The organism is Candidatus Aminicenantes bacterium (assembly GCA_026393855.1).
In the GTDB taxonomy this organism is placed as follows: Bacteria; Acidobacteriota; Aminicenantia; order Aminicenantales; family UBA4085; genus UBA4085.
The window spans coordinates 57,672-115,342 of the sequence record JAPKZJ010000009.1; the positions used below are offsets into that span (position 1 = coordinate 57,672).

Below are 57,671 nucleotides of genomic sequence, written 5' to 3' on the forward strand. Positions count from 1 at the left end.
ACCCTGCTGACCATGGACATCTACAAGCGGCACTTCAACAAGAACGCCAGCCAGAAGACGATCGTCCGGCTGGGCCGTTGGGCCACCCTGGTCTTCGTCGTCGCCGTCTGCTTCATCGCCCCGCAGCTCGGCAACCCCAAGTTCAAGGGCATCTTCAATTACATTCAAGAATTCCAGGGCTTCATCTCGCCCGGCATCCTGGCCGCCTTCGTCTTCGGGTTGTTCGTCAAGAAGGCGCCGCGCGCCGCCGGAGTGGTCTCGCTGCTTCTCAATGCCCCGATCTACGGCCTGCTGATGTGGAAGTTCGGGTCGATCGCGTTCCTCAACCGGATGGCCATCACCTTCGTGGTGTTGCTTGTCGTTCTGGCCGTCATGACCGCCCTCAAGCCGCTCAAAGTCCCGGTGACGATGCCGGTCCTGCAGGGCTTCGACATGACTCCCGCCCGGGCCGTCAAATGGCTCGGGCCCCTCGTGATCGCGGCCACCGTCGTTCTTTACATCATATTCTGGTAATCAATACCTTGCCCCATTCCGGGGAGGGCGGTTCGGGGTATCGTCCCGGCAATGCTTTGATAGTCCTCGCCAGGACAGTTGCTTCAACAGTCCTCGCGAGGGCGGCTTCGGGCTCTTCTCGCCTTTTCCCACAGCTCTTTTCGGCGCCTCGGAACTCCGCATTCGAGATCGCCCGGCCTTGGAGACCACCCACTCCGTTTCGATGCCCTTAGATGGTTGCGTGCTCAAACAGCCCTCGGCGGCCGATGGCTTCCCTCAGAGAGTTGTGGAAAAAGGCGACGCCCTCGCGATTTCGCCGTCGGCCGACACCCCGAACTGCCTGAAACTCCCCGGAATTGGACGAAGATCGTTTGGTAATCAGGATTTGTCGCCGCGAATGGATCAGGTCTCGATGGCCCGGTAGCGCCGCTCGGCGAAGGCGGCCAGCAGGACATAAGCCGCTCCGCCCAGGACGAGGAAAACGGCTAAGACTACCGCCAGCAGGGCGGTCGTCCCCATCCCCGTCTTGACCAAAGCCATGACCAGCCAGAAGCCCAGAAAGAGGACCCCCGCATCGGCGAAGAAGGCCAGCAGGACGTTCAGGTTCTGCTTGATGGCCTTCTGCGGGTTGGTCCAGGTGAGGAGCGGCCGGGCCAGGTCGATCATCATACTGACCGCCGTCAGGAGAAAGGTCGCGGGCAAGGCCACGGCCAGCGCCCCGGCCAGATAGAGGGGCTTGATCCCGAAGACGAAGGCGCCGGCCGCCGCGGCGGCAATCAGTCCGAGCCCGGCGATGGTCAGAGAGTGGAGGAGCTTGCCCTTGACCTGATCGCGGGGGGCGACCGGGATGATCTTGGACATCCAGAACTGCGCGCCCTCCCGCGAGAAGGAGGACGAGGCCGTTCCGTTGAGGCAGGCGCAGATGGTCATGAACAGGGCTGTTCCCAGCATGGCCGTGGCCGGCTTGGCCGAGGCCAGGAGGCCGACGAGCTGGGCCGAATCCGAGCCCCTCCCGCCCCCCGTCTTGCCCATGACCACGAAGACGATCGGGATGAGGACGGCCGAGAGCACGCCGTTCAGCAGGAAGATCGGCGTCCGGTTCATGATTCGAAGCTCCCGCAGGAAAAGGGCGCGCACCGGCCGCCGGCCGCCGGAGACCTTGCGATCAAGGAGGCCCCGGGTCAGCGTCTTGCGCCGTGAGGTCCGTTCGCTCAGGCCGATCAGCCCGCGGTAAAAGAAGAGCCGGGCCACGGCGATGATGCCTGCGAACAGGCCCAGGGAGAAGCCCAGGTAGAAGAAGGCTCCCACCGGGCCGGGCGCCTGGAAGCCGAAGGCCAGGGCCCGGGTGGCCCAAACGCTCGGCGGGAAGCGGGCCCCGATGGTCTGGACCAGTCCGTCGGGCGAGGTAAACAGACGGATGATGGCCTGCGGATCGACCGACGAACCCATGGAGCGGCTAAGCCAATACTGTCCGCCCAGCGCGGCCGACATCAGGACCAGGCTCCCGGCCACGATCAGAAAGTCCTTCTTGCGGCCGACATTGACGGTCCGCATCAGTCCGACGGCCAGAAGAGCGACGACCGAGAGCGGGATGACCGGAAGCAGCAGGTAGACGAACGCCGCCTCGATCCAGTAGCGCGGTCCGGCCTTGGCCAGCAGGCCGAACTGGATGAGCACCGGCAGGACGAGCGGGGCCGCGGTGATGTACTCGTTGACCAGAATGACCGTGAACTTGGACAGCAAAACCTGGGTCGGCGTCACCGGCAAAGGGACGAGAAGCGCCAGGTCGCGTGAGAAATAGAAGGAGGAGATGACATAGTAAAACCCGAAGACGAGGATGAGGAACTGACCGGCCAGCAGGCCGAAGGTCAGGACGGCCGCCTGCTGGCCCATCGGGACGAGCAGGTTGTAGACCCAGCGCAGGCCCTTAAGATAATAGATCAGGACGGGGGCCAAGCCGACCAGCCCGAGCCCGATCAATGGAACCATCCAAAGATCCTTCTTCTTCTTCAGGATCTCCCGCGGCCGCAGGACGGATAACCCGAAATTGACCCGCAGCGCCACCCGGACAAGGCAGAGGAGCTTTCTCATTTGTCCGTCAGCTCCAGGAAGATCGATTCCAGCGACTGCTCGGCCGCGTTGAGGGCCCGCAGCTCGGGCATGGTTCCGCAGGCGATCAGCCGGCCCTTGTGGATGATCCCGATCCGGTCGCACAGCCGCTCGGCCACCTCCATGATATGGGTGGAGAAGAAGAGCGTGCCGCCCTGATCGCAGTGGCGCCGCATCATCTCCTTCATGTGATGGGCGGCCCGGGCGTCCAAGCCGACCATGGGCTCGTCCAGGACCATGACCTGGGGGGCGGGGAGAAGCGCGGCGATGAGCACGATCTTCTGCTTCATGCCGTGGGAGTAGCTCTGGATGGGGGAGGACACGGCCGAAGACAGCTCGAAGACGTCCAGCCACTCGCGGATGCGCTCGATCCGCTCCGCCTTGGGCACGCCGTAGACGTCGCCGATGAAGTTGAGGTATTCGAGGCCGGTCAGGCGCTCGTAAATCTCGGGCGTGTCCGGCACGTAGGTCGTGACTTCCTTGGCCTTCAGCGGATCGCGCTGGTTGTCCCAGCCGGCTACGGCGATCGTCCCGCTGTCGGGCCGGAGCAGGCCGACGATCAGCTTGATGGTGGTCGTCTTGCCCGCGCCGTTGGGGCCGAGAAAGCCGAAGATCTCGCCCGGCCGGACGGTCAGCGTCAGGTCGTCGATGGCCTTGACCCGACCCTTGGCGTAGCTCTTCGAGACGTTGCGGATGTCGATCATCGGAATCTCCTTGTCGTCGGCGTATTATCCCACAGACGCGAGCCCGCCCCAAGGTCATCCCTAAGTTGAAACCCTCCTCCCCGTTCGCTTATACTTGGCGATGCGGATTGTCCCGGCGGAGAGGCGGATTGACGGACCCGAAACCCATTCTGACCATCAAATCGCTCAAGGAGCAGGTCTACGAGCATCTGCGGGAGCAGCTGCGGACGGGGGGCTTGCGCCCCGGAGCGGCCATCGACATGGAGGAGACCTCCAAGCGCCTGGGCGTGTCGAAAACGCCTCTGCGCGACGCGCTGCTCCAGCTCGAGATGGAGGGGTTCGTCACCATCCTGCCGCGCCGCAAGATCGTGGTCAACGTCCTGACCCTGCGCGAGATCCGCGAATTCTACGAGATCATCGGGGCCCTGGAGAGCGCCGCCCTGGGGACCGCCTTCCCCCGCCTAAGGGAGGAAGAGGTTCGGCGAATGGAGAAACTTAACGCCGAGATGAAGGCCGCCATCGCCCGCGACGATTTCGACCTGTATTACCGCAAGAACCTGGCTTTCCACGACGTCTTCCTCGGGCTCTCGGACAACGAGGGCTTGAAAAAGACGGTCAGGCTGCTGAAGAAGCGGCTGTACGACTTCCCCCGACTTCAGGGCTTCGTTAAGGAATGGGAGCAGGCCTCGATCGGCGAGCACGCCGAGCTTCTAGCCCTGATCCGCGACGGCCGGCGCGAAGAGGCGGCGGCCCATATCCGAAACACCCACTGGTCGTTCGCCGTGCAGGAGAAATTTATCAACCGGTACTACGCCAAGGCCAGCGCCCTCTAGCGCCGTAAGGAGACACCATGAGGTCGAGAACCCTGCTTTGGATCCTCCTTCTTCCGGCGCTCTTCTCCGCTTGTTCGGTATACCGGATGGAGAAGGAGCTGACTCCGCCCAACGCCGAGTTCCTGGCCAAGGTCCGCTACCTGATCACTTCGGAGGAGCGGCGGGACTTCCTGGCCGCGCCGGATGCGGACAAGCCGGCCTTCATCGAGGCCTTCTGGAAGCGGCGCGACCCGGACCCGACGACCGAGGAGAACGAGCTGCGGGTGGAATATGAAATCCGGGTGGAAGCGGCGGCCAAGCTCTTCCCCGGCGAGGGCCAGCCGGGCTACGCCACCGACCGCGGCCGCGTCTACATCCTCTACGGGCCTCCCTCCGAGCGCCAGACCCAGCCATCCGGGTTCGAGAACCAGAGCCGCTGCAGCGAGATCTGGTTCTACGCCAATTTCCCGGTCGTCTTTGTCGACCAGTCGTGCACCGGCCGCTACCGCCAGATGACCTTCGACCTGACCCCGATCCGCGAGCTCAATATCGCCGAGCTCTCGGCTTCCTCCAAGGGCGGCCGTCCGGCTCCCGGCATTCTCCAGCCCGGATCCAAGCGCTTCGATTACGAGATCGAGCTGGTGTTCGCCGAGCGGGGGCCCAAGCGGATCGCGGCCCGCTTGCGGCTGCGCCTGCCGTACGGCGGCATTTGGTTCACTTCCGAGGCCAAGACCCTGCGGACGACTTTCGAGGTGGCCGTCGAAGTCCGGACCGCGGGCCGGGAGCTTCTCTTCGAGAACAAGGCGTCCTTCCCGGTCAGCCTGGCCGAGGCCGAGCTGGCGGCCCGGGGCGGGGAGCTGTTCACCATGTATATTCCCGTCGACATCCTCGACGAGGCCCGGATCGCCAAACTGGGCCAAGGCAAGGACCAGCTCGTGATCACGGTCGTCAACGCGACCTCCAAGGAAGCGCAGAAGAAGTCGATCGACTTCAATTAAAAATTAATTTTCGCTCCGAGTCGGATCGAGCGGACCCCGTAATAGGAGAGAATGGACCCGTACGTCGACGAGACCGTGTAGGTCGGCGTCGACAGGTCCGACCGCAGGACGCCCGCCGGATCGGCGTCTTCGAGCAGGGCGCTCGAGCCGAACAGGTTGAAGACGTCGAGGTAGAGGTCCAGCTTGCCGGCCCGGCCGATCCGGAACCCGCGCTGGAGGCGGAGGTCCAGGCTGCTGAAGGCCGGCTCGCGGCCGACACCCGAGGCCTCGGCCGCCACGGTCACGTAGGGCGTGCGTGTTCCGTACCCCATGTAGCCTTCCGGGAAGTAGACCCGGGCCAGGCTCCGACCGTAGGGGGCGCCCGAAAGGTACCGGAAATACGCGCCCAGGAAGAACTCGTAGGGGAGCTGGACGCCGGCCATGATCTTGGCCTGGAACGGCCGGTCCAGCCAGAGCGGGCCGGAGGCGTTGGTCAGGCCGTTGGGATCGGTGAAGCGAGAGGTCGAGGCGTAGCTGGCCGCCGCGTCCGCGCCCAGATTGCCCTTGAAAGAGCTGAGGACGAGGGAGCCGGCCAATTGCCAGCCGTGCGAGAGGCGCTTGTCGAAGGTCAGGATGCCGGCCATGTATTTCTGCTCGGCCTCGGGGATGTTGGCATACCGGTAGTTGGGCGTCGGCCGGTCGGCTCGCAGTCCGTAGACCGTCAGCGACTTGTCGTCGGCCGTGCCGAGCGTGGCGTCCCGGCCGGGATCGGTCACGGTCATGGGCAGCCAGATGAGACCCTTCTCGTCCCGGGCCGTCGGGTCGTAGCCGTTCTCGGTGTCGATGAGCGAGATGAGGTTCGAGGTCTTACGAAAGGTGAACTGGGCGCCGATGGTGAGGTCGGCCATGACCTCGCGCTCCAGGGCCGCCGTGAACGTGTCCAGGCGGGGCGGCTTGACGGTGTGTTCGACGCCGGAGGCGTCGACGTAGCTGAACATGTTCAGGGCCGTGTCCTGGGTGACCGCGGAGGTCAGGACGTATTCGTCCGTGCCGGGCAGGTCCATGTGCTTGTCGCCGTTGAGGTCGTACCAGTTCCACTCGACGACCTGCGGATTGAAGAGGTGGCCGGTCCCGTAAAGCCCCGTCCAGAGGGACTCGTAATCCCGGGCAAACGAGAGTTTGAGGGCCGTGGACCCGTCGCCGAAGATGTCGAAGGACAGGCCGGCCCGGGGCGCCAAGGTCAGGTACTCCACGATTTTCTTATAGGGAATCGTCACCAGATCGAAGGGCGATTTGACGCCGGCGTCGGTGAAGCGCTGAATCAGCGCGCCCAGCAGGTCGTTGTCGCCCAGGTCGACGGCGATCAGCTCGGGTGCGTAATTAAAGCTCAGAGCGGGCCTGGATTGGGCGGGCATGAACTCCAGGCTGTAGTCCAACCGCAGCCCCAGGTTCAGGGCCAGGCGGCCGGTCTTGATGCCGTCCTCCACGAAGGCCGAGAAGCGCCGGAAGCTGTCCTGCGGATTCCAGTAGGCCTCGGCTCCCGGACCGGCGGTCATGCGGAGGAGGCCGATTTTGTTGAGCGGATCGACGTAGTAGGGATTATCGGCCGCCCAGTCATACCAGAGCGAATAATACGGGTTGGACCGCCACCAATCGCGGGTGGAATCGGATTGCTCGATCCCGCCGCCGGCTTTGAATACGTGGTCGGCGCCGAGAAATCTATCCAGGAAGGCGGTGATGGAGGCTTGGCCGGACAACCGCTTGAATGCGTTCTTGATGCTGTAGGGAGCGGCGCCCCAGGTGACCTGGCGCGAAAAATCGACGCTCGTGTACTCGAGGCTGTCGCGCGAGAGCTGCGGCACGTCGCGCTCGATATAGGTGCCGCGGACCTCGACCCGGACCTTGGGCGAGAGGTCGAACGTCACGAGATGGCTGGTGGCGTAGGAGTTTTCGTGGTCCAGGATCCAAGTGGCGTCGAAGGCCGTGCCGGGGGCAAAGGAGGCCTCGTCGACGGGTTGATAGAGGTTGGCCCAATGGAAAGAGCCCGTGTAGCGGATCTTTTCCGTGGCGTTGACGGTGGCCTTAAGGAAAAACATCCATTCGGACTGGTCGCGGTCGAAGCTCGAGGCGTCGCCGACGCCCAGCCCGGCCAGGCGCGAGCCGGGGTCATAGGGGTTCGGCTGGGTCGAGAACGCGCGGCGCACGTTCAGAAAGTACCAGGCCCGATCTTCCCAGAGCGGCCCGCCCAGGTTCAGGGAAAAATCCTTGAGGCTCAAGTATTTGTCCGAGGGGGCGAGCGTCAAGCTTTGGACGGCGGCGGCGTCGAATCCATCCGAGCTCAGGGCCGAGCCCGAGAGGTAGAAGCCCAAGCTGCCGGCGAAGGCGTTGCCGCCCGACTTGCTGAGGAGATGGATCGCGGCGCCCCGGCCCGGCTCTTCGGCGGCCGGTTTGCCGGTCGAGATGATCTCGACCTGGTCGATGATGTCGACGTTGAGATTGCCGATGGGGAAGCCCGAAGACGGATCGGTCAGGCTGGCGCCGTCGAGGACGTAGCTCTGCCCGCGCGCGCTGCCGCCCTGGATCGAGACGGCCCGGTCGAAGGGCCGGCCTTCGCCGACGGCTCCCGGCGCCATGGCCTGGATGTCGCGCAGGTCGCGGTGCAGGGGAAGCGCCTCCAGCAGAGTGGAGGAGAGGACGATGCCGCTTCGGGCGGAGAAGACGTCGATGCCGGGGAGGGGAGTTGCGACGATCGCGTCGTCCTCGACCTCGGAAGGTTCGAGGGCGATTTTGAGCTCGACCGTCCGTCCCGCCCGCAGCAGGATATTTCTGCGGACGATGGATCTATGGCCCGGCAGATCAGCCCGAAGCTCGTAGACACCCGGGGGCAGGGCCAGAAAATCAAACGCGCCGCTGCCCTCCGTCAGGGCGTCGGCTTGGCCCTGGAAGGACGGGCTGAGGATTAGGATCGAGACCCCGGCCAGGGGCTTCCCGGCGGGGTCCGTGATCCGTCCCCGAAGAGAGGCGGTCGGGTTCTGGGCCGAAAGGGTTCCCGCCAGGCTTAGGGCCAGGAACAGGAGGATGACGGCGCGCAGGGTGCTTCTATTCATGAGATCTCCTCGTTATTTTCATACACGCATCGGCTCTCAATCGTTGCCTCGACTTGAATCTATTCCAGCCGCCGGCTCGGCGGCCCAGGCGGCTGCGCCGATAATCCCGGCCTCGTTGGCCAGGGCGGCCCGCTCGATTCGGCAGGCCTTATATGCATTTTTAAAACTTCTTCTGGAGGCTTCCTCGGCTGCCGGCCGGATGATGTCGTCCCCGGCGCCCAGAACGCCTCCCCCGAGAAGGATTTTTTCCGGGTTAAGGAGGTTGATCAGGATGCCGAGTCCGAGGCCCAAGCAGCGAGCCGATTCTGCAATGGCCATACGGGCCTTATCGTCCCCGGCGGTCGCAAGAGCTTGGATTTCCTCGGCCGTGAGCGGTCCGTCGGCCCCCGCGGCTTCCCGATACCGGCGGATGATCGCCCGCGCCGATGCCTCGGTCTCCAGGCAGCCGCGCCCGCCGCAGGCGCAGGGCTCGCCGTCGGGGCGGATCGACATATGGCCGACTTCCCCGGCGTAGCCGCGTGCTCCCCGAAGGAGCTTTCCGTCCGCGATGATCCCGGCCCCGATCCCTGTCCCGATTGTCAATAGGATCAGGTTCGCGACCCCGCGTCCGGCGCCGTGCCGCCATTCGCCGAAAGCGGCCAGGTTGGCGTCGTTGTCGGCCCGGACGGGCACGCCCAGGAGCCGCTCCAGGACCGCCTCGATCTCGATGCCGTCGAGGCCGCCGGTGTGGGGGGATTCCAGGATGCGGCGGCTGGCCAGATCGAAGATTCCGGGCAGGCCGAAGCCGGCGGCCCGGATCGGCTCCCCGGCCCGCTGCCGCAACCCGGCCCACATCGATTCGACCAGGGCGAAGAACCCGTCGGCGGTGGCGGGCGTCGGCTCCTGCGTCTTGTACAGGAGCCCGCCTCGCTCATCGACCAGTCCGCACTTGAGCCTCGTGCCCCCGAGGTCGAATCCGGCGAAGACGGCCATAGTCAGCTCTTCCGCGCCACGGCGGCGTAGTTGGGAGCGCCGAACAACAGGCGGTTGAGCTTGTCGATGTCCTGGTTGAGCGCCAGGCCGGCGTCGCCGGTCCCCGGGACGGGGTCCAGGCGCTCGGGCTCGATCCGGCCGGAGTAGAGGATCTCCGTCTTCTCGAAGCCGGCGGCGTCCAGCAGGAAGCGCAGGGCTTCGGGATGGACGGGGAAGCGATGCGACAGGTCGGCGTAGAAGGCGTGGACAAGGGCGTAGACCGAGGTCGGGTTGATCGTCTCGAGGATGACGACACCGCCGGGAGCGAGCTTGGCTTGGGCCAGCTCGACCAGGCGCTCCAGCGCGGCCGCGGGAAGATGCTCGATAACCTGGGCGGAGAAGATTCCGTCCAGCGAGGCGTCGGCCCGGCCGGCCAGCGTGTCCAGCAGATCGCCCCGCTCGGCCTGCAGGCCTTGGCCGCGGCAGGATTCGACCATTTGGGCGTTGAGGTCGACACCCGTGCCCCGGAAGCCGCGGTCGCGGAGAAGCTCCAGAAACTCGCCGCGGCCGCATCCCAGATCGAGAATCTCGCCGCCGGCTTTAAAGTATTCGAGGTAACGCTCGAGCTGGCTGCGGATCTCCTCGCGCGAGCCCCGGTGGCGGTTCTCGAAGCGGGTGTAGCGCCAGTCCCGGATCGGCTCTAGCACGGCCCCGACCTCGGCCGGGGTGGGCAGGTGCTTTTCCTGGAGCGAGGCCAGCAGCCGCCCTAGCTGGTCCTGCAGAAGGACAAACGTCCGGCTCAGCGAAACGGCGTCCTCGGAGGCGGCGGCCAGGCGTTCGACCCGGCTTTCCAAGCCCTGCACGAGAGCGCTCAAGTGGTTATTGCCCAGGGCGTCCCACTCCTTGTCCCGGACATCGGAGAGGGCGTTGACGGTCTCCAGAAGAGCGGCCGTCGAATCGGCCAGCCCCGCCGCCAGCCGCGTCCCTTCGGCCAGGGCTGAGCCGAGGGCGGCGGAGTCGGCGGACGGTTTTGCGGCGAAGAGGCCGCTCTTGCGGCCGGACGCCTCGCCGGCGGCGGAAAAACGGCCTTCCAAGGCCGCCATGGCACGGGCCGCGGCCTTGAGGGAATCGACTTGCTGTTGGAAACGTTCCTCTAGCCGGCGCCGATCACCGGCCAGCTTCTCGATCGTCCGTTGCATCAGTCCTTGGAAGGGGGAGTGGTCTTGTCGTCGTCTTTGTTGTTGTCCTTGCCGCTGACCGAGCCCTTGAAGTTCTTGATGCCTTCGCCCAGGGACTTGCCGAGGTCGGGAAGCTTTTTGGCGCCGAAGATGATGACCACGATGAGCAGGATGAGAATCAGTTCCTGCGGACCAAGCGTTCCGAACAGAAACATATCGGCCTCCTTACGGGTTCTCCGGGCCGGCTGGACGTCTAAATCGCCCGAACAGGCTTAAAAAAAAGACCCGATTTGTCTTTGCGACGGGCCAAAGGCCCGGCGGCAACCTCGTTCTCCCCGGGAAGATGAGCCGGCCGCGCACCCCTGGGGCGCTCGCCATGACAAAGCATGGCTTTTAACCCCGATAAAGGTACTCGTAAGGGAGGCAAAAGTCAATGAAACCGCCGCCGGGAGGCTTCCCCGGCGATCGGTTTGACTTCGCCAGGGGCGGGTGATATAAGTTTTCAAATAGTGACCGGATTTTTTGCATTCTCTTCCCCCCGGGCCTTGATGGCCCGGAATCCCCGCTCATTCGCCTGGAGGCGCCCATGTTCAATCGTCGCGATTTCCTGAAGCTGGGCGGTCTCTCGCTGGCGCTGCCTTCGTTTCTGAAGACGGCCGACGGTCAGGCCATTGCCGGAGCGGGGCTCGAGAACATGACGGCCGGGATTAAACCGCTCGGTCCGGAGGATTACGAGGCTCGCCTGGAGCGGGCCCGGGTTCTCATGGCCGCGAACCGTCTTGAAGCCGTGTTCTTGGGGGGCGGGACGAATCTCAGCTACTTCACTACCGTGAGCTGGGGCACCAGCGAAAGAACTTTCGGCGCCGTCCTCAACCGCAAGGGGAGGCCGATCTGGGTCTGCCCGGCCTTCGAGCTGGAGCGGGCCAAAGAGAGCCTCCCGGCGGGCGACTCGGTCCGGGTCTGGGAAGAGCACGAGAGCCCGTATGCCCTGATCGGCGGCATCGTTCGCGATCTGGGCGGCCGTCGGCTCGGCCTGGCCCCGAACTTGAGCGCCTTTCAGGTCTACGGGCTGCAGCGCGACGCGGCCGGGATCGAGCTGGCCGACGGCGCCGTCGTCACCGACGGCTGCCGGGGGACCAAGACGGCCAAGGAAATCGCCTATCTCGACCTGGCCAATAAGATCACCAAGATCGCCTTCCGGGAGGGCTTCCGCCAAATCCGCGAGGGCATGACGCCGCGCGACCTGTCCGCGGCTATCGCGGCCGCCCATACCCGGTTGGGCGCAAGCGGCGGCGGCGGGCCGCAGTTCGGGCCGAACACGGCCTTTCCTCACGGTTCGCGCGTTCCCCGCACCGTCCAGGACGGCACCCTCATCATGGTCGACGGCGGCTGCCGGGTCGAGGGATACAGCTCCGACGTTACCCGGACGGTCGTCTTCGGTAAGGCGAGCGACAAGATGGTCAAGGTCTGGGACATCGTCCGCAAGTCCCAGGCCGCGGCGCTCAAGGCCGCCCGTCCCGGCGCCACCTGCGAATCCGTGGATGCCGCCGCCCGCAAGGTCATCGAGGATGCGGGGTATGGCCCGGGCTACAAACATTTCGCCCACCGGGTCGGACACGGCATCGGGCTGGAAGGCCACGAGTACCCCTATCTGGTCAAGGGCAACGCCCTCAAGCTTGAGCCGGGCATGACCTTCTCCAACGAGCCGGGCGTCTACATCTACGGCGAGTTCGGCATCCGGACCGAGGACTGCATGGTCGTCACCGAGGACGGCGCCAGGCATTTGGGCGGCATGGAAGCTGTCTCCCTGGAGCAGGCTTTCGGCGCCGAATGACAATTATCAATATCCTTTAGGAGGCTCTCCATGAAGCGTTTTCTCATCGGCATGGTCGCGCTCGCCGTTCTCGGCGGGGCGGCCCTGATCGTCTTCACCGGCAGCGCGGCGGCCCAGCACACGCCTTGGCTGTACTGGACGCTGCTGCCCAAGGCCCAGATGGACCTGATCGTGGGCGAGGCGTCTGGCGAAGCCGCCCTGGCCACGATCCAGGACATCGCCGCCTACATGCGCGACCGTCAGCCCGAGGAATGGGCCGGCACGCTGTGGGAGTCCGAAGCCATGATGATCCGGCTCAAGCGCTGGGGCTTCACCAACGCCGAGCTGATCAAGTACCCCGCCGGCGAGACCTGGGACGTCAGCCAGGGCTCGATCTGGGAGGTCAAGCCCGGCCTGCGCAAGATCGCGTCGATCGAGGACAACATCGTCCAGCTGGCCGCGGGCAGCGCCAACACCGACCTCACGGCCGATCTGGTCTGGGTCGGCCGAGGCACGCCGGCTGAGATCGAGGCGGCCAAGGTCGAGGGTAAGATCGTAGTCACCGAGGGCTCGATGGGCCAGGTCTACAACATCGCCTGCAACCAGAAGGGCGCCCTGGGCATCGTGGCCGTCACGCCGTCGCGCGGCAGCAGCGATCTGACCGAAATGGGCTGGGCCCAAGTCGGCGGCGGCATGCGCGGCGGCCAACGGGGCGGCGCCGCCGCCCAGCCGGCCGCGACCCCTCCCCCTCCGCCGCCCGCGCCCAAGTTCGGGTTCCAATTGCCCGTCCGCGAGGGCGAAATTCTCAAGCAGCGTCTGGCCGCAAACGAGAAGATCAGCGTCAAGGTCAAAATCGTCGCCAAACAGGTCAAGTACAACATGGAAGTGGTGACCTGCGCTATTCCGGGCACCGATCCCAAGGCCGGCGAGATCATCTTCTCGGCCCACAGCTTTGAGGGCATCTCCAAGCAGGGCGCCAACGACAATACTTCGGGCTCCGCGGCCATCCTGGAAGCGGCCCGCATCCTCAAGACCCTCATCGACGACGGCCGCCTGCCCGCGCCCAAGCGGACCATCCGCTGGGTCTGGGGCCCCGAGTTCGCCGGCATCGGCAAGTGGGTCGGCGAGCACAAGGACCTGATGGCCAAGACCCTCTGCAACATCAACATGGACATGGTCGGGGAATGGCTGAGCAAGAACCAGTCGTTCTTCTGCTTGATGCGCACGACTTACGGCAACCCCCATTACATCAACGACGTCATGGAAAACATCTACCGCTACGTCGGAGAGGGCAACCGCGAGCGCATCCAGAACCGCAGCACCGCCTTCAAGGTTCCGGTCCGCATTGTCGCCCCGTTCGGGGCCGACGAGCCGTTCTGGTACTCGATCGAGACCCACTACGGCGCCTCCGACCACGAAGTTTTCAACGACTGGGGCGTGGGCGTTCCCGGGATCATGATGATCGCCTGGCCCGACCGCTGGTATCACACGAGCGGCGACACGGCCGACAAGTCCGACGCCACCCAGATGAAGCGGGCTTCGCTGATCGGCGCCGCGGGCGCCTACACGGTCGCCACGGCCGACGACGCCCAGGCCGTCAAGCTGGCCGGCGAGATCGGCAGCAACGCCGCCCGTCGCCTGGGCCACCAGATGGTGGTCGGGCTGGAAGCCTTGAACGCGGCCGACGCCGCCGGGCTGGCCGCGGCCTACAAATCCGCCCGGTCCTTCGTCGAAGCGGCCGTCCTCAACGAGAAGGACACTCTCGACTCCGTCATGGAGCTGGCGACGGACAAGACCGCCGTGGGAAGCTATGTCGGCAAGATGAAGGCCACGGTCGACTCCCTCGGCGCCGCCGAGCTGGCCGCCCTGCAGGCCCATATGGATGCGGCCGCCAAGCGGTTTGGGACCGCCCCCGTCGTCCTGAAGCTCACGGATGAGGAAAAGAAGGCGGCCAAGATCGTGCCGCGGCCGACGGCCAAGGTCACGGCCGAAGGCTACACCGGCTACAGGAAGTACATCGATCAGGTGCCGGCGACCGAGAAGGCCAAGTACGCCTATGCGTCCGAGCTGTCCAACCCGGCCGAGCTGCAGCTGCTGGTCAACGGCAAGCGCTCGGTCCTGGAAATCCGGACCCTTCTGGATGGCCAGGCCCAGCGCAAGTCCACTCTCAACGGGATCATGAACTACCTCATGATCCTCAAGCTGGCCGGGCTGGTCGAGTTCTAAGCCGCCGCCCGTTTTAGACCAACCAGGGGCGTCTCCCTTCTCCCGAGCAGGGGAGGGGAGACGCCCCTTTTTTTGTAACAAATATTAATGGGGAAACACCAGCTCTCAGGCCGGAGCGTTCGGACGGAGCTCTCCCCGAGCCCAAGGCTTGATCTTGGCTAGTGTCTTGGCCAGCACATCCTTGGCCCTGGCCGCATCGAAGTCCAGTTGCAGTCCGATCCAGAATCCGTCCGACATACCAAAAAACTGCGATAAACGAAGGCCCGTATCGGTCGTGATGGCGCGCTTGCCGGCTACGATCTCGCCGATGCGCCGCTGCGGCACGCCGATTTCCTTGGCCAGCCGGTATTGGGTGATGCCCAGCGGCTTCAAGAATTCTTCAATCAGGATTTCGCCGGGATGAGGGTACGGGACTTTGCGCATGATGTTGTCTCCATTAGTGGTAATCCACGATCTCGACGTCCTTCGGACCTCCAGCCATCCATACGAAGCACAGGCGGAATTGGTCGTTAATCCGAATGCTGTGCTGCCCGGCCCGGCTGCCCTTCAAGGCTTCCAAGGCGTTACCCGGCGGCACCCGGAGATCATCGAGTCTGCCGGCTCGATTCAGCATGGCTAGCTTCCGCATGGCCACCCGCTCGATGTTCACGAACCGCCGGATGCGTTTGCCTTCGAAGAGTCTTTGCGTATCGCCGCAGCTGAACGACTGGATCGGCATGTGGGAATAGTAGCGCGACGCGTTAGTATTGTCAACAGTCCGTATCTGGCTTCCAAGAAGACCCTAAAAAATCGAGGAGAACCTCGGATTAATAGTTCTCCACGGTGGATGATGCTGGCAGTAATAAAAAAACCTCGTGTGGAGCTGTCGATCCAGGGCGAGAAAGCCGCGGAAATCGTGAACTGGCTGCGGAAGAAATACGAGATTTCCGTCTTGGCTTCCGACGATGAAGAGGCGCTTGCCCCCATCGAATCGACCGAGTTCTGGAAGGAAATGGAGAAGAACCGGGTCGGCAACCTCCTGGCCGGAGCCCGTTTGAAAGCCGGTCTGACCCAGGGCGAATTGGCCGGCAAGCTCGAAATCCGACAGAATATGGTCAGCGATTATGAGAGAGGCAAGCGGTCGCTCTCGGCGGCCATGGCTAAGCGGTTCGGATCCACTCTCCAAATCCGTGAGGAGCAATTGGCTTATGGGCCGGCCAAGGCCGTGAAGAGCAAAGGCTAGACGGCCTTCGCCCGATCTGGTATTATAATCAACGGTTTTCAGCCCCGGCGGGCCGCGGCTGGCCTGGAATGGGGACTATCCCCGAAACCCGCCCATAAGGATTCACGACCATGTCCGCCCAACCCTGCCCCTGTCCCTCGGATCGCCCGTCCGCTTACCGCGTCCTGGTGATGACGCCCAAACCGAAGGATCTTAAGGGTGAGCTGCGGGAGCTCCGAAGCCGCGGCTTCAAAGCCGTCGGTGTCGGCACCTGGGAAGAGGCCGAGACCGAGCTGCGGCGGGACGGCGGCATTCACGCCGTGTTGACCGAGTGGCGGCTGCCGCTGGCCCGGAAATCGGCCGAACTCGTCGAGGGCGTGGATCTGTTCAAACGGATTCTGGCCCTACGCTTCGAGGTCAATATTTTTCTTTTCACCGCTGAGCGGGACTGCACCCTGTTCAGTGCCGGGGGCTACACCAACAGCTATTTCTACAAGCCCGACCAGGACTACGACGACATCGCCAAGAAAATCCAAGCCGAGATCATCAGCTCCAAGGACCGGGCGCCCTTTTTCGATAAGCTGCGCGAGTACGCCCTACAGGCCCGCGACGCCTGGCATACTCCCGGCCACTCGGGCGGGGATTCCGTCAAAAACAGCCTATCGGCCGGCGAGTTCTATAGATTTTTCGGCCCTCATCTCTTTCAATCCGACCTTTCGGTCTCCGTCCCCGAGCTGGACTCCTTGCTCGACCCCAAGGGCGTCATCAAGGAAGCCCAGGACCTGGCCGCCCGGGCCTTCAACGCCCGCTATACCTACTTCTCCACCAACGGCACGAGCACGGCCAATAAAGTTTTGATCCAGACCTTGCTTAAGCCGGGCGAGGCCATTCTGCTCGACCGCAACTGCCACAAGAGCGTCCACTACGGGGTCGTCATCGCCGGGGCCGAGCCCATCTATCTGAAGCCGAGCATCAATAACAAGTACGGCATCTTCGGGCCCGTCCCCAAGGCGGCCATCATCCGGGCCATGGACCAGGCGCTGGCGGCGGGCAAAAAGGTCAAGGCCCTGATCCTGACCAACTGCACTTACGACGGACTGATGTACGACATCAAGGCCGTCGTCGAGGAAGCCCACCGGCGCGGCATCAAGGTCATCGTGGACGAAGCCTGGTTCGGCTACGCCGGCTTCCACCCGGCCTTCTACCCCTCGGCCATGGCCGCCGGCGCGGACTACGCCACCCAGAGCACCCACAAGACCATGAGCGCTTTCAGCCAAGCCTCCATGATCCATGTCCAGGACCCCGACTTCGAGCGGATCGAGGGCTTCTTCCGCGAGAACTTCAACATGCACGCCAGCACCAGCCCCCAGTACCCGATGATCGCCAGCCTGGACGTGGCCCGGCGGCAGATGGCCATGGAAGGCTTCGGCATGTTGCAGCGGATTCTCGATCTTTCCGACTCGCTGCGCCGCTCGATCAACAGCCTGGAGAAGTTCCGGATCCTCGGCTTGGAAGACCTCGTTGCCGACGAGGTCCGCGGCGACAACATCCGCCTGGACCGGACCAAGCTGACGATCGACGTCTCCGGGTCGGGCTACGACTCGCATGAGATCGAGCACATCCTCCTGAACAAGCATAATATCCAGATCGAGAAGAGTACCTTTAACACCCTGACCGTGCTGATCACGATCGGGGCCACGACCAGCAAGCTCAACCGTCTGTTTATCGCCCTGGAGAACATCGAGCGGCTGAGCGGCAGCCGGCGCGAGGCCGACAGCGTCAAGGCCCTGCGCGAGTTTCGGCTCGAGCTCTCGCCGATCAAGTATCGGCCGCGCTTCGCCTTCTACTGCGACGGCGAGAAGATCCCCCTGCGCGACGCCGCGGGACGGGTGGCCACTGCGATGGTCGTGCCTTACCCGCCGGGCATCCCGCTGCTTGTCCCCGGCCAGCTCGTCAGCCGCGAGATCGTCGACGCGTTGATGGCCTACCGCGATTACGGCGTCGAGATCCACGGCCTGCATGACGGTCTGTTGAGCGTCATCACCGCGGATGAAGAACGCGAGCTGTCGGGCCAAGGCCACAAGATAAGCGACAACTGCTTCGCGTGATGCCATGACCGATCCCGGCTTGCTCGTTCTCCTCCCGGCCCTGGTCACTATTCTGGCCGCGGTCTTCATCCGCCGGCTGACCCTGGCCCTGACCCTGGGCATTCTGGTGGGAGCCCTGATCTTGGGCCAAGCTCACATTGGGCCCAGCGCCGGGTTTTTTTGGAGTTCCCTCAAAGCCGGGCTCGTGGACGTGGACAAGCTCAAGATCGTCATCTTCCTGCTCCTCGTCGGCGGCCTGCTGGAGATGATCGGCGCCAGCGGCGCCTACGCCGCGCTGGCCCACCGCCTGTCGCGGCGCCTGGACACGCCCCGCAAGGGGCGGATGGCCGCCTGGGGGCTTTCGGCCGGGCTCTTTTTCGACGATTACGCCAATGTCCTGATCAGCGGCTCGGCCATGCGGCCGATCTTGGACCGTCTCCGGGTCAGCCCTGCGCTGCTGGCCTATATTGTGGATGTCGTCGCCATCCTGGCCAGCTCGGCGCTTCTTTCGACCTGGTCAGCCTTCGAAAGCTCGGAATTGGCCCGCGCCGCGATCTCGGTCGGGCGCGAAGCGCCGGCAACAATACTCTTCCTGAAAGCCTTGCCGTATCATCTCTACACCTTCCTGGCCGTTGGGCTGACCCTGATCGTGGCCTGGACCGGGCGCTGGTTCGGCGGCCGGCTGGACAAGCGGTCTTTCCCGGCTCGCCCGGACGAGGACGTCGAGGGCGAAGGGGCCCGCGCCCGTCACGCCGTGGTGCCGCTTGTCGTCCTGGTCGGTGGGGCGCTGTCGAGCCTGATCGGGACGGGAATGTTCTTTGCCCGGCGGGCGGGAGAGCCCCTGACTTTGGAGGCGATCCTGCGGCATGCCTATCCGATCGAGGGGCTGATCGCGGCGACACTGGCCGCCCTCGTCGTCGGCGCGGCTTTCCTATGGCGGGACGGCGTGCTGTCCCATCTCCACATTCGCAAGAGCTTCCACCGGGGCATGATGGCCATGATCGAAGTCTCCCTCATCATGCTCCTGGCCACGTCTCTCTCCCGCCAGGCAGTGGATTTGGGAACGGGGATGTTTTTAGCCGGAAAAATCGGGCCGTGGCTCGCTCCGGCAGTCCTGCCGGCGCTCGCTTTCCTACTGGCCGCCTTGATCACGGTGGCGACGGGATTTTCCTGGGGCGCCATGAGCCTCGTGCTCCCGGTCGCCTTCAGCCTGGGCCAAGCCCAGCCCGGCCTGATCCCGATCCTGTCCGGTGCCGTCATCACCGGCGCCGTGGCGGGTGAGCATCTCATCCCGTACTCCGAAAAGGCCGTCATGACCGGGATCGCCTGCTCCATTCCACCGCTCTATCACATTAAAACCATGCTGCCCCAGAGCCTGGCCGGGCTGTCGGCGGCTGCGCTCGGTTTCCTCCTGCTCGGGCTCGGCTATGGATTGGCCGCTTCACTGGCCGTCCCGGCGCTGGTCCTGCTGGCCGCGCATCTTCTCCTGGCCCGGCCGTCGAGGGTTTGACCGAGGCTCCCATTTCTGCCATCATACTGCGCCCTTCATGAACAACATCCGCAACTTCTCCATCATCGCCCACATCGACCACGGCAAGTCAACCCTGGCCGACCGGTTCCTGGAAATGACCGGAGCCGTCTCTTCGCGCGACATGCGGGCCCAGACCCTCGATACCATGGACCTCGAGCGCGAGCGCGGCATCACCATCAAGGCCCAGACGGCCCGCCTGCGTTATGTCGCCAAGGACGGCAACGAGTACGCACTCAACCTGATCGACACCCCCGGCCACGTCGACTTCTCTTATGAAGTCTCCCGCAGCATGAAAGCGTGCGAGGGCGCCCTGCTGGTCATCGATGCCTCGCAGGGGGTGGAGGCCCAGACCCTGGCCAATTCCTACCTGGCCATGCAGAACAACCTAACCCTGATCCCGGTCATCAACAAGATCGACCTGCCCTCCGCCGACGTCGAGGCGGCCCTGGAACAGCTCGAGCACATCGTCGGGCTGGACCGGGATGAGGCCCTGATGACCAGCGCCAAGACCGGCCTCAACGTGATCGACGTCCTGGAGGCCGTGGTCGAGCGCGTCCCGCCGCCGCAAGGCGATCCGGAGGCGCCCCTCAAGGCTCTGCTTTTCGATTCCTGGTACGACACGTTCCGTGGCGTCATCGTTCTCATCCGCGTCTTCGACGGCGAGATCCGGGTTGGCGACGCGATCACGCTGATGGGCATCGGGGCCGACTACGAGGTCGAGGAGCTGGGCTACCTGACGCCCAAGCCGGTCAAGCAGGACCGCCTCGGGGCCGGCGAGGTCGGCTATCTCATCGCCGGCATCAAGACCTTAAGCCACGCTCGGATCGGCGATACCGTGACCCTTCGCCACCAGCCGACGGCCGCACCGTTTCCCGGGTTCAAGGAAGCCAAGCCGATGGTCTTCTGCGGCCTCTTTCCGGCCGGGGACACCCGAATCGAGGAGCTGCGCGACGCGATGGAGAAGCTGCGGCTCAACGACGCCTCCTTCTATTATGAGCCCGAAGCGTCGCTGGCCCTCGGCCAGGGCTTCCGTTGCGGCTTCCTGGGCCTGCTCCATCGCGAGATCATCCAGGAGCGCCTGGAGCGCGAGTTCGGCCTGACCCTGCTGACGACCGCGCCCAGCGTCGGCTACCGGGTGAAAACGAAATCGGGCCAGATGAAGGAAGTCCGCATACCCTCGGAGCTGCCGCCGCCGCAGGAGATCGAGTCCATCGAGGAGCCGATCATCGAGGCCATGATCCTGACGCCCGATCGATACATCGGCGCCATTCTGGCCCTTTTGGAAGGCCGCCGCGGCGAGCAGAAGAAGATGGAGTACATCAGCCCCCAGCGCGTGCTTCTCCAATACTTTCTGCCGCTCAACGAGGTCGTCTTCGACTTCTTCAACCAGCTTAAGAGCTGCTCCCAGGGCTACGCCTCGCTCGATTACGAGCTGTCCGGCTACCGGGCCGGCCCACTCGTGAAGCTCGACATCCTGATCAACCGGGAGCAGGTCGACGAGCTCTCGGTCATCGTCCACACCGACAAGGCTTACACCTTCGGCCGGGCCCTGGTCGAACGGATGCGCAAGGCTATTCCGCGCCAGCAATATGAGGTGGCCCTGCAGGCGGCGCTGGGCAGCCGGATCATCGCCCGCGAGACCGTCAAGCCGTTCCGTAAGGACGTCCTGGCCAAGCTCTACGGCGGGGACTACACCCGCAAGATGAAGTTGTTGGAGAAGCAGAAGGCGGGCAAGAAGCGGATGCGGACCGTCGGCCGGGTCGAAATCCCGCAGGAAGCCTTCCTGGCCATTCTTGAAGTGAAGTAAGAAAAGAGGGGCTCGGGCAATGGGGGGCCAAAAACGCTCGCTCCCCCGGCGAGGGAGCTCGCTCCGGCCGGCTCGGTCGCTCCCGTCCCCTGCGGGGCCGGTCCGTGCCCGCTTCCTCGCCGATGGTTTTGGCCCCCCAATTGCCCTCACTCCAATGCTCAAATTGCTTCTCTTTGAAGCAGAAGACAACTGAAAATCCAGAGAGGACTGATTAGGCCTCATCGGGCTGTAAACGGAGCGGGTTTGGGCGGGCATACCCCTCGCCTCTAACCAAAAACCCGACTTAACTTTTAAAGAAGCCAGAATGCTTTTTACGGGCTGGGACGACGCGGTCGAGTTCCGTATAATAAGGCACAGGAAAAGAACGGAGAACGCTCATGCATCCGACGATCGAATGGAAAGACGGCAAGGTCGTGATGATCGACCAGCGGCGACTGCCGCTCCAGGAAATCTACCTCGAGCTGGCCGACGAAGACCGGGTGGCCGAGGCCATCGAGACGATGGTCATTCGAGGAGCTCCGGCCATCGGCGTGGCTGCGGCCTACGGCTTTGCCCTCGGCGTCTTGCGGCTCAAGCCAGGAGCCGATGTTGCGGCCGAGGTCGATCGAATCCAAGCCCGGCTATGGCGGACGCGGCCGACGGCCCGCAACCTCTTCTGGGCCCTGGAACGGATGCGAAAAGTATTTGATGCGAATCGCGACCTCGCTTTGGCCGCACTGCAGGAGCGCTTCCTTGAAGAAGCCAAAGAGATCGAGCGCGAGGACGAGGCCATCTGCCGCCGCATCGGCGAGAACGGCGCCGTCCTCGTTCCCGACGGGGCGACCATCCTGACCCACTGCAACGCGGGCGGGCTGGCCACGGCGGGCTACGGGACGGCGGTCGGCGTCATTCGCGCGGCCTGGGAGGCGGGCAAGAAGATCCGCGTTCTGGCCGACGAGACGCGCCCTTTCCTGCAAGGCGCTCGGCTCACGGCCTGGGAGTTGGGCAAGCTGGGGATCCCGTACCATGTCATCACCGACAACATGGCCGGCTGGCTGATCCACAAGGGCGAAGTGCAATTCGCCGTAGTCGGGGCCGATCGCATCGCCCGCAACGGAGACACAGCCAACAAGATCGGGACGTATTCCGTGGCCGTGCTGTGCCGCGAGAACGGGGTCCCGTTCACGGTCGCGGCCCCCCTAAGCACTTTTGATTTCAGCCTGGCCCACGGCGGCCTGATCCCGATCGAGGAGCGGCCGGCGGCCGAAGTCCGCGAGATCAACGGCCGCCTGATCGTGCCGCCCGACGCGGTCGTCCGCAACCCGGCTTTCGACGTCACGCCGGCCCGTTATATTTCGGCCATCATTACGGAACGGGGGATCGCGAGCCCGCCATACGAAGCGTCGCTTCAGCCTTGGATCGGATGAACGGCGGTCCTAAAGCCGGATTATAAATCCGGCCGTCAGGCTGACCCCGCTGAACTCCATTTTCGCTTCCGTGACGCTGCCGAACGCCGACCCGAAAGGCTGGGTCTCCGCCACCAGCAGAAGTGGAAAATGGGGAAATTCCGCTGTCTCGCAGAGCCATAGCTTGCCGTTGATCGAGGTGGTCGAACCTTCCGCCCGGCGGACGTAATCGCCCTTGAAGCCGCCGATCGGAGCGTAGCGGGCGTCGACCTCGACCAGAAAGCCCAGCCATTGGGTCAACGGGATATCGAAGCCGAGGCCGCCTTGGAAGCCGATCCCGTTTCCCGTCAGTTCATACGTATCTTCGTAATTCGCGGCGAAGAAGACGTGTTGAGTGTCGGTATAGCGGGCTTTGTAATAAGCGGCGCCCAGATGAAACATCATGTTGATCTGACCGGCCGGCAGCACGTAATAGGCGTTCAGGGAGAAGGGGACCGCCTCGATCTTCGGGTTCCAAGTCTCTTTATCGGTGCCCGTCTCCTGGACGAGGTCGAGGGAGGATGATTTGGAAGCAGCGAGCCTGCCCGCCCCCAGGCCGATCCGAAAATGGGAGCCGATCCCGATCAGGATCTCGGCTCCATAGTCCGCCCCCAGGTGTACGGGTTCGTATCCGCCCATGGCGCCGATCCAAGGGACGTCGTAGGCGTAGTCCCAGAGGTCGGACCAGCCTTGGAGCCCCTTGTTCAGGTCGCCTCCGCCGAGATAGGCGAAGCCCCCGGTCAGCTTGAAGCTCAGGCTGACCTGGGCCTGCGCCGTCCCGGCTGCCAGCCAAAAAACCATCGCTGCAATCGCCGTTGATCGCTTCATGGCGTCTCTCCTGAGCCTATTATAAGAAAATCGGGGCCCGGCATAAATCGGGTATAATGCTTCTGGATTTATTGGTATGCGCATATTAGCCATCGAGACATCGTGCGATGAGACGGCCTCGGCCGTCTTAGAAGGCCGAGGGCGGATCACACTCGGCGGTGGCGTAGCCGGCGACGAGTGCGAAACACCGGCTAACGTCTTGGATAGCGGCCGAAGTCTCGTACTCAGGGGCGGCGGAACCGCCCCTGGCGGTGAAGCCGACCGTGAGTGTGAGACGTCCGCCTGCGTCTTGGAGGGCAGCGAAATACGCATCCTCTCCAACATCGTCCTCTCCCAGGACGAGATCCACGCCCCCTACGGCGGCGTCGTGCCCGAGCTGGCCTCGCGCCAGCACCTCAAATCGATCGCCCCGGTCGTTGCCGAAAGCCTGGCCCAGGCCGGTTTGACTGCGGCGGATATCGATGCCTTCGCCGTCACCCAGGGCCCCGGCCTGATCGGGTCGCTTCTCGTAGGCGTTTCCTTCGCTAAGGGCCTGGCCTATGTCTTCGGCAAGCCGCTCATCGGCGTCGATCACGTCCAGGCCCATATCGAGGCGGCTTTCCTGGAGCATCCCGCAACCCCGCTGCCGGCTTTGGCCCTGATCGTCTCGGGCGGCCACACCTCGCTCTTCCTCCTGCGCGAGCGCCTGCACCTCGAGCTTCTCGGCCGGACGCGGGATGACGCGGCCGGCGAAGCCCTGGACAAGATCGCTAAGTTCCTCGACCTTGGCTATCCCGGCGGGCCGATCATCCAGAAGCTGGCCGAGCCGGGCGACCCCAAGGCCTTCGCTTTCGTCCTGCCGCGGATGACCGACCGCAGCCTCGACTTCAGCTTCAGCGGCCTTAAGACGGCCGCTATCCGCCATGTCCGCGAGAGCGGCCTAGACAAGAATCATCCCCGCCTGCCGGATTTCCTGGCCAGCTTCGAGGCGGCCGTGACGAAAGCCCTTCTCGACAACTTGATGCGGGCGGCCGACCGGGTTGAGCCGAAATCGCTCATCCTTTGCGGTGGAGTGGCGCGCAACAAGCGCCTGCGGACGCGCTTCGAGGAGACGGCCCGCTCGCACGGGCTGGTCTGGGCTGTGCCCTCCGGCAAGCTCTGCACAGACAACGCGGCCATGGTCGGCGCCCTGGCCCTGACCAAGCTTGCGGCGGGGGAACCAATCCCCTCCGCCCTCGAGCTGGACGCCTATCCGCGCCGACCGGCGGCGGAAAAGTTTATCCGTTAAATCAGCGGTAAGAGGGTTCCGGGGTTTGCTGAGGGTCTATTCTCCGTCCGGACAGCCCACGGGAGGCTAAACACCTTCTTTCTGCGACGTGCTGACCAGGTGGATCAGCTGGTGGCGGTTGTTCACTTTCAATTTCCGGTACAGGCTGTAGGCGTGGCTTTTGACGGTGTGGATGGAGATGTGCAGCGCCTCCTCCATCTGCTTGTAGCTCTTGCCGTCGATCATCAGGATCAGAATCTCCATCTCGCGGGCGGACAGCCCGTGCTTCTTCTGCAGGGACGGCATGACGACGCCGGCGCCGATGATCTTGCCCAGGCTGCCGGCCCAGGGGATGAAATAGGCCTGCAACCAAAACAGGGGGATGAGATTGGTATAAAGGGCCAATAGCCTGACGGCGGTGATATTCCAATAATTGAGCGGGCCCGGATTCAACATCACGATCGCCAGATAAACAGGGATGCGAAGGAGGAACAGCCAGGCGAAAGCCCGATTGGCCCGCCGGCGGTCTGGGTCGGGTCCCGCCTTGTTTTCCGCCAACATCCGGATCAGCCAGATCGCGGCTATCAGGTTCAGGGGCCAGATGAACAGATTCCAAAAATTGATATAGGGGCTGCGGGGCAGAAAGCCTGGGGAGCGCATGTCCAAAAAGAAAAGAAGCATCAAGGCGGCCGTAAAAAGGCCCAGGCCCGGCAGGAGCCATTTCGAAAGCTTCTTCCCCCGCAGCCAGGCAATCGTTTTATATAGAGAGACATACAGGCCCAGGATCAGCAGGGTGCGGAGCGGCCAATCGACCCCCTTGAACCAGGAAAAAAAGCTTGCCGATTGCTGGGGGGTCAGATTGCTGTCGAAGTAGACCAGCAAAAAGACTTCGAGCTCTATGATGTTGTAAAAGATCAAGTAATACAGGAGGTCCCGGAGGCGGGCGTCGGGGAATCGCCGCGACTTCTGGTGGAAGATGAGTATAGACCACACTCCGACCATCAGGACGATGAACACGGACAGGACATTGTAGTGTTTCAGGAGAGAAACTCCTTCTCACGGGAGGCGGGGATTATATTTCAACCGCCTCCCCGGGGCAATAACGCTCTCGGGGGTCGGGAACAGGGATGATTCGGCGAATTCATGCGGTTTCCCGATGTCTATTTCCGGCTCCCTTGCGTATGATTCCGTGACGTCACCGATCAGGTGACCGCGAACGAACCGGAAAACGAGGTAATTATGACTTTCCCGAGATCAACGCTGCTCATCTTCCTGACGATCCTGCTCCTGTTCCTGGCCGGGATCAGCTTCGGAGAGCCGACCGCCTCCGCCGACGGGTCGGAAGCGGGGGGCCAGCCCATCCAGGCCGTCCGGGTCGAAAAAATCGCTTCGGCCAAAGTCGGAGAGACCCGGGAATTCTGGGTCTCCCTGCCTGATGGCTATGCCGATTCCGGCGAGAGGTATCCCGTGCTCTATATGATGGACGCGGATTTCAACTTCAGCTCCGGCATTATCGGAGGCGTTCGTTTTGCCGCCCTCATGGGGCAGATGCCCGAGTTCATCATGGTCGGCATCAAGAACACCGACCGCTCGAAGGACATCTTCCCCGAGGTCGTCACTTACCGCGACGGCAGCAAGGACGGGGGCCGGGCCGGCCAATACCTGGATTTTATCCGCGAGGAGCTGATCCCCCACATCGACAAAAATTATCGGACTGAAAAGTTCCGGGTCCTCTACGGCACGTCCAACACCGGATTCACCACCGTCTATGCCCTGTTTCGCAATCCCGATACGGCCGACGCCTACATCGCCGCCAGCGCCACGCTGTCCATACCCTTGTTCAGGGCCAAAAGGGACGAATGGATCCAAGGCTTCAAGGGCGGCCGGCGCCGGTTGGTGGTGGTCATGGGTGAGAATGACCTGCCCACGGTCTTAAGCCAAAATGGGGCGCTGAAGGAAGCGATCGATACCCAGGCGCCCCCCGATTTGATCGGCCGTTTCCTGGTCGTCGAGAACGGAGGCCACGTGCCGGTCGATTCGTTGCGGCAGGGGCTGAGCGCTCTCTTCGAAGGATGGAAGATCGATCTCCCTTTCACTGACGCCACATTTGACGAGATCCGGAAACAGGCGGAACGGCGGGCCGCCAAGTTTGGCGTTCCGGGCAAGCTCCCCGAGGACGATCTGGCGATACTGGGCCGGAGCCTGTTGGGTGAAAAGAAAGAGCTCCGGGCCGTCGAGGTCCTGCGCTACAGGGCGGATCTTTATCCCCGCTCGGCCGAGGCCCAGGTGGCTCTGGGCGATGCCTACCGGCAGAGCGGCCAAACGGCCAAGGCCCGCGAATGCTACGATCGGGCCTTGATCATCGCGCCGGGGCACGCCGCCGCGACGGCCAAGCGGAAAGAGCTCGATTCCAAATGAGAGAAAGACATTGGCTTGATGCCGGAACCGCCGTTCCGGTCGTTTTTTTCACTACGACGGTCCTCTGCGGGCTGGTCCAGGGAAACTACAATCATCTTTCCAGGCAGGTCAGCGAACTGGGGACGATCGGCACGAATTCGCAATATCTGTTTGCGGCGGGTCTCGTTCTCAGCTCGTTCTTGAGTATCCTCTTCATCGCCTGGCTTCTCGGCGCCTGCCGGCGGCTCCAATTGAGCGTCTGGCCTGTTTGGCCGATGTTTGCTTTCTCGGTTTCCATCGCCGGCGCGGCGATGTTCCCGCTGCCCTTGCGCATGCACCAGATCATGGGCAGCCCCGTGTTCTTGCTGCTCTTATCGCCTCTCCTGGGCCTCATTTTATGGCCGAAGAACCGGCTGGCGGCGAATATCCGGTGGATGTCGGTCTTAAGCCTCCTGATCATGGCCCTGGGCTTTTTGGCCTATTTCCCCGACATCCTGGCCTCCTATCCCGGATTGAAGCAACGCTTCTTTCACGCCGGCTGGGCGATCTGGTTCGTCTATTTAAGCCGGGCCTTCCGCCGGGCTCTCGAGAATCAGCGGATCGAGGCGGGAAGGCCATGAAAATCGTCGTCATCCTCAACTCGATACTGCCGATGGAATTAGCCGCCCGGGCGAAAGCCAAACCATAAAGGAGATCATCATGGAATTGCAAAAAAGTCGGCGTCGTTTTTTGAAGGATTGCGCGAAGATGGGCGGAACCTGCTGCGCGCTTCTGGCCTGCCATCGGCTTCTGCCGGCCGAGGAAGGCCTGCAAAGCCCGAAGCCCATCGATCTGGCGCCGCTGTCCTATTGCGGCATCCCCTGCGTCAAGATCTGCCCGCTGTACAAAGCCACGCAGGAAAACGACGTCCAGATGAAGAAGACCCTGTACGAACGACAGGAGATGAAGAAGAAATTCGGCTTCGATTTCGATCCGGACAAGGTCGTCTGCTACACGTGCAAGCCGGGGGACAAGCCCAAAAAAGTCGGCATGGACACGTGCCCGGTCCGCCAATGCGCCTTGGCCAACGGTGTGGAATCCTGCGTCCAGTGCGCGAACCTGGACGCCTGCGATAAGGAATACTGGAAAAAGTGGCCGCAGCAATATGCCTCCACGAAATATATCCAGGCCCGCTACCGGACCCAGCCGGGCGCGGTGATCAAGGGAGGCAAGGCTCGCTAGTCAAGATATAGAGATCGTCAATTCGCATTTGAACTCGTGCTCGCCGTCCGCCGTTGGGCGTCATAAGATGAAAACGAACGGCATCAGAGTGACGAAGCGTCAATTTAGGAGAATAACAGTGAAATCCGCAAGTCTGCCAAAAACAATTCTAATTTTCACGCTCGGTTTTCTGTCCCTGGGCACCATGTTCGCCCAGCCGCCGTCCAAAGACGCAAGCCCTTCCGACAAGTGCTTTGTCGGCAGCTCGGCTTTTGTTTTGGGCAATTTGGCTCCCGATCCTCCTTCCTTCTACCAGCTGAATATCGGGTATCGGATCACGTCTAAAGACGTCATTTCGCTGGAGGCCATCACCTGGACCTACAAGGCTCCTTTGGGAATTCCTTACGGGCCGTCTTGGGGAGATGCCGGCGAAAATTACCCGGGAAGCATTCGCGAATATGGCATCGGCATGACGTATCAGAGATTCTTGTGGAAGGGCTTGTACGCGTCCCTGCAGGTCATCCCGTTCAAAAGAATCTATCGGGATATGGACGATAAAACCATCCAGAAGGGATTTCAGCTGTTTTCGACGCTCCGCATCGGGTTTCAAATTCCCTTATTCAAGAATAGATTTTTCTTGGAGCCGTCCATCGCTGCCACATTTTGGCCTGTCAGCACAAACGTGCCGCCAAGCTTTGCGGCAAAAGACGCCAAGTGGAATAGGTTCTTTCTCTTTGAGCCTGGATTGCACTTCGGCCTTAATTTTTAAATATGCGCACCGTTCAGATACTCAATTTTCAAAAAAAAGGACTCCTGCGTATCATGGCTAATAAGGAATTCAGTAACTCGCCCAAAAACCGCCGGCTTTGGAATACAGGCGTGATTGCCGTTGTTTTTGCGGGACTTGCCCTCGTCTACCTTGACCCTGGTTTTGCGGAAGCGGGCATGAAGGGGAACAGGAGCGGTTTGACTCTATCCGGGCCGCAATCGACCCCTTCGGCTTCAACGGCGGCTCCCTTACCCAAAGGGCCTTACTTCGGCCAGCGGCTGCCGGGGGAGATCCCGGAATTGTTCGCCCCCGAATTTCTTTCGGCCCGCTTCGGTTTCGTCGCCCGCATCGCGTTCGCTCCGGACGGCAACGAGTGCTTCTTCACCGTGACGGACGCCGCCTATGCGCACCCGAAAATCTATGGCAGCCGAAAAGTCGGGGACACCTGGAGCGAGCCGGCGATACCGGCTTTCGCCGATCCGCAATGGATCAATCACGAGCCATTCTTTTCCCGGGACGGCGGCAAAATCACCTTCACCTCTAATCGGCAGACGCAGTCCGTTACGAACAAAAGGGACTTCTGGGTGACCGAGCGGACGCTAAATGGATGGAGTGAACCCAAGCGCCTTCCTCCCCCCATCAACTCCGATCATACGGAGTTCTTTTATTCGCAGACGGCGGATGGAACGGCGTACTTCTGCTCCGACCGCCCCAACGGGATTGGCGCATTGGACATCTATCGAGTTCGCCCGGGGGCGGAACCGACCGCGCCGGCGGAAAATCTCGGAGCCCCGGTGAACGCTAAATACTATAATGGGGATCCCTGCATCGCTCCCGACGGGCGCTTTCTGGTGTTCGGGACCGTTCGCCCGGAGGGGCGCGGCGGCATGGATCTTTATGTGAGCTTCAGAGATGGGCCCAATGGCTGGACCGTACCCGTCAGTCTCGGCGAGGGGTTCAACACGCCTGCCAATGAATACGCGCCTTCTTTTTCTCCGGACGGGCGCTTTCTGTTCTTTGCCCGGCACGACGGCCAGCAGGCCAAGCTCTATTGGGTGAAGATGTCCGTTTTAGATCGGTTTCGCGCGAAGGCCTCGTCTCTGGCCCCAAAACCGGCGGAGCCGCTAAAGTCGACCGGCGCGACGGGCGATGGCCAAGTCAAAGGAGCGTATCTGGGGCAAAAACCTCCCGGGGACACGCTTGAAGTATTTGCCCCGGGAATCGTCTCCCTGGAAGACAGGCTTGAAGCCTACCCGACGTTTTCCGCGGACGGCCGGGAGCTGTTTTTCTCAGTCGTGAATGCGGCTTGGACGGCGGGGGAGATTCTTTATACAAGACTCAAGGATGGGGTTTGGAGCAAACCCGAAAAAGCTCCTTTTTCGGCAGGCTCCTCCATCAATTGGGAATCGTCCCTGTCTCCCGACGGGAAGCAGTTGTTCTTCGCTTCCAACCGGCCGCCCTCTTCCGCGGCGGCGATCGATCTCTGGATGGTCGAGCGGGTTGCGGAAACCGCATGGTCCGATCCGGTCAGGCTTCCCGCCCCGATCAATTCCGCCGCGGATGACGGGTCCGCCTGCGTGACGAACGACGGAACTTTGTATTTTCATTCTTCTCGCGGCGGCGGGATCGGAGGTTCCGAGCTGTACCAGGCCCGGCTGATCGATCACGCGAATGCCCGGGTCGATAGCCTGGGGGGCGTCATCAAGACCGGCCCCAAGGAAAGCGAGCCGTATATGGCTCCCGACGAAAGCTATCTGATCTTCATCTCGCAGACGCGGCCGGGCGGAAAGGGCGGGTGGGATTTGTGGATCAGCTTTCGGAAGACGGACGGCTTGTGGACGGCTCCCGTGAACATGGGTCCGGAAATCAATACGGCCGCCGACGAGTACGGTCCGCGCGTGACCCCCGACGGGAAATATCTCTTTTTGACCCGGGAAGTCCGGGGCCGGTCGATGGATATCTATTGGGCTTCGGCGCGGATTATCGAGCGTTTACGAGCCAATCATGGCTAAAAAGACGCCCTAAACAGGAGGAAAAGGATATGAAAAGAAACGAATTTCTGAAAGCTTGCGGCGCGGGCCTCTGCGGCTGCGGTGTCGTGGGCCTCCTGGCCCCGCTGGCGGCTTCGGCCGAAGGCGCGGACGGACAGACAACAGCCGCCTCGGCCGCCCCCTCCGAGGTCGACTTGTTGAAGCGGCAGCTCGACGGCGCGCAAGAGCGCTTCGCCGAATTGGTGACCATCATGGGGGAAAACCTCGACGGCGCCACCCGCGACAAGATCCTGACGCGCCTGGGCCGCGAGTGCGCTCAGGCCTACCGCCCGCTTTTCGAGAAGTACCGCGGCGACCTGCCGGGTTTTTTGGCCAAGATCAAGATGGCCTGGCTCGAAAGCGCCGAGTACGATGAAAAAGCCGGCATCCTGCGCACCGTCGGTAAGCCCGCTCCCTGCGCGTGTCCCCTGGTCAAAGTCGGCCGAACCCCGGCCGATTTCTGCAACTGCACGCTCGGCTGGAACCAGGAGGCCTTCTCGATCGTGTCGGGAAAGCCGGCGACGGTCGAGATCGAGGAGACGGTCCTGCGCGGCGGAAAAAGGTGCAGCTTCCGCATCGGCCTCAAAGGGTGACTCCGGCCGTCACGCCGGGCGCGCCGGACGATCGGTAGGCGCGGCCGCTCCCGTCCCCCCGTAGACGCCGATCTGGTGGATCAGCTGGTGGCGGCTTTTGACGTCCATCTTACGGTACAGGCTGTAGACGTGGCTCTTGACGGTATGGATGGAGATGTGGAGGGCGCTCTCGATCTCCTTGTAGCTCTTGCCGTCGATCATAAGCTCCAGGATCTCCATTTCCCGGGCCGACACGCCGCGGGCTTGCCCTATTGCGGCGAGGTTGAACTGCTCTCCAAGGACCTTGCCCAGGCTGCCCGCCCAGGGACCGAAATAAGCCTTCAGCCAAATGCCCGGCAGGAGATTCGTATAAAGGCCGAGCAGCTTGGAGAGCGCCAAGGCCACGAATACCGCTCCGCCCGGGTTCCAGACGCTCAGGGCCAGATGCAAGGGATAGCGCGCCAGGAACAGCAAGGCGAAGGCACCGTCGACCCTCCGCTGTCCCGGATCGGCGGCCTTCCGGCTTTCCGCAAGCAGCCGGCCGAGCCAGAACATGTCGAGGAGGCCCAGGGGCCAGACCAGGGCGAGCCAAAACGTGTTCTCCGGTCTATGGGGGGTCAAGGCCGGGTATCTAAGCGCCAGGAAGTACCAGGCTATCACCGCGACGCCGAAAACCCCTACGACGGGCACGACCCATTTGGGCAAGTCCTTGTCCCGGCGCCGGAATATGGCCCGGTAAAGTGAAATGTGGACTCCCACGGTGAGGGCGGTCAGGACGGGCCATTCGACGAATTTGTACCAGAAGGAGAGGCTCGACAGCTGAGCCGGCGTGAGATTGCTCTGTCCGTAAGTGCTGAAGAAAACGGCCAAGGCCAACCCGTTGTAGAAGACCAGGAAAAGCCCCAGGTTATCGAGCTTGGACCCGGGGAAGCGGCGGGACCTTTGGCGGAACTCGACGACGGCCCAGACCCCGACGATCAGGATAAGAACCGTGGTCAGGACGTTGAAGTGCTTCAAGGCGCAAAATTCCAAGTGACGATATGGATTATAGGGGAACAGACGCGAACGTGACAAGACCGCCGAGAAGAGGCCGCTCCCCGGGGCGCCCGCCCCCGGCCTCGGGAATCGGTATGATTCTTCAATCTCACGCGGTTTCCCGATTGCCGGACGCCTTGCCGTCCCCTATGATGCGCCCGGTCCGACCGTGTCCCCAGGCGGTTCCGATATTCAGGGAACCGGCGCGGGAGCGGGCGAAAAGGAGATGACCATGGCGCCGACTTCCTCAACCATGAAAGCGATCGTCTATACCGAATTTGGTTCCCCCGACGTCCTCCGGTTCGAGGAGACCGCTCGGCCGATGCCCAAACCCAACGAGATCCTGGTCCGGATCCGGGCCGCAAGCGTCAATTTCGGGGATACCATGGCCCGGAGCTTCAAGGCCGTCACGCCCCGTGGATTCAACATGCCCTTCTTGTTCTGGCTGATCGCGAAGGCGAGCATCGGATGGAACAAGCCCCGGATCCGGATTTTGGGAAACGAGTTCGCCGGGGACGTCGTCTCGGTCGGCCGGGACGTCAAGCGCTTCAAGCCCGGCGATCAGGTGTTCGGCTATACCGGCCAACGCTTCGGCGCTTACGCCGAGTTCCTGTGCCTGGCCGAAAGCGCCCCGGTGGCCCATAAGCCCGCCAACCTGACCATCGAGGAGGCCGCCGTCATCCCCTACGGGGCCATGATGGCCCTGCCCCTTCTACGCAGGGCGAACCTCCAGCCGGGGCGGACGATCCTGATCAACGGGGCCAGCGGCGGGATCGGCTCGGCCGCGGTGCAGATCGCCAAGCATCTCGGGGCCGAGGTGACCGCGGTTTGCGGAGGGCCCCGGCTGGAATTCGTCCGAGCCCTGGGGGCGGATCGGGCGATCGATTACGAGGAACAAGACTTCACCCGGAACGGCGAGACCTACGATGCGATCTTTGACATCCTGGGCCGGGCGCCCTTTTCGCGCTGCCGGCATTCGCTCAAGGCCCGCGGAGTTCTCCTCTACGCCAGCTTCAAGACGCGGCATCTCCTGGCGATGATTCGGACGTCCCTTTCCGGCGGCCTGCGGGTCGTCTGCGCACTCGCGCCTGGAAGCCTCAAGGATTTGCTCGTAGTTAAAGAACTGGTCGAGGCCGGGAAGATCAAGGCGATCGTCGATAGGCGTTTCCCCATGGACCGCGCCGCCGAAGCGCACAGATACGTCGAGACCGGGCGCCGGAGGGGGGCTGTGGTCATCATTATGGCCCCCGGCACCGAAGGAGAGGGAAACGGCTGATTTCCGCTTCGATCCCGAGATTCGGTCCGCTCTTAATTTGCACATATTTTGTCAGCCTATTTGTCGCGGGCTTCGTATTCATATTCGGAGTGTGACCACCATGCGCAGATCATATGCCTTTGGAGCCGTCGTCCTATTCATCCTCGCAACCGCTTTTTCCGGGCTCGTTGCCCAGACTCCGAAGCCGGTCAACAATGCCGGCGAAAATGTCCTGGTCAAGGTGGAGAAGCCGATCGCAGCCCCCGAGTCTTATCGGACCGGGTTCTCCGTCATTACCGCCCGGGATAGCCGGGTCTTGCTCTCCTATCTGTCATCGGACCTGCTGGAAGGTCGGGAGAGCGGATCCCGCGGCTATCGGCTGGCCGCCGAATACGCGGCCTCCCTCTTCGCCCTCTGGGGGCTCGAACCGGCCGGCGATGCGGGGAATGGCGCCGGGCGCGACTATTTGCAGGAAGTCGTGATGAAAGAGTATACCGGCCTGGGATGTACGGCCACCTGGTCGGCTCGCGAGGGGGAAAGCTCGGGAGGCCGGACTTTTCATGAAGGGGTCGATTTGGAGAACTATTACCGGAACCGCATTCCGGAAGTCGTTTCCGCCCCGGTGGTCTTCGCCGGCTACGGCCTCAGCGAACCGTCGGCCGCCTACGACGATTTCGCCGGGCTCGAACTGAAAGGCAAAATCGTCATGCTCCTCGACGATGTCCCCGGTCGGGGCAACCCGGCTTCTCCGTTTGCGAAGGGGGAGGCAGGGGAGAAGCCGAGGGCCGTGATCTGGTTCGACGGCCTCAAAAAAGCGAACGCGGCGGCCGCGCGGGGGGCCCGGGCCGTCTTGGTGGTCAGGAATTCGCTCTCCGCGGGCGACGTTTACGCCGAAATGGGGCCCCCGGCGCCGAATGATGCGCGCCCGATCCTCCACGAACCCAGTCGTCTCGTCACGCTGCCCGGAGCCAAGCGTGACGGGGGCGCCATCTTCATCTCCCGCGAAATGGCCGACTTTATTCTGGCCTCGTCCGGCCGGACCATCGCTAGCCTGAAGGCGGAAATCGAATCCCGCTGGAAGCCGGCCTCGTTTGAAATCCCCGGCGGCGCACTGACCATTCGCAACAGCGCTGAAAGCGAGCGAATATTGCGCTGCTATAACGTCATCGGCGTGATCCCGGGGAGCGATCCACGGCTGAAAAACGAGGCGGTGGTCATCGGCGCCCATTTGGATCACCTGGGCCAGCGGGGCGATTATATCTTCAACGGGGCCGACGACAACGGCAGCGGCGTCACCGGCACCCTGGAGATGGCCCGGGCCGTCGCCTCCCTGCCGCGCAAGCCGAAACGGTCCATGGTCTTCTGCCTATGGACAGGGGAGGAGCTGGGCCTGCTCGGCTCGGCTTTCTATCTCCAACACCCTGTTTTCCCGCCGGCGCAAACGGTCGCTTATCTTAATCTCGATATGATCGGGCGGTCCCCCGACGATTCGAGCTTCAAGGCCCGGCTGAAACGACTGAAGGTTCCCGCCGAAGCCCAAAGCAGGATCGCGGCCGACAATTTCGCCGTCGTCGCGTTCCCGGCCGGGCAGGGGTTGGGGGAGATCCTGAGCCGCGCCGATCAGGCCGTCGGCCTCGATCTTTGGCCCCAGGCCGAGGCGATCGCCAAGACTTCGGGCCTGGTCAGCGATTACGCTTCCTTCGCCGAGGCCCGCGTCCCCTATCTCTCTTGGATGGGGGGAACGCACGAGGATTATCACCAGACCAGCGACAGCCTCGATAAAATCAACCTGGAGCGGATGGCCAAGATCATCCGTTTGACCTATCTCAGCGCCCTGACCCTGGCCGATCAATAGAGAAAAAGCCCAAACGGCGGCCTCGATCTTTTCCGGCGTCGCCAACCCGGAGGCTGGAACGCCCGTCTTTACTAGGGACCGCGACGGCCCTCTCGCGGCGATCGATTTGCCAATAGGGAGCCGAGCGGTGTCTATAGACGACAATAAGACGAATCTTTTCGAAAAAATTATAGAAAGGTGATGCGCGATGAAAATAATTTTAGTTCTGTTGTTCGAACTCCTGGTTGTCTTTGGAATGGTTCAGGCTCAGGTCGACGCGCGGATGATGCAAAACCCTGACGTTTCGAAGACGCAGATCGTCTTCACGTATGGCGGAGACCTATGGGTCGTACCCAAGGAGGGCGGAACGGCTTTGAAATTGAGCTCTTCGCCGGGCCAGGAACTCTTCGCCAAATTCTCTCCGGACGGCTCGGAGATCGCTTACAGCGCGACCTACAAAGGCAACGGCGATGTCTATGTCATCCCCGCTTTGGGCGGCGCTCCCGCGCGGGTGACCCACCATGGGATGAACGACAGGTTCATCGATTGGTATCCGGACGGAAAAAACTTGCTCTACGCTTCGTCCATGGCCAGCGGCAGGCAGAGCTTCAGGCAATTTTATAAAGTGGGTAAAAGCGGCGGCCTGCCCGAAAAGCTCCCCATCCCTTACGGAGAGACGGCATCGCTGTCGCCCGACGGAACGAAAATCGCCTATACCCCGGCCAGCCAGGCTTTCCGGACGTGGAAACGATACCGCGGCGGCTGGCAACCGGATATTTGGATTTACGATCTGTCGAAGAATGCGGCCGAGAACATCACCGATAGCCCTTCCGACGACGAATTCCCGATGTGGTCCGGAAACAAAATCTACTATCTCTCGGATCGCGGTCCGGACTTGCGGACCAACATCTGGTCGTACGATCTTTCCGCGAAAAAGCATGAACAAATCACGAAGTTCACGGATTTCGACATCCACTTCCCATCTCTCGGTCCCTCCGACATCGTTTTCGAGAAAGGCGGCCGGCTGTATCTGTTGAGCTTGGCCGATGAAAAATATCGCGAGGTCGCGATAAAGCTGGTGACCGACGAGATCACGCTCATGCCTAAAGTCGAAAAGGTCGCCGACCTCATTCAAAACTGCGGACTTTCCCCTGACGGCAAGTGCGCCGTTATCGAGGCCCGGGGCGAGATCTTCTTGATCCCGGCGGAAAACGGTCCCCTCTTCAATCTGACCAAGAGCTCCGGAGTGGCCGAACGTTTTCCGGCTTGGTCGCCGGATGGGAAATCCATCGCTTATTGGAGCGACCGGTCGGGCGAATACGAATTGACGATCAGGGACATGGAGAAGCCCGCCGAAGAAAAGAAGCTCACCACCTATGGGCCGGGCTTTCGCTATCAATTGTTCTGGTCCCCCGACAGCAAGAAGGTCGCCTTTGTCGACAAAGCGATGGAGATTTTTATTTTTAATCCGGGAACCGGCGAGACCACGAAGGTGGATAAAGGACTGTACCTCTTTGCCGGCGCTTTGGATGGATTCAGCGTGAGCTGGTCCTCCGACAGCCGGTGGATGGCCTATTCCAGAGGCCTGGAGACGCGGAGATCGGCCATTTTTATATATGACCTGAAAGAGAATCGATTGCATCAGGTGACCTCAGGCTATAACAACGACGCCAATCCCGTTTTTGATCCCGACAGAAAATATCTCTATTTCGCGACAAACCGGACGTTCAACCCGCTGCATAGCGGCATGGAGTTCACCTTCTTTTACGCCAACTCGACGAACATCGCGGCCGTGCCGTTGACCGAAGACATCGCCTCTCCTTTAGCTCCGAAGAACGATATGCCGGCCGTCAAGAAGGACGAGCCAAAGAAAGAGGAGCCGGCAGCAAAAAAGGACGAGAAGGCCGTAAAGGATGCGAAAGAGGTCAAGATCACTCTTGAGAATTTCGAGAGCCGGCTGGTCCTCCTGCCCGCCGCTCCCGGCAATTACGGCGCTTTGGCGGCGGTTTCGGGCAAGGTGATCTATCATCGGCAGCCGAACACGGGCGCATCCGCGTCCGTTCAGCCGGTCGTCTTTTATGATCTCGAAGAACGGGAAGAGAAGACGATCATTGAGGATGCGGAGCTCTTCACGATCAGCGCCGACGGCAAGAAGATGCTGGTGGGGAATAACGGGGCGTTTTCCGTTTTGGACATCGCTCCGGGCCAGAAGATGACGAAGATGATGCCGACCGCCCAGACGGAGATGACGATCGATCCGCGCGCGGAATGGAAGCAGATCTTCAATGACGTCTGGCGATTCGAGCGTGATTTTTTCTACGATCCGAACATGCACGGACTCGATTGGAAGGCCGTCGGCGAGCGCTATCAGAAGCTTATCGACGACTGCGTCACGCGATGGGACGTCAGCTATTTGATCGGAGAATTGATCGGCGAGCTGAGCTCCTCGCATACCTACAACTCGGGAGGCGATACGGACGAGGCGACGCCGAGAAACGTGGGCTATTTGGGGATCGATTGGGAAATTGCAGACGGCGCGTATCGGATTAAAAAGATCATCGACGGAGCTCCTTGGGATTCCGAGGTCCGTTCCCCTCTCCGGATGCCCGGGCTGAAGGTCAAGGAAGGCGACTACATCATGGCGGTGAACGGAGAGCTTCTCGATGTCCGCCAAGATCCATGGGCGGCTTTCGAAGGGCTGGCCGGCCGAACGATCGAGCTGACCATCAACGGCAAGCCGGGCTTCGAAGGGGCTCGAAAGATCGTGGTCAAGACGCTCGGCGATGAAACGCGCCTCAGATATCTGGCCTGGGTCGAATCCAACCGGAAGCGCGTTGAAGAAGCGACCCAAGGGAAGATCGGCTATATCTACGTGCTCAACACCGGGACCGACGGACAATCCGAATTGATCCGACAGTTAGCCGCCCAGTACAAGAAGGACGGACTGATCATCGACGAGCGGTTCAACGGCGGGGGACAGATCCCCTACCGCTTTATCGAACTGCTCGATCGGAAACCGCTGGCGTTCTGGGCGGTGCGGGACGGAATGACGTGGCAAGTGCCTCCCCTCGCCAATTTCGGCCCCAAGGTCATGCTGATCAACGGCTGGAGCGGGTCCGGGGGCGACGCCTTCCCGGACTTTTTCCGGAAAGAAAAACTGGGCCCGCTCGTCGGGATGAGGACCTGGGGCGGCCTGATCGGCATAACCGGTTCGCCCAGCTTGATCGATGGCGGGACGGTCACGGTGCCGACGTTCCGAATGTATGACCCGGACGGAAAATGGTTCAAGGAAGGCCACGGCGTCGATCCCGATATCGAGGTCATCGACGACCCCGCCCAATTAGCTAAGGGCGTTGATCCGCAGCTCGAACGGGGGATCCAGGAAATCCTGAAGCTCCTGGAGAAGAATCCGCCGGTCAATCCGAAACAGCCGGCTTACGAGAAGAGGTGAAGGATCGCTTCATCCGACGATCGATTCGCTTATAAGGGAAAGACTATGTGCATCATGAAAAATAAAAAATTGATTATGGGGGCCCTCATAATCACATGGGCGGCCCTGTCGGCCGCGGCCGCGGAGACGCGGCTGCTTCGCTACCCGGACATCCATAAAGACCAAATCGCCTTCTGCTATGGCGGGGACATCTATACCGCCTCTGTTAACGGGCAAAACGTCCGACGGCTCACGTCCTTACCGGGGGAGGAGCTCCTGCCGAAGTTTTCGCCCGATGGAGAGCAGATCGCTTTCACGGCGGAGTTCGAGGGGAACAAGGAAATCTATGTGATGTCGGCCCATGGCGGGAAGCCTCGGCGGTTGACCTTTCATCCCGCGGATGAATATGTTGTCGACTGGCACCCGGATGGAACCCATATTCTCTTCCGTTCCAACGGCAGCAGCTTCAGCTACAGGTTCAACCGGCTCCATTCCGTGCCGGTTCAGGGGGGACTTCCTGCGGTGCTTGAACCCGCGGAAGCGGATTTGTCCAGCTATAACGATCAGGGGGATCAAATCGCGTTTTGCCGGACCAGCCTCGAGACGCTGCCTTGGAAAAGGTACCGTGGCGGCGCCGGACCGAGTATCTGGACATTTGATTTCAAAACCCACAAGTCCGAGCTGGTCGTCGATGACGCCTCGATCAATCATCATCCCCTCTGGATCGGGGATGCCATCTATTTCGTCAGCGACCGGGGCGAAGCCAAGGAGCAGAATCTGTGGGCTTACGATTGCCGAAGCCGAGCCGTCCGGCAGCTGACCTTTTATAAGGACTGGGGCGTCAAATGGCCGAGCCGGGGCGGCGGGAAGATCATCTACGAGAACGAGGGCCGGCTCTGCGTCTATGACGTGAAAACCGGGCGCATCTCCGCTATCCGGATCGAGATCGGGCTTCCCGACGGCTTCCTCACACCGACGGTTAAGAACGTCCAGGACAAGATATCCTCCGTCGCCCTGTCGCCCGACGGGAAGAAGGTGATTGTGGGCGCCAGGGGCGAGCTGTTCGGCCTGGACCCCGAAAAGAAGATCACCCGCAACCTGACCGAAACGCCCGGCGTCAACGAGCGAGCCGCGGTCTGGAGTCCGGACGGCCGATCCTACGCCTACATCTCGGATCGCTCCGGCGAGGAACAAATCTATGTTCAATCGGAGGAAGGCGGTGGGCCGCCGGTCCAGGTCAGCCGCTGCGAGCCGTCGAAGCTGGGCGGGCTCAATTGGTCGCCCAACGGCAATAAAATCGGATATTCCGACAAACGGGCCGCCTTCTATGTCATCGACCTGGAGACTCGGGAAACCCGGAAGATATTTTTTAACGAGTATTTCGCCAGTGAGCGGTACGTGGCGGCGGCCTGGTCTCCCGACAGCCGGTGGCTGGCCTACGAGGTCGGCAATCCCAACTGGTGCAGCTCCATCTTTCTATATTCCTTCGATGCCGACCGGGCCTTTCGGGTGACCGACGAATCGTCGAGCGCCTATAACCCCCGCTTCGATCCGGACGGAAGATACCTCTTCTGGATCGCGGACTGCGCCGTCGAGGTAGCGGATTCCTACGGCGATGAAGACCATCATATGCTCAACCCCTCCAAGATCGTCGTCGCCACGCTGCAAAGAGACCGGCTCTCCCCGTTCTCTCCCGGCGGGGGAGGCGTCCCCGGCCCGGGGAGCCCGGCCGCCTTTCCGATCCGGATCGACGTCGACGGCTTGGGGCAAAGGATCACGACTCTGCCCGTCGCCAATTCGAATTATCGGGATCTGACGGCCCGCTCGGGGCGGTTGATCTACCGCTCCGAACCGGACGGCGGCGAGCCGGCCGTCAAGATCTTCGACCTGGCTGGGCCAAAGGAATCGACTCTGTTGAACGCGGGCTATGCCGTCTATCCGGCCGCCCGCGCGGACAAGCTCCTCTATTCCGGCTCCGGCCGGGTCGGCCTGCTCGACATCCGGGCGGATCAAAAAGCCGGCGACGGGCTTATCGATCTGAGCGGCCTGCGCATGACGGTCGATTATCGGCAGGAGTGGCGGCAGATGTTCACCGACGCCTGGCGCATCCAGCGGGATTTCTTTTTCGACGAGAAATTGCGCGGCGTCGATTGGGAGGCGATGAAAAGGAAATATGAAGTTTTCCTGCCGGATGTGGCTTCGCGCCGGGATCTCAACTCCCTGATCGAGGACATGTTTGCGGAGCTGGGCCAAAGCCACGTGGAAATCAATGGCGGTGAAGGGCCGAGCCTGCCCGTCCACAAAAACGGCTTGCTCGGGATCGATCTCGAATTCGATCGAGCGCACCGGCTTTATAGGATCACCAGGATCTATCGCGGGCGGAACTGGGACGCGGATAGGGTCAGCCCCTTGACGCTGCCCGGCCTGAATATCAAGAGCGGCGACTATCTCTTGGCGATCGACGGGACTCCTTTGGAGGAGCGGGTGAATCCCGATTCCCTGTTGGTGGACAAGGCCGGCGAAAACACGGTCCTGACGATACACGATAAGCCCGTCTGGGCGGGGGCCCGAACGATGACGGTTAAACCCGCGTCTTATTCGGCCCGCCAAGGCGATCTGCTGCGATACAACGATTGGGTTTTGAGCAATATGGACGCGGTGAACCGGGCGAGCGGCGGCAAGATCGGCTATCTGCACATTCCCGACACCTACTATCCGGGGATAGAGGCCTTTTTCCGCTACTTCTATGCCCAGATTCATAAAGAGGGACTTATCGTGGACATCCGCTTCAACAGCGGCGGCTATTCCCCCTATTGGATGATCGAGCGCTTGAACCGTTCGATGATTTACTATTCCCGCATGCCCTATGGCAAAGCCCCCATCAAGGAGCCGGGGCCGGGCTTTTTCGGCTTGAAGGTCTGCTTGATCAACGAATGGGCCGAGTCGGGGGGGGAGAATTTCGCCTCGATCTTCCGCCTTTTGAAGAGCGGCCCGCTCGTCGGCCGCCGGACGGCCGGCAACCTGGCCTCGGCGAGGGACTATGCCCTGATGGACCGGGGGGTGGTCACATATCCCGCGGAGGGCAAGAAGACCGTCCGCGGCGAGGATTTCGTCGAGAACGCCGGAGTTTCTCCGGATATCAAGGTGGCGAACCGGCCGGAGGATTTCGTCCGGGGCATAGACAGGCAGCTGGAGCGGGGCGTCCAGGAGCTCCTGAAGCAACTGGCCAAAACGGGAAAGGATCATTGACGGCATCGGCTCGCGGGCCGCTTGCGCGCCGTTGGCGACGGTCTTTTTATTGACCTCCCGGCCTCGCGGGGTTATAATGAGATGAGGCCATGAACGTATGTCGTCTCTTCAGATCGCCGAACCGGTTGTATCCGTCCCCGTCCGGGCCTCGGTCCGCCCGACCCTGATTTTCGATTTCGACGGCACCCTGGCCGACACCCTCTCCGCCATCGTCGGGATGGTCAACGAGCACGCCGACGAGTTCCACTTCAAGCCGCTTGACGAGAACGACGTGGAGGAGATGCGCGGCCAATCCAACATGGAGATCATCCGCCGGTTCGGCATTCCGCTGATCAAGGTCCCCGGTCTGCTCCTGCGCTCGCAGAAGGAGCTCCACCGCCGGATGAACGAAATCGATCTCTTTCCCGGCATCCGCGAGCTCATCCTCTGCCTTAAGGCCGAAGGTTTCGGGCTGGGGATTCTGACCTCGAACTCGAAGGAAAACGTCCAGAAGCTCCTCCGCGAGCGCGACTTGGACGTTTTCGACTTCATCCATTCCGAATCCAACCTCTTCGGCAAGAATCGGGCCCTTCACCATCTGATGAAGCTCCATAGCCTGAAACGAGAAGAAGTGGTCTATGTGGGCGATGAGGCGCGGGACATCGAAGCCTGCCGCCGCATCCCGGTTGCCGTCATCGCGGTGAGCTGGGGCTTCCACCGCCGCGATCTGCTCCTGGGCCGCGATCCCGATTACCTGGTCGACACGCCGGACGAGATCCGATCCATCGTCTTGGGCTGAAGCCCCGCTCGTCGGGGGATGATCCGAAGCCGATACGGCGCCTCGAGCATGGATTCCTTTGAAATCTGCTCGAGCGAGATGTTCAGCAGGTATAAACTCAGGCCTCGCGTCTGGTAGACGGCCGCCGGCCGGAACACCAGTGTTTTCGTCTCCCCGTCGGTTCGATCCGCGAGGAGCGGCACGTCGAAGAGGGACATCGAGGCCCGGTGCGACCCCTTGAGGGATCCGTAGTTGAGCTCGATCGTAGTCAAAGGCTCGCGAGAGGCGAAATAGATCGTATACGACTTTGGGAAATGGAGATACAGCGAGCCGTCGGGTCCGGGAATAACACCCGAACCCGCTTGCTCCAGATAAAACCCCAGCCGCCCGCCGCTCGGGAAATCAACCTTATGCGCGGCCGATAAGGCCGGCCGGGGAAAGGCCGTCCACATGGCGAGGGCGCCCGTCAGCAGGAGGGCGGCAGTACCGGTATGGAATCCCGGCGACAACGGCTTTGTCGCCTTACGCCCGAAGACTAGGTAGGCAGCGACGAACAGGACTAGGATCCCCACCCAGACGAGATTCGGAAGATAGCCGCGGTTTTCAACTTTAATGAACGACGGAAGGAGCGGCGGCAGGTAGAAACGCATATTGCTCAAGTGGATGAATAAATCGCCGGCCCGCCGCGTGTAGTCGTGGGTCGTCGGCTGGTAGAGAAACTGGGGATGGGTCAGGAGAATTCCCGAGATCGCCGCCCCCGCGGCCGCGGCCAGTCCGAACAGCCAGCGGAAGACGCGGTTTCCGGTATAGGCTAGGAAATAGCCGACCGCGACGGCGCCGATCCAGGAGATGGGCGTCAGGACGCGGCCCTGCGGGCAGAAACCCTGGCGATGGGTGAAAAAGGCGTAGTTGAGGACGAAGGGGGAGGCGATGAGAAGCAGGCGGATCAGCTCGCCGCGCGCTTTCCGACCCATCTCCACGAATCCCAGCAGGGCGAACAGCCAGAACGGGGCGTAGAGGAACAGCCCATCCCGTTGGTCCAGGAAATAATCCAGGAACGTGTCGACGCGGGCCGAGTGGGGCAGGTCCATGAACGACTTGGTGATGGCCTGGGCTTGCTGGCCCGTGATGGCCCCTTCATAAACCGCGAAAGGCGAGATCGTCCCGTACATCGTCCAGACGCCGAAATAAAACAGCACTAGGCCGAGCAGGGCGGGCCCGACCAGCCACAGGATCTTGGCTCGGGGGCGCTGGGTTTTCCAAAGATCGAACGCCGCGACGGCCAGCAGCGGCCAGAAGATCAGGTTATATTTCAGTCCGAACCAGAAGAACGATCCGAGCAGAAGGCCCAGGAAGGCCAGATGCAGGGATTTCAGGGCCCGGCCGGACCGGACCATTCGGTAAATGTAAATCGAGAAAAGGGCGATCGGGATTTCGGGATACAGATGGACGGCGTAGAAAAGAACGGGCGTGCTGAAGGCATAGACCGCCCAGAGCCCGAGAGCCAAGCCCTCGCGCTTCCAAAGTTCACGGGCCAGGAGATAGAGCTGCAATCCCAGCAGAACGGCCCAGATGATCAGGCTGCCCTTGAGGATCGCGGTCCGGGCGAAGCTGTCGCCGAAGGCTTGGCCGAGCGTGTAGAAAGGAACCATCAGGGCGGAGACGCCCGGCAGGTTGATCGGGTAAACATGGCCCGGCCCCTTTTTGCCTTCCCGGGCGTACATCCCGAGCCGCAGGCGCGGGTCGGCCTTTTGCGAATAGAAGTGGAAATAGTCCCGCTCGGCGTAATTGTTGGCCAGGTTGATGTCGTGGTCGCTGAGCAGGCTGTCGGCGTTGAGGAGATAGTTGGGCTCGTCGCCCGAGAAGGTGACGCCTTCGCGGACGAGGAGGACGGCCGCTCCGGCGTAAAGCAGGAACGCGGCCAGGCCGAGGACGAGCAGGCGGCGCCGGATCGGGAGCGCCAGGAAGCGGCGGCCGATCCCGCGCTTCTTCTTCTTCGCCTTGGGTCCCACGGGCAGGCTCCGGCGCTCGGCCAGGCCGAGGTAGACCGCCGCGGCCAGGGCGAAGGCGAGGCACAACCAGAGGCGGATCCGGAAGTCGTCGCGGCTCAGGAAATCGCGGAGCAGGGCGGGGGCGAAGAGCAGCCCGGCCAACGGCCAGAGGGCCAGGGCGCCGGCCCGGAACCGCTCCTCCTCGGGCCGGCCCGAGGCCAGGCTTTCCGATCGGGCCAGCAATTGGAGGCTCAAGGCCAAGCCGAAGAAGAAGGCCGCCCAGAGCGCCAGCAAGGGAAACCAAAGTCGCCCCTTCACCAGCAGGCCGTGGCCGAGGATGCTGAAGGCGGGCGATTGCCGGAGCAGAGCCAGCCAGAGGGTCAGCCCGCCCGATGCGGCCAACAGGATGCCCACGGCCGCGGTCGAGGAGGGTTTCCGCATGGAACCGTGTATAGACCAGTTGATAGGTCAAGTCAAGGCACGGCCCGGGCGGCGGCGGGTTTGAGGCGGCCGGGAAATATGGTACATTCCCCCCGAGGAAAACGCCCATGCCGAGCAAGCGCGACCGCAAAGTGATCGTCATCATGCCGGCCTACAACGCCGAAAAAACCCTGCCGCGTACGCTTAACGATATCCCCATGGACTGGGTGGACGAGATCATCCTGGTCGACGACCATAGCCGCGACGGAACCGTCGCTCTGGCCCGGGATCTGGGGCTCGAGGTCTTCGTCCATCCGGCGAACCGGGGCTACGGCGGAAACCAGAAGACCTGCTACACCGAGGCCCTCAATCGGGGCGGCGAGATCATGGTCATGATCCACCCCGACCACCAGTACGACCCGACCGTCATTCCGCAGATGATCCAGCCGATCCTGGAGGGCCGCTGCGATGCGGTCTTCGGGTCGCGCATGCTGGGCGGCCGACCCCTGGAAGGCGGGATGCCCAAGTGGAAGTACTTGGCCAATATCTTCCTGACGGCGGTCGAGAACGCCACCTTCTACATGTACCTCACGGAGTACCATTCGGGGTTGCGGGCCTACTCGCGCCGCTACCTGGAAACCGTCAAATTCATGGCCAACTCGGACGACTTCGTCTTCGACTCCGAGATCATCGCCCAGGGCGTCCTGCACGGGATGCGGATCCGCGAGATTCCCATCGAGACCCGCTATTTTGAGGAAGCCTCGCAGATCGGGATGGGGCGGTCGATCGTCTACGGCCTGTCGATCCTCAAGACCCTGCTCAAGTTCAAGCTGCACAAGAAGGGGATTCTGAAGTTCGCGATATTCAATTAACAGGATGGCTCTCTTCCATTCTGTTTGGCCTGCATCTTGGTATCCGGCCCGGCGGCGCGGGTTTTTCGCGCCTTCCTCGCGCTACTCTTCTCGGCGCCTGCGGAACTCCGCATACCAGTCCTTACTGGCTTACATGACTTCCCACTCTGTCTCGTTTTCGTTCGATCATCGCGTGCTCAAACATCCCGCGGCGCCCGTTGGGTACCCTCGAAGAGGTGCGCAGGAAGTCTAAACCCGCGCGGTTTCGCCGTTGGCCGGATACCAAGCCGCCTGACCATCCCAAACAGAATGGAAAAGAGCCGAACGATTAAATCGGGCTGAGCGCGAACTGGTAGGGGAAATCGATCGTCTTGGCCCCGGACAGATTTTTGATCCCGATCGAGACGCGGTAGACGTATTCGCCGCCGCGGCGGTAGGCTGGGGGCGCTTCGAAAACCCGCATATCCAGCGCGTGTTTGGTGATGTACGTCTCGGCTTTGTCGTCCCAGAACCCCAGCCGCAGCTCGTAGTCGCCCTGGCCCGACCCAAAGTCGATGCGCAGCTTGTCCAGACGGGTCGGCGAAGCGAAATAGAAATCGTAGTCCCGCCCGTCCTCGAGCAGGGAGAATCGAGCCGGCTGATGCATATGGGCGACGCGGGAGAGGTTGTAAAAGGTCCAGGTCGGCCCGCCGGGGAGAGCAGCCGGCGCGGGAGCGAAGAGGACCAGCCGCGGCACGGCCGTAAACCAGACGAAGAAGAGGGCTAGGACGATCGCCGTGATGCCGAGGTGGCCGGCGAAGGGCAACCGCTTTGCTTTTTTGCGGGCCAACAGGAACACGGCGATGAACGCGGCCGTGATCGCGGGCCAGACGAAGTTCGGCGTCCAATGCCAGTCCTCGACCTTGAGGAACGAAGGCAGAATCTTGGGCAGGGAGAGATGGAGATTGCTCAGGATGTAGAAAAGATCGCCTCCCCGATCCGTGGCGCCTTGAGTCGTCTCCTGATAGAGCGCCAGGGGATTTTGGAGGAGAAGCCAGGTGATGAGCAGGCTTAGTCCTGCGGCGGCGTTGAAGAGCCCCGCGAAGATACGCTTGCGCTCGGAAGCCAGATAGGCCCCCAGAAAAAGAATCGGCGCCCAGATCGCGGCGACTAGGGTCCGGGCTTGCGGGGCATACCCCGTGCGCTGGGTCAGGAAGGCCGAAACCAGCGCGTAGGGTGCGGCGATGGCCAGGATGAGCCAAGCCTGCTTGGATTTCTTCCGGGCCATCTTGAAGAAGCCCAGGAAGGCGAAGAAATAGACCGGGGCGTAGAGCAGAAGCCCATCGCGCTGATCGAAGAAATAGCCGGCCAGCGTTTCCAGCCGATAGCGGAACGGGATCCCGGACCAGAGCATCTTGAGGAAGCCCAGCGTCTGCCTGCCGTCCATCGGTCCCTGCCACGAGACCGAAGTCGGATTGAGCGAACCGTAGAGCTTGTAGGAGAACCAGAGGTAGAGAGCCGCCAGCACGGCCGGAATGACGAGAAACGCGGCCCAGTCGCGAAGCGGCGTCTTGCGGCGAACGAGCGTCCAAACGCAATAGAGGAAGAGCGGTATCAGGATGAAGATGTACTTGAGGGCGTGGAACCAGACGAAGGCCGGCAGGAGGAATCCACACAGCAGAAGCTTCGCGGTCGTCAGGCGCTCCGAGAAGCGGAAGAGCCGGAAGACTGTGATCGAGAACAAAGCCACCACGATTTCCGGATAGACATGGAGCGAGAAGAAAAAGACCGGGGTCGTGAAGGAGGCCAGTGCCCACAGCCCGAGGGCGAGCCTCTCCCGCCCCCATTCCCGCCGGGCGTAGAGGTAGATCTGCAGGCCGAACAGCCCGCCCAGGAGGGTCATGGCGAATCGGAGCAGGAGGACGAGAGCGCTTTCGCTCAGTCCGCGCCCGAGGGCATAGAAGGGCAGCAGATAGAACGAGACGCCGGGCGAATGGAAGGAGTATTGGCCGCCGGGTTTTCTTCCGGCCAGGGCGTGCGGCCGGATGACGACGTTGTCCGGCGTGAATTCGTGATAGTCGGCCTCGGCGTAATTATTGGCCAGGTCGAGATCGCCGTCCCGGAGCAGGCTGACCGTGTTGATGATGTAATGCGGTTCGTCTCCGGAAAAGGTGATGCCCTTGGAGGACAAAATGACGGAAGCGCCGTTGGTAACCAACAGGGCCGTTAGGAACAAAAGCGGCAGCTTGCGTTTGACGTCGAGAGCCAGGAATTTAGCCCAAGCCCCCTGCCACCGCGGCGGGTGATCGGGCGCGACTTCGCGCCAGCGGACGATCTTGAGATAAAGGACGGCCATAAAAACGACCGTGAGCCATAAGCCGAGCCGCGCCGCCAGGTCCTGATGCGTCGTGTAATGCCGCAAGGCCATCGGCGTCAAGGCCAGGAAGAGGAGGGGCGCCCAGGTTCCCACATCGAGATCGATCGCTTGCTTGTAGGGAAAGCCGGTGGCTCGGGCCATGAAATGGGAGGCCAAGGCCCATAGCCCCAGAAGGAAGACGAAAATCACCGCGGCCGAGACGGCCAGAAGCCCGGGGGCGACCTTCAGCGCATGAGCGGAAAACCGGTAGGAGCTTGCGGCCTGCCGGAGCTGCAGAACGCCGGCGACGAGGATGGAAAAAAGAGCGAAGACCGGCAGGCGCAGGGACGAAGGAAGCTTCGACACACCGTTTTTATGAAAACGGTGTAAGCGGCTCATGCGGGGATGATGGATGAGAGTACTCATAAAGTCAAGCCGACGGAAATCGGGTATAATCCGGCCGTGGATGCGCCGCGGACCGTCTTTCTCGAGCTGACCAGCCATTGCAACATGCACTGCGAATTCTGCCCGTCCGACATCCTGCGGCGGGAGAAAGGGACGCTGGCCGCATCCGTCGCGGATCGCTTTCTCGACCAGCTTCACGCTCTCGATATGCGCCCGCCCATCCTGCTCAATGTGCTGGGCGAGCCGCTCCTCAACAAAGCCGTTTTTCCCCTCCTCGACCGGCTGGAGCGGGACGGCCATCTCGTCACGCTCATCACCAACATGACCCTCCTGACCGATCCGCAGGTTCGGCGCGAGCTTCTGCGCCACTCCAACCTGACCCTGGCCTTGAGCCTTCAGACCGCGACTTCCGAAGCCTATCGGATGCGGGGCTACCCGCGGATGCCGTTCGATGAGTTCTTCGGGCTCGTCTTCGAGGTCATCGAGGACAAGTTCCGGCTGGCCAGCGGCACCCGGCTGGAGATCCACATCGCATCGAGCTATGTCGTGGCCCATGACCCGACCATCCAAAGCGATATTCCCCTGCGGCTCTGGCCCAATTTCGCCGACGAGAAGGCCGAGCGCCGCTGGATTCGGAAGACCCTGCGGCGGCTTGAAGCCTTCGGCCGGCGGATGAGGCGGACTTACCCGGAGGCTTATGCCGGCGAGAAGTCCCGGATCGAATCCCTCTACAAGGACCAGATTGGGACGAAGATCGCCGTCTCGCGAAAGGCCCTGCCCGCGGATTTTCACCGCCTGAAAGACGAGGTCTTCTGGGGCTATATGGTCATGCCCCATACGCTCCTTGTCTTCAAGTCGTTCGAGCTGTGGACCCGCGACGAGGCTTTCCTGCGGCGGGCGCTCCCCCCAGGCACGGTTTTCTATGTCGAGGAGAATCCCGGACCCTGGGCCTGCCCGATGACGGAAAGCTTCGGGCTGCTGGCCGACGGGACCTATGTCCTCTGCTGCCTCGACTACGAAGGCGAGATGCATCTGGGCGGCATCGCCTCCACACCCATCGCGGACTTCCTGGGTGGAGAGAGGCGGGCGGCGCTGCGGGCCGACGCCATGATCGAGCCGGTCTGCCGCCGCTGCAAAGGCAACCTCTTCGTCTTCGATGCCGCGCCGCTCCTCGGGACCGAGCAGAAGGTGGATAAGCTCGGCCGAGGCTGGTGGCCGCATGAGTCTGCCTTGCATGGCCGGGGAGGGAGCTGGACCAAGGGCGAGGCGTGGGCCTACGCGTTGGCCCGAATTCCGGCCAAAGCGCTTCGTCTCCGCTTTCTGTCGACCTTCCCCGATGACACGGCCTTCAAGCTGGAGATCCGGACTTACGATGAGCAGGCCATAGCGTTCGGGCTCGGTCCCGTTTTCGAATTCCGGGGCCGGAAAGGGTTGGCCGTCGAGTTCCGGGCCGCGTTCGACTTTCAGCCGGGACGGCTCTACCGGATCGATCTTCTTTCGCCCACTTTCGCCCCCGGCGTCGGCGATCCCCGCCGCCTCGGGCTGGCTGTTTACGAAATCAGCCTCCTGGCTTGATTTAAACCCGAGGCCGGCGTTTTTCGTATGAATCCATGCCCTTAGGGAGGCGTGCGCGTTCTTCGGCCGCCCCCGGACCCAGGAGGAAGACCATGATCCGGAAAACGACAATCGCGGCCGTGCTGGCCGTCCTGATTTTCGCCTCGACCGCCGCCTCCCAAGAGCGGCCGGCCATGAACCTGACCCTTGAGGAGGCCATCGCCAAGGCCCTGAAGAACAACCTCAACGTGGCCGTGGAGATGTTCACCCCCGAGCTGGCCGGGCATTCCCTCGACCGAGCCCGGGAGGCCTTTCTTCCCAGCCTCAAGATGACTTACGGCAACAACCGAAACGAAAACCCCTCCTACTGGTGGCTGTCCGGCTCCGGCACGAACATCGACCGCATGGCCAATTACGCCGTTTCGGTCGTCGAAGCCATCCCCACGGGCGGATCCTTTTCCTTGTCCCTGCAAAACTACAGGTCCGAGACCAACCAGGCCTTTCAGCTGATCAACCCCCGCTACGGCAGCACCCTGCAGATGGACTTCACCCAGCCTCTGCTCAAGAACTTCGGCCCCAAGGTGGCCCGCCGCCAGATCACCCAGGCCCAGGCCGGTGTCGAGATCGCCGACAGCCAGCTCCGCAACACCATGATCGAGACGGTCTACCTGGTCCAGGAAGGGTATTGGAACCTTGTCTTCGCCGTGGAGAGCTTCAAGGTCAAGGAAAAGTCGCTCCAGCTCGGGAAAGACCTGTTGGCCAAGAACCGCAAGGAAGTCGAGTTCGGCCAATTGGCCCCGCTGGAGATCCTCAACGCCGAGGCCGCGGTGGCCCAGCGCGAGGCCGATCTGATCCAGGCCGAATTCCTGATCACCCGTAGCGAAGAGGTTCTCAAGTCCATGCTCAACCTGGCGGTCGAGGGCGGCGGGCAGAAATTCCGGCTCGTCCCGACCGACCGTCCCGCCGCCGCCGCCGAGGCCAAGCCCTCCTTGGACTCGGCCCTGGCCGCGGCTCGGGAAAAGCGGCCCGACCTGGCCATCTTGCGCAAGACGATCGAGACCAAGGAGCTGGCCATGGCCGTGGCCCGCAACCAGATGCTGCCCGGCCTGGACCTGACCCTGTCCTACTGGAGCCCCGGCATCTCGGGCGATCGGCTGCTCTATGACGGCAACGATTTCTTCGGCGGCACGGTCATCGGCAAGGTACCGGGCCAAGCCTCCGACGCCCTCCGCGACGCCTTCAAGATGCTCTACAGCAACTGGAACGTGGGGCTGACCCTGACCGTCCCGCTGAGCACGTTCATGACCCGTGCCGAGCTGACCTATGCCCGAGCCGACTTGAGCCAGAGCCAGGTCCGCCTGCAGGCTTCCGAGCAGCAGGCCGAGTTGGAGATCAGCGACGCCGTGCGGTCCATCGAGGCCAACGCCAAGCGGGCCGAGGCTTATAAGCTGGCCCGCGAGCTGGCCGAGAAGAGCCTGGAGGCCGAGGTCAAAAAGCTGGCCGTCGGCCTGTCCACGAACTACTTCGTCTTGGATTATCAGGAGAAGCTGGCCAACGCCCAGTCCCTCGAGCTTAAGTCCAAGATCGATTACGTTCTGTCGGTGGAGCGTCTGGAGAAAGCCGCGGGAATCAACCTGGAAAAGCGCAGCTTCAAGATCGGCGGCTGAGGCGTCAGGCCAGCGAGCGGATCTCGTCGATCAGGGCGCCGAGATCGGCCGCTGTCGTCCGCGGATTGATCAGGGTGCAGCGGAGCCACAAATTCCCGGCCAGCTCGGTTTGGACGACGTAGAACGTCCCCCGCTCGAGCAAGGCGCGGCGGATGCGGCGCTGCAGGGCGCTCGCGTCTTTTTCATCAGGCCTGAGATGGCGGAAGCAGACGATGTTGCTTTCCGGCTCGACGGCGACCTCGAAATCGCCCGCCCGCCGCAGCTGGGCGGCGAACGCGCGGGCCAAGTCCCACATCGCCGTGACATAACCGGCGAAGAAGTCCGTCCCGTAGGCGGCCAGCGAGACGAACAGGCGCATGCCCATCATCGTCTTGGTGCACTCAAGGGTGCGGTGGGCGAAATTGAACCACTCTTCGCGCGCATCCCTCTCAAACAGATAGGAGGCTTTCTGGGAGAAGGCTTCGTAGGAGCGGCGGCCATCCCGGAACAGCACGGCGGTGATCAAGGCCGGCATAAGCATGTTTTTATGGGCGTCCCAGATGAAGGAATCGGCCCGCTCTAAACCCTTTAACAGGTGCCGATATTTTTCCGTGAGCAAGGCGCCCGCGCCGTGGGCCCCATCGACGTGGAACCACAGCCCGCGCCGGGCCGCGAATTCGCCGACCATCGTCAAATCGTCGTAGCTGCCGGTGGCCGTGGAGCAGCCGTTGGCCACCACCGCGAACGGCCGGCGGCCCCGCCGGTCGGCTTCGCTCCACGCCTTTTCCAGCCCGGCCGCGGTCATGTGAAAGCGCTCGTCGACGGCCACGGGAACGGCCGCATTTTCGCCCAAGCCCATCACGGCGACCGCCCGCCGGACGCTGTAATGGCATTGCTCCGAGACGAGGACTGCGCCTCGATCGTCCCCAACGCCGTCCCGCCAGACATCGCTCTCGGCCGCCCATTGACGGGCCGCCAGAAGGGCCGTCAGGTTGCCGATCGAGCCGCCGCTCGTCAGGACGCCGTCCGCGTCCGGCCCCCATCCCGCCAGCCCGGCCATCCAGCGGACGAGATGCCTCTCCATGGCCGTGTTGACCGGGCCCATCTCATACACGGCGGTTCCGTTGTTCAAGAACTGGCCGGCGAATCCGGCCAAAGCCGCCAGGGGCAGGGCTGTGGTGCATTGATGGCCGACGAAGCGGGGATGGAGAAGATCGTTGGAACGGGCCAGAATCTCGGGCAGAAGCTCCGGGAACGGCTTCGAAGGCGTCCGACCGAAGCGGTCCGCCCAGGAGGCCAACATTGCTTCGGGGTCTTCGTACGCCAGGACCTTGGGGCGCCCGTCCGGGTTGGAGGCGGCCAGGTGGTCGGCCAGGATATCGACGACGCGCTTGCCTTCAACCCGGAATGCTTCGGGATCGAAGGCGGCCTGGAGCTGGTCTTCATAGGCGGGCATGAGCCGCTAGTATAGCTCGATGTTGCGTAAAATGCGCGGCCTGTGATACTTTCAAGCCGTGAGAATCTCCGCCGTCCTGATCACCTTCAACGAAGAGGCGAACATCGAGGCCGCGCTCCGGAGCCTGAGCGGGATCGTCGACGAGATCGTCGTCGTCGACAGCTTCAGCGGCGATCGGACCGTCAAGCTGGCCCGGGCCTTCACCGACAAGGTGGTGACCCGCAAGTGGACGAACTATTCCGACCAGAAAAACTTCGCCGATGGCCTGGCTTCCCATCCCTGGATCCTCTCCCTCGATGCCGATGAGCGGATTTCGGACGGCCTGCGGACGGAGATTCTGGCTCTCCGGAGCGACGAGCCCTCCTGCGCCGGGTTTTCCATGCCCCGTCTCGTCTTTTACCTCGGCCGCTGGATCCGCCATTGCGGCTGGTACCCCGACCGCAAGGTCCGCTTGTTCCGCAAGGATGCGGCCGCCTGGGAAGGGGAGTATGTCCACGAAAAGCTGGCCGTCTCGGGCGAGATCCGGACTTTCAAGAACCCCATCCATCACTTTACCTACCGCAACATCGGAGACCACCTGGCCCGCATCGACAAATTTGCCGACCTGGGCGCCCAAAAGCTCTATGCCCAGGGCAAGAAGTGCCGCTGGCCTCACCTGCTCCTCTTCCCCTTTGGTCGTTTTCTGAAAGCCTATGTCCTGAAGCGCGGCTTCCTTGACGGTTTCGCCGGAATCGTCGTCTCTGTCCTCAACGGCTATTCGATCTTCGTCCGCTACGCCAAGCTGGGGGAGATTTGGAAAAAAGGAGAGCGCATTGAGCCTTTTCCAGATTGACGCCGGCCGGGAATGGGGCGGCGAGGAGCGCCAATCTTTCCTGCTGACCCGCGAACTCGTCGAGCAGGGCTTTGCCGTTTGCCTGGTCGTCCACCCCGGCTCGCCCCTGCACGCGAAAGCCGAGGCCGAGGGCTTGCCCGTCCTGCCGATCAAAATGAAGGGGGACGACGAAATCGGCGCCGCCTACAAGCTGTCGCGAGCCATGCGCAAGCATCACTGCGTCCTGGCCCATTTCCACGGGGCCCGCGCCGTCTCCTCCGGCGGCGCTGTCTGCGCCCGGGCCAAAGTGCCGATCAGGGCCGTCTCGCGTCAGGCTGTCACCCGGCTGCGGACGGGATTCTTTTCCAAGCGCAAGTTCACCCAGGACGTGGACCTCATCGTGGCCGTCTCCGAGCGCGTCCGCGACGTCCTGATCCATGGCGGCATCGCCCCGGACAAGATCGAGGTCATTCCCTCCGGGCTCAATTTCGGGGCCTTCGACGGCGTTGAAGACCGGGGCCTCCTGCGTCGCGAGTTCGGGTTTTCGCCCGACGACTTTCTGGCCGGGATCGAGGCCACTTTAGAGGACAGCAAGGGCTATGGCTACCTGATTGAGGCGGCCAGGATGCTCAAGGCGCGCGCGCCGAAAATCAAGCTCATCATCCTCGGCCGGGGCCCGCTCGAGCTGGCTCAGGATAAGCAGGCCCGCGACCTAGGCGCCGGCGACTTGGTCTTTTTCCTGGGCTTTCATCAAGACGCGCCCCGCATTCTGGCTTCGCTGGACGTCTTTGTCGTGTCCTCCGAACGGGAGGGCCAGGGCGGCCCGATCATGGATGCCATGGCCAGCCGGCTGCCCGTCGTGGCCACTCAGGTCGGCGGCATCCCCGAGGTGGTCCTGCACGACGAGACCGGGCTTCTCGTTTTGCCCCGCAGCCCGCGGGCGCTGGCCGAGGCCATCTACGCGATTTACAAGGATCCCGAGCTGGCCCGCCGGTTCGGCGAACGGGGCCGCCAGGTCGTCCACGAGCGGTTCTCGTCTTTGGCCATGGCCCGTAAGACGATTGCGCTTTACAAGCGCATCGCTTACCGCAAGATGGTCAAGCTCGGCCCCTGAGGCCGGCGCCCCCCCCTTGATTCCTTAAGTGCGCTTGACCGGCGGCGCGGCTTCCGCCGCGATCGGATCAACGTCGGATTCGCTGATATAGGCGGTCAGCAGGACGCCGATCTCCGACCGATGCCGGACTTCGTACCAGGCGCCCGTCTTGCGGACGACCTCGAAGACCGTTCCCTTGGCCACCTTGTCTACGACCACTTCGCCTTTGAGGGAGGCGCTCAAGCGGAGGACCGCCGTCGTCGTCTTGACCCTGATTTTGACCGGGGCGCGTTCAGACCAGTCATAGTAGCGCTTTGGGCCGCAGGCGGCGATCAGGAGAACGGCCGCGAGGAGGAAGGCCGGGGCGGCTTTTAATTTGGCGTTCATGGCGGCTCCTTTTCGGTTCATTTGGCTTCGAAGGCCAGGTCGGAGATGATCCAACGCGGCCCGTCTTTCTCCAAGGTCCAGGTGTAGCTCCCTTGGAAGATCGTCTCGCGCTTCCAATTGGAGCGGGTCCGGCCGGTGATCGTGTGCGGGAAGCTCGCCCGCACGATGAAGCGGGGAGATTGGGCGCTGCGCGTGTCGAGCTTGAGATCGCCCGCCGCGCCTTCGAGCTTGTCGTACACCTTATCCATCAGCTCGAGGTTGCGCTTGAGGCGGTCGGTGAGGGCGGCCGAGGCGTTGGCTTGGTAGAAGGCCGCCTCCTTGCCTTTTTTCAGGCCGTCCAGATAAGCCGCCAGGAGCGTCTTAATGTCCGCTTCGGCGGTGCGCAGGGCGATGTCCCTGGCTAGGGCCTCGGCCGCAGCGGGACTTGGGCTCGGTTCCTTGACTTCGCCGGGCTTCGCGGCCGGATTGCCTGGGTCCGTTTTTACCGCGTTCGTGGCGGCGTTCGATGCGGCCGGCGCCTGTATTTGGGCCGGTGCCTGTTTTTGGGTCGGTGCCTGTTTTTGGGCCGGTGCCTGTTTTCGGGCCGGCGCGGGCTCTTCCTTGGAGGCGGGCGGGGGAGTGGTTCCGCCGGCCTGGATCTGGGCCTGGCCTTTCGCGCCGCTTTTCGGATCGGGCTTGGCCGCCGCTTCCTGCCTCCCCGGCTCGACCGGCCCGGAGACGGCGGGGCTCTCCGGCTTTTGGCCGGGCAGCCGCCCGTTGTTGCGGGTCAGAAGCAGGATGCCGCCGGCGATGACGACGACGGCGGCCATGGCTACGCCGACGATGATCAGCGGCTTGCGCGAGGGTGTATCCGCCGCCGGCTTGACGGCCTCGGCCGGGCGCTTCAGCTTCTTGGTCTCGGTCAGAGAGGTCTCGGGCTGGGGGCGGCGGCCGACATCGAATCCGGCTTCGTCGGCGAAACGGATCAGGTCGTTGGCCAGGGCCCGGCAGGACTGATAGCGGGCGTCCGGGTCCTTGGCCAAGAGCTTGCGGACGATCGGGTCGAGCGCCGCCGGCAGATTGCCCTTGAACTGGCGCAGCGGGATCGGCTCCTCGTTCATGATCTTGTAGATAATTGTAGTCAGGTTGTCGCCGGTGAACGGCTTCTCCAGGGTCAGCATCTCGTAGAAGATGGCGCCCAGGGCGAAGATATCCACCCGATGGTCGATCTTGCGCGCCGCGACCTGTTCGGGTGCCATGTAGAACGGCGTGCCCAGGACCGCGGTGGTCTGGGTCAGAGTCGAGGCCGGGATGCGGGCGATGCCGAAATCCACCAGATGGGGATGGCCCTCGGCGTCGACCAGGATGTTGCCGGGCTTGATGTCGCGGTGGATGATGTTCTTCTTGTGGGTCGAGTCCAGGGCCTCGGCCACTTCGATGATAAATCGAACGGCTTCCTCGACCGACCAGCGGCGCTTGTCGGCCAGCCAGGCTTCCAGGCTGCGGCCTTCGATGTACTCCATGGCGATGAAGGCCTGGCCCTGGTCCTCGCCCACCTCGTAGATGGTCGCGATGTGGGGGTGGGAGAGCTGGCCGGCGGACTTGGCTTCGCGCAGGAACCGCTTCTGGGCCTCATCGCGCTGGTCGGGTTGGGCGTACATGTCGAAGCGGATGGTTTTAAGGGCCACGATGCGGTCGATGAGCGGGTCGCGGGCCTTGTACACGACGCCCATGGCGCCGCGA

Annotated in this window: 43 protein-coding genes (2 of these 43 cut by a window edge); 27 read left to right on the forward strand and 16 right to left on the reverse strand. The window is 62.6% G+C overall.

Annotation, left to right across the window (positions count from 1 at the left end; all coding sequences use genetic code 11):
* Positions 1-513, forward strand: the 3' portion of a protein-coding gene (locus NTZ26_01095) for a solute:sodium symporter family transporter (protein MCX6559085.1). Its footprint begins 1,032 nt before the window's first position; the window shows 513 of its 1,545 coding nt (coding positions 1,033-1,545); the start codon falls outside the window, past its left edge; the stop codon is at positions 511-513.
* A 381-nt stretch (positions 514-894) separates the two neighbouring features.
* On the opposite strand, the gene NTZ26_01100 is transcribed toward NTZ26_01095, so the two are convergent.
* Both NTZ26_01100 and NTZ26_01105 read right to left on the reverse strand, forming a co-directional pair.
* A complete protein-coding gene (locus NTZ26_01100) occupies positions 895-2,583 on the reverse strand; it encodes a hypothetical protein (protein ID MCX6559086.1) in 1,689 nt (562 codons plus the stop codon).
* Positions 2,580-3,305 (reverse strand): ABC transporter ATP-binding protein, encoded by a 726-nt coding sequence (locus tag NTZ26_01105; protein MCX6559087.1) that lies wholly within the window; start codon positions 3,303-3,305, stop codon positions 2,580-2,582. The genes NTZ26_01100 and NTZ26_01105 overlap by 4 nt, the downstream gene beginning before the upstream one ends.
* A 128-nt stretch (positions 3,306-3,433) precedes the next feature.
* Here NTZ26_01105 and NTZ26_01110 point away from each other — a divergent pair, with 128 nt between their 5' ends.
* A complete protein-coding gene (locus tag NTZ26_01110) occupies positions 3,434-4,117 on the forward strand; it encodes a GntR family transcriptional regulator (protein ID MCX6559088.1) in 684 nt (227 codons plus the stop codon).
* Between the two features lie 17 nt (positions 4,118-4,134).
* Entirely contained in the window at positions 4,135-5,094 is a 960-nt protein-coding gene (locus NTZ26_01115) for a GWxTD domain-containing protein (protein ID MCX6559089.1), read from the forward strand.
* Here NTZ26_01115 and NTZ26_01120 read toward each other — a convergent pair.
* Genes NTZ26_01120 through tatA form a run of 4 tightly spaced genes read right to left on the reverse strand, consistent with a single transcriptional unit; the run spans position 5,091 to position 10,518 of the window.
* Entirely contained in the window at positions 5,091-8,180 is a 3,090-nt protein-coding gene (locus NTZ26_01120) for a TonB-dependent receptor (GenBank protein MCX6559090.1), read from the reverse strand. The two genes, NTZ26_01115 and NTZ26_01120, sit on opposite strands and share 4 nt — an antisense overlap.
* Before the next feature lie 36 nt (positions 8,181-8,216).
* On the reverse strand, positions 8,217-9,152 hold the full coding sequence (locus NTZ26_01125) for an ROK family protein (protein MCX6559091.1): 936 nt from the start codon (positions 9,150-9,152) through the stop codon (positions 8,217-8,219).
* A 2-nt stretch (positions 9,153-9,154) separates the two neighbouring features.
* A complete protein-coding gene (locus NTZ26_01130) occupies positions 9,155-10,330 on the reverse strand; it encodes a class I SAM-dependent methyltransferase (protein ID MCX6559092.1) in 1,176 nt (391 codons plus the stop codon).
* On the reverse strand, positions 10,330-10,518 hold the full coding sequence (gene tatA, locus NTZ26_01135) for a twin-arginine translocase TatA/TatE family subunit (GenBank protein MCX6559093.1): 189 nt from the start codon (positions 10,516-10,518) through the stop codon (positions 10,330-10,332). Before tatA ends, NTZ26_01130 begins: the two co-directional genes overlap by 1 nt.
* 377 nt (positions 10,519-10,895) lie before the next feature.
* On the opposite strand from tatA, the gene NTZ26_01140 reads away from it, so the two are divergent.
* Positions 10,896-12,143 carry a Xaa-Pro peptidase family protein gene (locus NTZ26_01140; GenBank protein MCX6559094.1) on the forward strand — a complete coding sequence of 416 codons (1,248 nt, stop codon included), beginning with the start codon at positions 10,896-10,898 and terminating at the stop codon, positions 12,141-12,143.
* Between the two features lie 30 nt (positions 12,144-12,173).
* A complete protein-coding gene (locus tag NTZ26_01145; protein MCX6559095.1) occupies positions 12,174-14,348 on the forward strand; it encodes a M28 family peptidase in 2,175 nt (724 codons plus the stop codon).
* A 105-nt stretch (positions 14,349-14,453) separates the two neighbouring features.
* Here the strand turns inward: NTZ26_01145 and NTZ26_01150 are convergent, their stop codons facing one another.
* Positions 14,454-14,771, reverse strand: coding sequence for a HigA family addiction module antitoxin (locus NTZ26_01150; GenBank protein MCX6559096.1), 318 nt, complete (start codon positions 14,769-14,771; stop codon positions 14,454-14,456).
* A 13-nt stretch (positions 14,772-14,784) separates the two neighbouring features.
* Complete coding sequence (locus tag NTZ26_01155; protein ID MCX6559097.1) at positions 14,785-15,066, reverse strand: type II toxin-antitoxin system RelE/ParE family toxin; 282 nt, start codon at positions 15,064-15,066, stop codon at positions 14,785-14,787.
* A 138-nt stretch (positions 15,067-15,204) separates the two neighbouring features.
* Between NTZ26_01155 and NTZ26_01160 the strand changes: the two genes are divergently transcribed.
* From NTZ26_01160 to mtnA, 5 genes are all read left to right on the forward strand, one after another.
* A complete protein-coding gene (locus NTZ26_01160) occupies positions 15,205-15,570 on the forward strand; it encodes a helix-turn-helix transcriptional regulator (GenBank protein MCX6559098.1) in 366 nt (121 codons plus the stop codon).
* A 110-nt stretch (positions 15,571-15,680) separates the two neighbouring features.
* Positions 15,681-17,657: an aminotransferase class I/II-fold pyridoxal phosphate-dependent enzyme gene (locus NTZ26_01165; protein ID MCX6559099.1), complete on the forward strand. Its 1,977-nt coding sequence runs from the start codon at positions 15,681-15,683 to the stop codon at positions 17,655-17,657.
* Between the two features lie 4 nt (positions 17,658-17,661).
* Positions 17,662-19,146: a hypothetical protein gene (locus NTZ26_01170; protein MCX6559100.1), complete on the forward strand. Its 1,485-nt coding sequence runs from the start codon at positions 17,662-17,664 to the stop codon at positions 19,144-19,146.
* Positions 19,147-19,183: 37 nt separating this feature from the next.
* A complete protein-coding gene (lepA, locus tag NTZ26_01175; protein ID MCX6559101.1) occupies positions 19,184-20,974 on the forward strand; it encodes a translation elongation factor 4 in 1,791 nt (596 codons plus the stop codon).
* 377 nt (positions 20,975-21,351) lie between these two features.
* Complete coding sequence (gene mtnA / locus NTZ26_01180) at positions 21,352-22,380, forward strand: S-methyl-5-thioribose-1-phosphate isomerase (protein MCX6559102.1); 1,029 nt, start codon at positions 21,352-21,354, stop codon at positions 22,378-22,380.
* 9 nt (positions 22,381-22,389) lie between these two features.
* Here mtnA and NTZ26_01185 read toward each other — a convergent pair whose 3' ends face one another.
* On the reverse strand, positions 22,390-23,226 hold the full coding sequence (locus NTZ26_01185) for a hypothetical protein (GenBank protein ID MCX6559103.1): 837 nt from the start codon (positions 23,224-23,226) through the stop codon (positions 22,390-22,392).
* Positions 23,227-23,425: 199 nt separating this feature from the next.
* On the opposite strand from NTZ26_01185, the gene tsaD reads away from it, so the two are divergent.
* Positions 23,426-24,493, forward strand: a complete 1,068-nt coding sequence (gene tsaD / locus NTZ26_01190) for a tRNA (adenosine(37)-N6)-threonylcarbamoyltransferase complex transferase subunit TsaD (protein ID MCX6559104.1) — start codon at positions 23,426-23,428, stop codon at positions 24,491-24,493.
* Positions 24,494-24,559: 66 nt separating this feature from the next.
* Here the strand turns inward: tsaD and NTZ26_01195 are convergent, their stop codons facing one another.
* On the reverse strand, positions 24,560-25,489 hold the full coding sequence (locus tag NTZ26_01195) for a helix-turn-helix transcriptional regulator (protein ID MCX6559105.1): 930 nt from the start codon (positions 25,487-25,489) through the stop codon (positions 24,560-24,562).
* Positions 25,490-25,711: 222 nt separating this feature from the next.
* On the opposite strand from NTZ26_01195, the gene NTZ26_01200 reads away from it, so the two are divergent.
* The 6 genes from NTZ26_01200 (at position 25,712) to NTZ26_01225 (ending at position 31,461) form a co-directional block, all read left to right on the forward strand.
* Positions 25,712-26,890 carry an alpha/beta hydrolase-fold protein gene (locus tag NTZ26_01200; protein MCX6559106.1) on the forward strand — a complete coding sequence of 393 codons (1,179 nt, stop codon included), beginning with the start codon at positions 25,712-25,714 and terminating at the stop codon, positions 26,888-26,890.
* Positions 26,887-27,489: a DUF998 domain-containing protein gene (locus tag NTZ26_01205; protein ID MCX6559107.1), complete on the forward strand. Its 603-nt coding sequence runs from the start codon at positions 26,887-26,889 to the stop codon at positions 27,487-27,489. Before NTZ26_01200 ends, NTZ26_01205 begins: the two co-directional genes overlap by 4 nt.
* Before the next feature lie 79 nt (positions 27,490-27,568).
* Positions 27,569-28,090 carry a DUF3795 domain-containing protein gene (locus NTZ26_01210; protein MCX6559108.1) on the forward strand — a complete coding sequence of 174 codons (522 nt, stop codon included), beginning with the start codon at positions 27,569-27,571 and terminating at the stop codon, positions 28,088-28,090.
* Positions 28,091-28,208: 118 nt separating this feature from the next.
* Entirely contained in the window at positions 28,209-28,838 is a 630-nt protein-coding gene (locus NTZ26_01215; protein MCX6559109.1) for a hypothetical protein, read from the forward strand.
* A gap of 2 nt (positions 28,839-28,840) precedes the next feature.
* Positions 28,841-30,850, forward strand: coding sequence for a hypothetical protein (locus NTZ26_01220; GenBank protein ID MCX6559110.1), 2,010 nt, complete (start codon positions 28,841-28,843; stop codon positions 30,848-30,850).
* A 29-nt stretch (positions 30,851-30,879) separates the two neighbouring features.
* Positions 30,880-31,461 carry a hypothetical protein gene (locus NTZ26_01225; protein MCX6559111.1) on the forward strand — a complete coding sequence of 194 codons (582 nt, stop codon included), beginning with the start codon at positions 30,880-30,882 and terminating at the stop codon, positions 31,459-31,461.
* Between the two features lie 9 nt (positions 31,462-31,470).
* On the opposite strand, the gene NTZ26_01230 is transcribed toward NTZ26_01225, so the two are convergent.
* Positions 31,471-32,457: a helix-turn-helix transcriptional regulator gene (locus NTZ26_01230; GenBank protein MCX6559112.1), complete on the reverse strand. Its 987-nt coding sequence runs from the start codon at positions 32,455-32,457 to the stop codon at positions 31,471-31,473.
* 250 nt (positions 32,458-32,707) lie between these two features.
* Here NTZ26_01230 and NTZ26_01235 point away from each other — a divergent pair, with 250 nt between their 5' ends.
* The 5 genes from NTZ26_01235 (at position 32,708) to NTZ26_01255 (ending at position 43,021) form a co-directional block, all read left to right on the forward strand.
* Positions 32,708-33,751, forward strand: coding sequence for an NAD(P)-dependent alcohol dehydrogenase (locus NTZ26_01235; protein ID MCX6559113.1), 1,044 nt, complete (start codon positions 32,708-32,710; stop codon positions 33,749-33,751).
* A 100-nt stretch (positions 33,752-33,851) separates the two neighbouring features.
* Complete coding sequence (locus NTZ26_01240; protein ID MCX6559114.1) at positions 33,852-35,585, forward strand: M20/M25/M40 family metallo-hydrolase; 1,734 nt, start codon at positions 33,852-33,854, stop codon at positions 35,583-35,585.
* A 187-nt stretch (positions 35,586-35,772) separates the two neighbouring features.
* On the forward strand, positions 35,773-39,015 hold the full coding sequence (locus NTZ26_01245) for a PDZ domain-containing protein (protein ID MCX6559115.1): 3,243 nt from the start codon (positions 35,773-35,775) through the stop codon (positions 39,013-39,015).
* A 54-nt stretch (positions 39,016-39,069) separates the two neighbouring features.
* Positions 39,070-42,243, forward strand: coding sequence for a PDZ domain-containing protein (locus tag NTZ26_01250; GenBank protein MCX6559116.1), 3,174 nt, complete (start codon positions 39,070-39,072; stop codon positions 42,241-42,243).
* A 97-nt stretch (positions 42,244-42,340) separates the two neighbouring features.
* The gene (locus NTZ26_01255; protein MCX6559117.1) at positions 42,341-43,021 is read left to right on the forward strand and encodes an HAD-IA family hydrolase; all 681 of its coding nucleotides are present in this window, start codon (positions 42,341-42,343) and stop codon (positions 43,019-43,021) included.
* Here NTZ26_01255 and NTZ26_01260 read toward each other — a convergent pair.
* On the reverse strand, positions 42,973-45,432 hold the full coding sequence (locus tag NTZ26_01260; GenBank protein MCX6559118.1) for a hypothetical protein: 2,460 nt from the start codon (positions 45,430-45,432) through the stop codon (positions 42,973-42,975). The genes NTZ26_01255 and NTZ26_01260 overlap by 49 nt on opposite strands.
* Before the next feature lie 107 nt (positions 45,433-45,539).
* Here NTZ26_01260 and NTZ26_01265 point away from each other — a divergent pair, with 107 nt between their 5' ends.
* The gene (locus NTZ26_01265) at positions 45,540-46,283 is read left to right on the forward strand and encodes a glycosyltransferase family 2 protein (protein ID MCX6559119.1); all 744 of its coding nucleotides are present in this window, start codon (positions 45,540-45,542) and stop codon (positions 46,281-46,283) included.
* A gap of 307 nt (positions 46,284-46,590) precedes the next feature.
* Here the strand turns inward: NTZ26_01265 and NTZ26_01270 are convergent, their stop codons facing one another.
* Positions 46,591-48,963, reverse strand: a complete 2,373-nt coding sequence (locus tag NTZ26_01270; protein ID MCX6559120.1) for a hypothetical protein — start codon at positions 48,961-48,963, stop codon at positions 46,591-46,593.
* Positions 48,964-49,005: 42 nt separating this feature from the next.
* On the opposite strand from NTZ26_01270, the gene NTZ26_01275 reads away from it, so the two are divergent.
* Together NTZ26_01275 and NTZ26_01280 are read left to right on the forward strand one after the other, a co-directional pair.
* Positions 49,006-50,577: a radical SAM protein gene (locus NTZ26_01275; GenBank protein MCX6559121.1), complete on the forward strand. Its 1,572-nt coding sequence runs from the start codon at positions 49,006-49,008 to the stop codon at positions 50,575-50,577.
* Positions 50,578-50,669: 92 nt separating this feature from the next.
* Positions 50,670-52,223 (forward strand): TolC family protein, encoded by a 1,554-nt coding sequence (locus tag NTZ26_01280; protein MCX6559122.1) that lies wholly within the window; start codon positions 50,670-50,672, stop codon positions 52,221-52,223.
* Between the two features lie 4 nt (positions 52,224-52,227).
* Here the strand turns inward: NTZ26_01280 and NTZ26_01285 are convergent, their stop codons facing one another.
* Positions 52,228-53,658 carry an aminotransferase class I/II-fold pyridoxal phosphate-dependent enzyme gene (locus NTZ26_01285; protein MCX6559123.1) on the reverse strand — a complete coding sequence of 477 codons (1,431 nt, stop codon included), beginning with the start codon at positions 53,656-53,658 and terminating at the stop codon, positions 52,228-52,230.
* A 58-nt stretch (positions 53,659-53,716) separates the two neighbouring features.
* Between NTZ26_01285 and NTZ26_01290 the strand changes: the two genes are divergently transcribed.
* Together NTZ26_01290 and NTZ26_01295 are read left to right on the forward strand one after the other, a co-directional pair.
* Positions 53,717-54,490, forward strand: coding sequence for a glycosyltransferase family 2 protein (locus NTZ26_01290; protein ID MCX6559124.1), 774 nt, complete (start codon positions 53,717-53,719; stop codon positions 54,488-54,490).
* On the forward strand, positions 54,471-55,583 hold the full coding sequence (locus NTZ26_01295; protein ID MCX6559125.1) for a glycosyltransferase family 4 protein: 1,113 nt from the start codon (positions 54,471-54,473) through the stop codon (positions 55,581-55,583). The genes NTZ26_01290 and NTZ26_01295 overlap by 20 nt, the downstream gene beginning before the upstream one ends.
* 24 nt (positions 55,584-55,607) lie before the next feature.
* Here NTZ26_01295 and NTZ26_01300 read toward each other — a convergent pair whose 3' ends face one another.
* Together NTZ26_01300 and NTZ26_01305 are read right to left on the reverse strand one after the other, a co-directional pair.
* A complete protein-coding gene (locus NTZ26_01300) occupies positions 55,608-55,949 on the reverse strand; it encodes an SH3 domain-containing protein (protein MCX6559126.1) in 342 nt (113 codons plus the stop codon).
* 17 nt (positions 55,950-55,966) lie between these two features.
* On the reverse strand, positions 55,967-57,671 hold the 3' portion of the coding sequence (locus tag NTZ26_01305; GenBank protein ID MCX6559127.1) for a protein kinase. 47 nt of this gene lie beyond the right edge of the window; only the last 1,705 of its 1,752 coding nucleotides appear in the window; the start codon falls outside the window, past its right edge; it ends in the stop codon at positions 55,967-55,969.

Bases quoted from the DNA above. Each gene is read 5' to 3' on its own strand.
- NTZ26_01125 (MCX6559091.1), bottom strand. From the start codon at position 9,152: ATGGCCGTCTTCGCCGGATTCGACCTCGGGGGCACGAGGCTCAAGTGC.
- NTZ26_01130 (MCX6559092.1), bottom strand. From the start codon at position 10,330: ATGCAACGGACGATCGAGAAGCTGGCCGGTGATCGGCGCCGGCTAGAG.
- NTZ26_01155 (MCX6559097.1), bottom strand. From the start codon at position 15,066: ATGCCGATCCAGTCGTTCAGCTGCGGCGATACGCAAAGACTCTTCGAA.
- NTZ26_01235 (MCX6559113.1), top strand. From the start codon at position 32,708: ATGGCGCCGACTTCCTCAACCATGAAAGCGATCGTCTATACCGAATTT.
- NTZ26_01265 (MCX6559119.1), top strand. From the start codon at position 45,540: ATGCCGAGCAAGCGCGACCGCAAAGTGATCGTCATCATGCCGGCCTAC.
- NTZ26_01105 (MCX6559087.1), bottom strand. From the start codon at position 3,305: ATGATCGACATCCGCAACGTCTCGAAGAGCTACGCCAAGGGTCGGGTC.
- NTZ26_01145 (MCX6559095.1), top strand. From the start codon at position 12,174: ATGAAGCGTTTTCTCATCGGCATGGTCGCGCTCGCCGTTCTCGGCGGG.
- NTZ26_01245 (MCX6559115.1), top strand. From the start codon at position 35,773: ATGAAAATAATTTTAGTTCTGTTGTTCGAACTCCTGGTTGTCTTTGGA.
- NTZ26_01120 (MCX6559090.1), bottom strand. From the start codon at position 8,180: ATGAATAGAAGCACCCTGCGCGCCGTCATCCTCCTGTTCCTGGCCCTA.
- NTZ26_01285 (MCX6559123.1), bottom strand. From the start codon at position 53,658: ATGCCCGCCTATGAAGACCAGCTCCAGGCCGCCTTCGATCCCGAAGCA.
- NTZ26_01165 (MCX6559099.1), top strand. From the start codon at position 15,681: ATGTCCGCCCAACCCTGCCCCTGTCCCTCGGATCGCCCGTCCGCTTAC.
- NTZ26_01210 (MCX6559108.1), top strand. From the start codon at position 27,569: ATGGAATTGCAAAAAAGTCGGCGTCGTTTTTTGAAGGATTGCGCGAAG.
- NTZ26_01275 (MCX6559121.1), top strand. From the start codon at position 49,006: ATGGATGAGAGTACTCATAAAGTCAAGCCGACGGAAATCGGGTATAAT.
- NTZ26_01170 (MCX6559100.1), top strand. From the start codon at position 17,662: ATGACCGATCCCGGCTTGCTCGTTCTCCTCCCGGCCCTGGTCACTATT.
- NTZ26_01140 (MCX6559094.1), top strand. From the start codon at position 10,896: ATGTTCAATCGTCGCGATTTCCTGAAGCTGGGCGGTCTCTCGCTGGCG.
- NTZ26_01205 (MCX6559107.1), top strand. From the start codon at position 26,887: ATGAGAGAAAGACATTGGCTTGATGCCGGAACCGCCGTTCCGGTCGTT.
- NTZ26_01260 (MCX6559118.1), bottom strand. From the start codon at position 45,432: ATGCGGAAACCCTCCTCGACCGCGGCCGTGGGCATCCTGTTGGCCGCA.
- NTZ26_01225 (MCX6559111.1), top strand. From the start codon at position 30,880: ATGAAAAGAAACGAATTTCTGAAAGCTTGCGGCGCGGGCCTCTGCGGC.
- NTZ26_01240 (MCX6559114.1), top strand. From the start codon at position 33,852: ATGCGCAGATCATATGCCTTTGGAGCCGTCGTCCTATTCATCCTCGCA.
- NTZ26_01150 (MCX6559096.1), bottom strand. From the start codon at position 14,771: ATGCGCAAAGTCCCGTACCCTCATCCCGGCGAAATCCTGATTGAAGAA.
- NTZ26_01280 (MCX6559122.1), top strand. From the start codon at position 50,670: ATGATCCGGAAAACGACAATCGCGGCCGTGCTGGCCGTCCTGATTTTC.
- lepA (MCX6559101.1), top strand. From the start codon at position 19,184: ATGAACAACATCCGCAACTTCTCCATCATCGCCCACATCGACCACGGC.
- NTZ26_01100 (MCX6559086.1), bottom strand. From the start codon at position 2,583: ATGAGAAAGCTCCTCTGCCTTGTCCGGGTGGCGCTGCGGGTCAATTTC.
- NTZ26_01200 (MCX6559106.1), top strand. From the start codon at position 25,712: ATGACTTTCCCGAGATCAACGCTGCTCATCTTCCTGACGATCCTGCTC.
- NTZ26_01255 (MCX6559117.1), top strand. From the start codon at position 42,341: ATGTCGTCTCTTCAGATCGCCGAACCGGTTGTATCCGTCCCCGTCCGG.
- mtnA (MCX6559102.1), top strand. From the start codon at position 21,352: ATGCATCCGACGATCGAATGGAAAGACGGCAAGGTCGTGATGATCGAC.
- NTZ26_01115 (MCX6559089.1), top strand. From the start codon at position 4,135: ATGAGGTCGAGAACCCTGCTTTGGATCCTCCTTCTTCCGGCGCTCTTC.
- NTZ26_01300 (MCX6559126.1), bottom strand. From the start codon at position 55,949: ATGAACGCCAAATTAAAAGCCGCCCCGGCCTTCCTCCTCGCGGCCGTT.
- NTZ26_01220 (MCX6559110.1), top strand. From the start codon at position 28,841: ATGCGCACCGTTCAGATACTCAATTTTCAAAAAAAAGGACTCCTGCGT.
- NTZ26_01250 (MCX6559116.1), top strand. From the start codon at position 39,070: ATGAAAAATAAAAAATTGATTATGGGGGCCCTCATAATCACATGGGCG.
- NTZ26_01185 (MCX6559103.1), bottom strand. From the start codon at position 23,226: ATGAAGCGATCAACGGCGATTGCAGCGATGGTTTTTTGGCTGGCAGCC.